The sequence below is a fragment of the Frankia sp. Hr75.2 genome, assembly GCF_949319125.1.
Classification (GTDB): Bacteria; Actinomycetota; Actinomycetes; order Frankiales; family Frankiaceae; genus Parafrankia; species Parafrankia soli.
Genome location: NZ_CASGGV010000301.1, coordinates 1 through 51475, shown reverse-complemented (window position 1 = coordinate 51475; position 51475 = coordinate 1). Strand labels below are relative to the sequence as shown.

47 protein-coding genes, 3 pseudogenes and 1 riboswitch are annotated in these 51475 nt (G+C 70.4%); of the genes and pseudogenes, 29 read left to right on the top strand and 21 right to left on the bottom strand.

The features are described from left to right. Window positions 1-217: 217 nt before the first annotated feature. The 3 genes from AC559T_RS24785 to AC559T_RS24775 all read right to left on the bottom strand — a co-directional run bounded on the left by AC559T_RS24785 (window position 218) and on the right by AC559T_RS24775 (window position 2389). Window positions 218-976: a DUF7662 domain-containing protein gene (locus AC559T_RS24785; protein WP_498870263.1), complete on the bottom strand. Its 759-nt coding sequence runs from the start codon at window positions 974-976 to the stop codon at window positions 218-220. A gap of 38 nt (window positions 977-1014) precedes the next feature. After that, window positions 1015-1560 carry a hypothetical protein gene (locus AC559T_RS24780; protein WP_498870262.1) on the bottom strand — a complete coding sequence of 182 codons (546 nt, stop codon included), beginning with the start codon at window positions 1558-1560 and terminating at the stop codon, window positions 1015-1017. Window positions 1561-1669: 109 nt separating this feature from the next. Then, window positions 1670-2389, bottom strand: a complete 720-nt coding sequence (locus tag AC559T_RS24775) for a hypothetical protein (protein ID WP_498870261.1) — start codon at window positions 2387-2389, stop codon at window positions 1670-1672. Window positions 2390-3346: 957 nt separating this feature from the next. Between AC559T_RS24775 and AC559T_RS24770 the strand changes: the two genes are divergently transcribed. Then, window positions 3347-3508 carry a hypothetical protein gene (locus AC559T_RS24770; protein WP_160144234.1) on the top strand — a complete coding sequence of 54 codons (162 nt, stop codon included), beginning with the start codon at window positions 3347-3349 and terminating at the stop codon, window positions 3506-3508. Window positions 3509-3534: 26 nt separating this feature from the next. Then, window positions 3535-3790, top strand: a pseudogene (locus AC559T_RS24765) (serine/threonine protein kinase); the annotation flags it as partial. Window positions 3791-3878: 88 nt separating this feature from the next. On the opposite strand, the gene AC559T_RS24760 reads toward AC559T_RS24765, so the two are convergent. Continuing rightward, window positions 3879-4505, bottom strand: coding sequence for a TetR/AcrR family transcriptional regulator (locus AC559T_RS24760; protein ID WP_131625093.1), 627 nt, complete (start codon window positions 4503-4505; stop codon window positions 3879-3881). 896 nt (window positions 4506-5401) lie between these two features. Here AC559T_RS24760 and AC559T_RS24755 point away from each other — a divergent pair. Next, complete coding sequence (locus tag AC559T_RS24755) at window positions 5402-8146, top strand: GH116 family glycosyl-hydrolase (RefSeq protein WP_498870260.1); 2745 nt, start codon at window positions 5402-5404, stop codon at window positions 8144-8146. 187 nt (window positions 8147-8333) lie between these two features. Here the strand turns inward: AC559T_RS24755 and AC559T_RS24750 are convergent, their stop codons facing one another. After that, complete coding sequence (locus tag AC559T_RS24750) at window positions 8334-8684, bottom strand: hypothetical protein (RefSeq protein ID WP_146776636.1); 351 nt, start codon at window positions 8682-8684, stop codon at window positions 8334-8336. A gap of 68 nt (window positions 8685-8752) precedes the next feature. Between AC559T_RS24750 and AC559T_RS24745 the strand changes: the two are divergent. Further along, window positions 8753-9541: pseudogene (locus tag AC559T_RS24745) on the top strand (SDR family NAD(P)-dependent oxidoreductase); the annotation flags it as partial. A gap of 220 nt (window positions 9542-9761) precedes the next feature. Continuing rightward, window positions 9762-10259: a hypothetical protein gene (locus AC559T_RS24740; protein WP_112105126.1), complete on the top strand. Its 498-nt coding sequence runs from the start codon at window positions 9762-9764 to the stop codon at window positions 10257-10259. 497 nt (window positions 10260-10756) lie between these two features. Here AC559T_RS24740 and AC559T_RS24735 read toward each other — a convergent pair whose 3' ends face one another. Next, entirely contained in the window at window positions 10757-11335 is a 579-nt protein-coding gene (locus tag AC559T_RS24735) for a TetR/AcrR family transcriptional regulator (protein WP_112105138.1), read from the bottom strand. A gap of 405 nt (window positions 11336-11740) precedes the next feature. Here AC559T_RS24735 and AC559T_RS24730 point away from each other — a divergent pair, with 405 nt between their 5' ends. Beyond that, window positions 11741-12157 (top strand): hypothetical protein, encoded by a 417-nt coding sequence (locus tag AC559T_RS24730; protein ID WP_131625097.1) that lies wholly within the window; start codon window positions 11741-11743, stop codon window positions 12155-12157. 77 nt (window positions 12158-12234) lie between these two features. Here the strand turns inward: AC559T_RS24730 and AC559T_RS24725 are convergent, their stop codons facing one another. Further along, window positions 12235-12891, bottom strand: coding sequence for an ester cyclase (locus tag AC559T_RS24725; RefSeq protein ID WP_498870259.1), 657 nt, complete (start codon window positions 12889-12891; stop codon window positions 12235-12237). Window positions 12892-12992: 101 nt separating this feature from the next. On the opposite strand from AC559T_RS24725, the gene AC559T_RS24720 reads away from it, so the two are divergent. Next, entirely contained in the window at window positions 12993-13646 is a 654-nt protein-coding gene (locus tag AC559T_RS24720; protein ID WP_498870258.1) for a TetR/AcrR family transcriptional regulator, read from the top strand. A gap of 171 nt (window positions 13647-13817) precedes the next feature. Here the strand turns inward: AC559T_RS24720 and AC559T_RS24715 are convergent. Both AC559T_RS24715 and AC559T_RS24710 read right to left on the bottom strand, forming a co-directional pair. Next, window positions 13818-14042: pseudogene (locus tag AC559T_RS24715) on the bottom strand (PfkB family carbohydrate kinase); the annotation flags it as partial. A gap of 145 nt (window positions 14043-14187) precedes the next feature. Continuing rightward, the gene (locus AC559T_RS24710; protein WP_112105129.1) at window positions 14188-14448 is read right to left on the bottom strand and encodes a hypothetical protein; all 261 of its coding nucleotides are present in this window, start codon (window positions 14446-14448) and stop codon (window positions 14188-14190) included. Window positions 14449-15256: 808 nt separating this feature from the next. On the opposite strand from AC559T_RS24710, the gene AC559T_RS24705 reads away from it, so the two are divergent. From AC559T_RS24705 to AC559T_RS24675, 7 genes are all read left to right on the top strand, one after another. Continuing rightward, window positions 15257-15979 (top strand): hypothetical protein, encoded by a 723-nt coding sequence (locus AC559T_RS24705; protein ID WP_498870257.1) that lies wholly within the window; start codon window positions 15257-15259, stop codon window positions 15977-15979. Window position 15980: 1 nt separating this feature from the next. Beyond that, the gene (locus AC559T_RS24700; RefSeq protein WP_083391320.1) at window positions 15981-17291 is read left to right on the top strand and encodes an ATP-grasp domain-containing protein; all 1311 of its coding nucleotides are present in this window, start codon (window positions 15981-15983) and stop codon (window positions 17289-17291) included. Beyond that, window positions 17284-18783 (top strand): ATP-grasp domain-containing protein, encoded by a 1500-nt coding sequence (locus tag AC559T_RS24695; protein WP_498870256.1) that lies wholly within the window; start codon window positions 17284-17286, stop codon window positions 18781-18783. Before AC559T_RS24700 ends, AC559T_RS24695 begins: the two co-directional genes overlap by 8 nt. Window positions 18784-18793: 10 nt before the next feature. Next, a complete protein-coding gene (locus tag AC559T_RS24690) occupies window positions 18794-20200 on the top strand; it encodes an MFS transporter (RefSeq protein ID WP_498870255.1) in 1407 nt (468 codons plus the stop codon). Then, a complete protein-coding gene (locus tag AC559T_RS24685; protein WP_498870254.1) occupies window positions 20197-21072 on the top strand; it encodes a GNAT family N-acetyltransferase in 876 nt (291 codons plus the stop codon). The genes AC559T_RS24690 and AC559T_RS24685 overlap by 4 nt, the downstream gene beginning before the upstream one ends. A 114-nt stretch (window positions 21073-21186) precedes the next feature. Next, window positions 21187-21867, top strand: coding sequence for a class I SAM-dependent methyltransferase (locus AC559T_RS24680; RefSeq protein WP_498870253.1), 681 nt, complete (start codon window positions 21187-21189; stop codon window positions 21865-21867). 529 nt (window positions 21868-22396) lie between these two features. Beyond that, entirely contained in the window at window positions 22397-23278 is an 882-nt protein-coding gene (locus tag AC559T_RS24675; RefSeq protein ID WP_498870252.1) for an alpha-hydroxy-acid oxidizing protein, read from the top strand. A gap of 18 nt (window positions 23279-23296) precedes the next feature. Here the strand turns inward: AC559T_RS24675 and AC559T_RS24670 are convergent, their stop codons facing one another. Then, window positions 23297-24415, bottom strand: coding sequence for an ADP-ribosylglycohydrolase family protein (locus tag AC559T_RS24670; protein ID WP_498870251.1), 1119 nt, complete (start codon window positions 24413-24415; stop codon window positions 23297-23299). Between the two features lie 12 nt (window positions 24416-24427). Beyond that, window positions 24428-24895, bottom strand: a complete 468-nt coding sequence (locus AC559T_RS24665) for an SRPBCC family protein (protein WP_112108585.1) — start codon at window positions 24893-24895, stop codon at window positions 24428-24430. A 519-nt stretch (window positions 24896-25414) separates the two neighbouring features. Here AC559T_RS24665 and AC559T_RS24660 point away from each other — a divergent pair. Continuing rightward, the gene (locus tag AC559T_RS24660) at window positions 25415-25996 is read left to right on the top strand and encodes a DUF4232 domain-containing protein (protein WP_498870250.1); all 582 of its coding nucleotides are present in this window, start codon (window positions 25415-25417) and stop codon (window positions 25994-25996) included. Between the two features lie 128 nt (window positions 25997-26124). On the opposite strand, the gene AC559T_RS24655 is transcribed toward AC559T_RS24660, so the two are convergent. Next, the gene (locus tag AC559T_RS24655; protein ID WP_498870249.1) at window positions 26125-27252 is read right to left on the bottom strand and encodes a methyltransferase domain-containing protein; all 1128 of its coding nucleotides are present in this window, start codon (window positions 27250-27252) and stop codon (window positions 26125-26127) included. Between the two features lie 357 nt (window positions 27253-27609). Next, window positions 27610-27903, bottom strand: coding sequence for a hypothetical protein (locus tag AC559T_RS24650; RefSeq protein WP_498870248.1), 294 nt, complete (start codon window positions 27901-27903; stop codon window positions 27610-27612). 551 nt (window positions 27904-28454) lie between these two features. On the opposite strand from AC559T_RS24650, the gene AC559T_RS24645 reads away from it, so the two are divergent. The 3 genes from AC559T_RS24645 (at window position 28455) to AC559T_RS24635 (ending at window position 31248) form a co-directional block, all read left to right on the top strand. Next, complete coding sequence (locus AC559T_RS24645; protein WP_498870247.1) at window positions 28455-28931, top strand: hypothetical protein; 477 nt, start codon at window positions 28455-28457, stop codon at window positions 28929-28931. 120 nt (window positions 28932-29051) lie between these two features. Beyond that, on the top strand, window positions 29052-30134 hold the full coding sequence (locus tag AC559T_RS24640; RefSeq protein WP_498870246.1) for an effector-associated domain EAD1-containing protein: 1083 nt from the start codon (window positions 29052-29054) through the stop codon (window positions 30132-30134). Between the two features lie 235 nt (window positions 30135-30369). Then, the gene (locus AC559T_RS24635) at window positions 30370-31248 is read left to right on the top strand and encodes an NAD-dependent epimerase/dehydratase family protein (RefSeq protein WP_498870245.1); all 879 of its coding nucleotides are present in this window, start codon (window positions 30370-30372) and stop codon (window positions 31246-31248) included. Between the two features lie 489 nt (window positions 31249-31737). Here the strand turns inward: AC559T_RS24635 and AC559T_RS24630 are convergent, their stop codons facing one another. Together AC559T_RS24630 and AC559T_RS24625 are read right to left on the bottom strand one after the other, a co-directional pair. Next, a complete protein-coding gene (locus AC559T_RS24630; RefSeq protein ID WP_498870244.1) occupies window positions 31738-32583 on the bottom strand; it encodes an SAM-dependent methyltransferase in 846 nt (281 codons plus the stop codon). A 214-nt stretch (window positions 32584-32797) separates the two neighbouring features. After that, window positions 32798-33046 carry a hypothetical protein gene (locus AC559T_RS24625; RefSeq protein WP_498870243.1) on the bottom strand — a complete coding sequence of 83 codons (249 nt, stop codon included), beginning with the start codon at window positions 33044-33046 and terminating at the stop codon, window positions 32798-32800. Window positions 33047-33204: 158 nt separating this feature from the next. On the opposite strand from AC559T_RS24625, the gene AC559T_RS24620 reads away from it, so the two are divergent. Next, entirely contained in the window at window positions 33205-33492 is a 288-nt protein-coding gene (locus AC559T_RS24620; RefSeq protein WP_498870242.1) for an FAD-dependent monooxygenase, read from the top strand. A gap of 11 nt (window positions 33493-33503) precedes the next feature. Next, a complete protein-coding gene (locus tag AC559T_RS24615) occupies window positions 33504-34541 on the top strand; it encodes a toll/interleukin-1 receptor domain-containing protein (RefSeq protein ID WP_498870241.1) in 1038 nt (345 codons plus the stop codon). A gap of 575 nt (window positions 34542-35116) precedes the next feature. Here AC559T_RS24615 and AC559T_RS24610 read toward each other — a convergent pair. Further along, the gene (locus AC559T_RS24610; protein WP_071062883.1) at window positions 35117-35347 is read right to left on the bottom strand and encodes a hypothetical protein; all 231 of its coding nucleotides are present in this window, start codon (window positions 35345-35347) and stop codon (window positions 35117-35119) included. Window positions 35348-35734: 387 nt separating this feature from the next. Further along, the gene (locus AC559T_RS24605) at window positions 35735-36121 is read right to left on the bottom strand and encodes an ArsR/SmtB family transcription factor (protein ID WP_498870240.1); all 387 of its coding nucleotides are present in this window, start codon (window positions 36119-36121) and stop codon (window positions 35735-35737) included. A 179-nt stretch (window positions 36122-36300) separates the two neighbouring features. Then, a riboswitch (cobalamin riboswitch) is annotated at window positions 36301-36493 on the top strand. Between the two features lie 35 nt (window positions 36494-36528). Between AC559T_RS24605 and AC559T_RS24600 the strand changes: the two genes are divergently transcribed. From AC559T_RS24600 to AC559T_RS24580, 5 genes are read left to right on the top strand one after another with little or no spacing between them, the layout of a single operon-like run. Next, window positions 36529-36651 (top strand): hypothetical protein, encoded by a 123-nt coding sequence (locus AC559T_RS24600; RefSeq protein WP_498870239.1) that lies wholly within the window; start codon window positions 36529-36531, stop codon window positions 36649-36651. Then, a complete protein-coding gene (locus AC559T_RS24595; RefSeq protein ID WP_498870238.1) occupies window positions 36648-37040 on the top strand; it encodes a hypothetical protein in 393 nt (130 codons plus the stop codon). The genes AC559T_RS24600 and AC559T_RS24595 overlap by 4 nt, the downstream gene beginning before the upstream one ends. Continuing rightward, window positions 37040-37528 carry an ATP-binding cassette domain-containing protein gene (locus AC559T_RS24590; protein WP_498870237.1) on the top strand — a complete coding sequence of 163 codons (489 nt, stop codon included), beginning with the start codon at window positions 37040-37042 and terminating at the stop codon, window positions 37526-37528. Before AC559T_RS24595 ends, AC559T_RS24590 begins: the two co-directional genes overlap by 1 nt. After that, window positions 37525-38427, top strand: coding sequence for a (2Fe-2S)-binding protein (locus AC559T_RS24585; RefSeq protein ID WP_498870236.1), 903 nt, complete (start codon window positions 37525-37527; stop codon window positions 38425-38427). Before AC559T_RS24590 ends, AC559T_RS24585 begins: the two co-directional genes overlap by 4 nt. Further along, on the top strand, window positions 38424-38825 hold the full coding sequence (locus tag AC559T_RS24580) for a DUF7676 family protein (RefSeq protein ID WP_498870235.1): 402 nt from the start codon (window positions 38424-38426) through the stop codon (window positions 38823-38825). Before AC559T_RS24585 ends, AC559T_RS24580 begins: the two co-directional genes overlap by 4 nt. A gap of 981 nt (window positions 38826-39806) precedes the next feature. Here the strand turns inward: AC559T_RS24580 and AC559T_RS24575 are convergent. Beyond that, on the bottom strand, window positions 39807-40169 hold the full coding sequence (locus AC559T_RS24575; protein WP_498870234.1) for a hypothetical protein: 363 nt from the start codon (window positions 40167-40169) through the stop codon (window positions 39807-39809). Between the two features lie 104 nt (window positions 40170-40273). Here AC559T_RS24575 and AC559T_RS24570 point away from each other — a divergent pair, with 104 nt between their 5' ends. Further along, window positions 40274-41560 carry an IS256 family transposase gene (locus AC559T_RS24570; protein ID WP_498870233.1) on the top strand — a complete coding sequence of 429 codons (1287 nt, stop codon included), beginning with the start codon at window positions 40274-40276 and terminating at the stop codon, window positions 41558-41560. Window positions 41561-42185: 625 nt separating this feature from the next. Continuing rightward, window positions 42186-43742: a polyprenol phosphomannose-dependent alpha 1,6 mannosyltransferase MptB gene (mptB, locus tag AC559T_RS24565; RefSeq protein ID WP_498870232.1), complete on the top strand. Its 1557-nt coding sequence runs from the start codon at window positions 42186-42188 to the stop codon at window positions 43740-43742. A 176-nt stretch (window positions 43743-43918) separates the two neighbouring features. Here mptB and AC559T_RS24560 read toward each other — a convergent pair whose 3' ends face one another. Further along, complete coding sequence (locus AC559T_RS24560) at window positions 43919-44158, bottom strand: hypothetical protein (protein ID WP_498870231.1); 240 nt, start codon at window positions 44156-44158, stop codon at window positions 43919-43921. A 435-nt stretch (window positions 44159-44593) separates the two neighbouring features. On the opposite strand from AC559T_RS24560, the gene AC559T_RS24555 reads away from it, so the two are divergent. Both AC559T_RS24555 and AC559T_RS24550 read left to right on the top strand, forming a co-directional pair. Next, complete coding sequence (locus AC559T_RS24555; protein WP_498870230.1) at window positions 44594-45073, top strand: hypothetical protein; 480 nt, start codon at window positions 44594-44596, stop codon at window positions 45071-45073. Window positions 45074-45225: 152 nt separating this feature from the next. Then, complete coding sequence (locus AC559T_RS24550) at window positions 45226-45477, top strand: hypothetical protein (RefSeq protein ID WP_368955809.1); 252 nt, start codon at window positions 45226-45228, stop codon at window positions 45475-45477. A gap of 1098 nt (window positions 45478-46575) precedes the next feature. On the opposite strand, the gene AC559T_RS24545 is transcribed toward AC559T_RS24550, so the two are convergent. Together AC559T_RS24545 and AC559T_RS24540 are read right to left on the bottom strand one after the other, a co-directional pair. Next, window positions 46576-46941, bottom strand: a complete 366-nt coding sequence (locus AC559T_RS24545) for a hypothetical protein (protein WP_498870229.1) — start codon at window positions 46939-46941, stop codon at window positions 46576-46578. A gap of 83 nt (window positions 46942-47024) precedes the next feature. Further along, window positions 47025-51455, bottom strand: a complete 4431-nt coding sequence (locus AC559T_RS24540; protein ID WP_498870228.1) for a cation-translocating P-type ATPase — start codon at window positions 51453-51455, stop codon at window positions 47025-47027. Window positions 51456-51475: the final 20 nt, after the last annotated feature.

The following is a 51475-nucleotide window of genomic DNA, read 5'->3' as shown; positions in this document are numbered from 1 at the left end:
GTCACTGTGACTATTGGTATGACCTGGGATTTTGTCGAACTCTTTGCTGGGTGCAAAGTTCGCACAATGCGAACCGCTGTCTGATCCGGCGTTCCTTGCCGGGTCGTGATCGTGGTGGCCAGGAGGCGCCGGCTGTCTCGTCAGCGGGACGTCCGGTAGGCCAGGTGAGGCGCCGCACAGGTCCGCCTGCTTTTGCCGACCCGCGGCTTCTGTTCGTCTATCTCGACAGACGGACGAAGGTCAACCTCTCGTGCGGGATGTCGAGGTCTCTGACTGTCCAGCCGGCGTCGTGGATCGCGCGTGCCACGGCGCTGCCTTCGAATCCGTGCCAGTGGGCGGGGTGGCGTCGGGACGACGGCGGCAGGGGCATGCCGATGATTTCCTCGATCTCGGCGAAGGTACTGGAGAAACGATCTGCGGTCTGGTTTCGGAGCCAGGCCCACAAGGCGCGGTACTTCCCGGCGTGGGCGTTTGTCTCTCCCTGTGGCGTTCCCGTGCCGTCGCCGGCGGCGTGCTGGCCGCCGGAAGGTGCCGGGTTGGCGTCGTCCGGTGCCAGGGTCGGCGTCTGGGGGGCGTGTGTGGTGAGCCGGTGGACGTCCTGCTCGGACCAGATGAGGATCCGCGGTCCGGGGCGGTCCAGGGTTTCGGCGAACCGGCGGGTCGCCTCCACCTCCTCGCCGTCCCCGAGCAGGACGATGACGCCGAGGCCGGCGCTCAGGTCGGCGAGGTTCAGGTAGTCGCCCTTGATGTGCTTGCGTGTCCTCCAGCTCGATTCCACCTCGAAACCGACCGCCGGCAGTGGGCGTTCGAATCCCGGTATTGCGAGGCCCTGGGGCGCCAGCCAGACGACGTCGAGTCGGCCGCCCTGAACCGGGTACTCGCGGGCCACCTCGAAACCCAGCCGCGTGCCGTGCGCGCACAGGATCTCGATGACTCTGCGTCCGCGTTCGCTGGCCGTCTCCTCGGGTCGGGTCACGGGCATATACCTCGGTATCTCGGTGGGATGTGATCGTCTCAGTGATGCGCCGGCAGGTAGTCGATCTCCACGTCCGCGTCGGCCCAGGAGAGCCGCTCGGTCCAGTCGGGGGACGGAAGCAGCGTCCACCACGAGATCGTCGAGTTGTACGACCAGCGCCCGGTCGCCGGACCGAACCGCAGCGCCACCGCGCCGCCTTTCGCCAGCCGTCCGAGCGTGTGGGCCAGGAACGCCGACGCCGTGTACTGGCTAGGCGCCAGCTCCCGATGCCCGTAGTGCGTCACCAGGCGCGTGAAGTCCTCCGGCCTGCGACGTGCGTACGCCCGCTCCACCAGGCCGTATTCCACCCACCGGCCCCGGTACTCGGTGAGCGCGGCAGGCAGCTCGACATCCAGGCCGAACTCCTCCGCCAACCCACTCAACCCGGGCTGCCCGGCAGCCTGCGGGGCGGCCACCAGCCAGCGGTGTGGACCTGGCTGGGGATGCCCGCCGCCCACCTCGCAGACGAACATCCACGAGCCGTCATCCATCCTCGCGGGCCGGACGAACTCGTCCGAGTGGAAGGGACATACCTGCGCATCCATGCCACACAGCCTTTCAGCAGCCATGACCATGCCGTGGCGGGAGCCAGGTCCACCGGGCCGTGGAGGGCCACGGCCCGGTGGACCTGAGAAACACGAATACCCGGCGTCCTCACGCGGCCGTGCTCTCGCTGCCCGCGGACGCCCGAACCGCGATCGTGATCTCGTTGCCAGCCGCAGGGTCGACGGTGCAGTGCAGCCCGAGATCGGTGACACGGCCGTCGCGGGCGTTCCATTCGCGGGCGCCGTCGTCGCGGCCGAGGACCGAGCCCAGCGCGTCGATCGTCGCCTTCCACAGGTTCGGCCACGCCCGGCGAGGCCCGACGACGAACGCCAGTTGCAAGGCGACACCGCCACCGGGCAATGGTTCCGCCGCAGCGACCTGGTCACGAATCTGTTCCTTGTAGGCGGTCGTGCTCGCCGACGCCGTCGTGCGCACCTCGAACACGCACGCCCCACCCGGGTCCTCGGCCGGTACCGCCGTGGCGACCCCGACCGACGAGGTCGCCGCATGACGCTTGGTCGCCCACACACAAACGAAATCCCGCCCCGTGCGCGCGGTCGTTTTCGGCACGAGCGGAAACAGATAATTGTCGAGATCATGCGCCGTGTGCAGCGGCACACTGCTCGCCAACCCGACGTCGAGCCGCAATGCCAGCGGACCCGGTGTCGCACGGATCGGCTCGGCGACGGCCCCGTGGACCTCGTCGATGAAGGCGGCTGACCGCACCTGGCCGAGGGAGCTCGCCCTGTCCCAGCTCGCGAGCGCAGGCTCGACACCCAGCACGACGCCCGCACCCTGTGCCTGCGCGTAGAAGACAGGAGTAGTCACACGCGGAACGTATCCCCCAGTACCGACAATTCTCGCCGGAGCAGCCCCTGAGGCCTCTGGGACGCGGAGCTCCTCCCCGACAGGGCTTCACGCTGGTTGACCGGGCTACACCCCGCGGGCCTTGGCGATCGAGCTCCAGCCCACCCGGCGACGGTAGCCGACCCGGACATCGGCGCGCCCTGGGCCCGGTACGTCGGGCCGTGGGACGGGGCCGCGCATGGCGCCCCGGCCGCACGGGTGTCATCCGGCAGCGGCGGCCGATGGGTCGGTTGTGGACGTACGACGGCGTCGCCCTGCATTTCCGCTGGTAGGCGGCCTGTTCGTGTGATCGGGGATGGCGATCGTGGGCCCGGGGATCGTGGGCTGGCGGTTCGGGTTGTGCCCGGTTCTGTCCACCCTTTTGACCTGCGGAAATGACGGGATTTGTCGATCACCGGTTGATCGTTTTATGGCAACGGGTGTGGCAACGGAGCCATGCGATCTCGGTGACGGTCTGTTTCGGATTTCCGGGTGGGAGGTCACGAGGCCTGTGCTCACGGACGTTGCCACAAGGTATGGGCCTCGTATGGCAACGAAGCTCGGTAGGCCCGGTCGCGTCGGCGCCATGACCTGCAACGGTGCTCAAGATCGAGTCTGGTAGACCGTCCGCTTTTGCGGCGGACGTTCTACGGGGCGCTCTCCCCCCGGGGCTTCCTCGTGAGGGCCCTGCCGAGAGGCGACAAGCAGGTGGCGCGGGACGACGACGGCTACTACCTGACGTCGGCGCTGGTGGATCGCCAGTCCAAAGGAGCTCCGGATCATCTGAGCGCGAGCGAGGAGGTCGGCGGCAGGCCTGGTCCTGACAGCCGCGACCAAGAACATCGTCCTTCGAAGACCACCACACAACCGCGGAACTGCCCCGGCACACAACGCGGCTGGTAGTTGGACTCTCTCCGCCGGTGATCGAGTCTCGCTGGCGTGTTCGAGGGCGAGCGGGCTGCTGCTCGTGGGCCTGCAGCCCGCCGCTACGAGTACCTGCCGACCTTCATCCTGCGTGGCCTGACCGCCCTGCACCTGGAGTTCGATCTCGCGCCATCGCCGCCGCGTCGCGGCCCGGCGGCGGGCTCACCCACCGGGTAGGTCAGAGGCTGACACAGTCGTCTGGCATGGTGCCGTACCCGGAGGGGCGCACGGTTCCGGCGGCCGGGGTGATCGTCCCCCGGGGACCCCCTGCTGCCGCACGAGCCGACCGTCATCGGCCTGTGCGTTCTGTTGAGCCGGCTGGGCGTGGGCGGGATGGGCGCTGTCTACTACGTGCGCGACCGGCGGGGGCGGCCGGTCGCGGTCAAGGTGATCAGGCCGGATCGGGCCGGGGACCAGGAGTACCGCCGCCGTTTCCGGCGGGAGGTCGAGGCGGCCCGTCGGCCTCGTCTGCACAACCGTCGTTCATCAGGGGTGGTGCAACGAGCGCTCGTCCCCGGGTGCCGCCGAAGCCGCGGATGGGCCGGACTTACTTCGGCGTCTCTGTCTGCTGTCGGGGTGCGTCCGGGCGGGTGAGGTCGTCGCGAAGGGCCCGCAGGTAGGAGCGGAGGATCGCGGATCGGTCGATGAGGGTGGGGTTGAGCAGCCACTGGGTTTCGATCCCGAGGGCGACGGCGACGATCTCGGTGGCTTTCGCCGCGGCGTCGATGTCGCTGCGGATCTCGCCGCGTTGCTGCCCTCGCCGGATCTCGTCGGCGATGAGGCCGCGGGTCTGCTGGTCGCGCTGGTCGAAGTAGTCGTGCAGGGGGTCCTCTGGGTCGAGGTTCTCCGCCCGCAGGACGGTCACCAGTCGGATGACGATGTCGGGTTCGGTTGGGGTCTGAAGGTCCTGGGCGCCGAAGATGCCCTTGCCCGCGTAGTCGGTCGCCGCCTGATCCACGAGTTCGTCGCGCCGGACCATGACGGCGCGGAGCAGATCCTCCTTGGTGCCGAAGTGGTGGAGGATCCCGCTGTGGCTGATGCCGATGCGCTCGGCCAGCTCGAGGAGCCCGGTCCCGCGGTAGCCGTACCGGGCGAACAGCTCGACGGCTGCGTCGAGGATCTGCTCCCGCCGGGCGACCCCCCGGCGGTTCGGCGTTCCCTTCTTCGGTGGCATCAGCCGGGCACTCCCGATGGGCTTGACAAGGCGCGACCTCCGAATAACCATACAGACCTGTCAGGAAGATGTGGTTCGGCTTCCCGGCGGACGACGAGCGGCCCCTGAGACGGCTCAGGCTGGTGACGTGATGGAGCGAACGTGGAGCTGGGGACTGCTATGGAACCACCGGAAGATCCCAGAGGGGTTGCGGCGGGCGCTGGCGAGGTCTTCCGCACAGGGTGATCATCCTCGGGAGTGCCATGCCCGTCGCCGGTTCGGCACCGCAGAGGCGTTCGGCGGGTTCGCGCCCATCGCGGCGGTTCCGGGGGCCGACAAGGGCCGACGGAGGCCTGAGTGTTTGAGAGACGGCGTATGTCCGCGTCTGGGGCTTCGCGAGGGCCGGCCCTGCCAGTGCGATGGGCGACCGGGTGTGCGCCACTGGCGTGCGGAGGGGCCTGTATGCGCTCGCAGGCCTGAGCGTGCCCGGTCAGGGCATTCCGCCCGGCGGTGTCGGTTGGCTCCGCCATAACCTGTCGGGGCCCTCCGAGCCGTGGACCAGGGCGTTCGCGGTCGTCGGACTTTTGGGAGATGCGCACCATCCCGCGGGGAATATCTGACATTCCCGGGACGTCGGTTGTGCCGCGACCGTCCTAGGCCCTCGCCACATGGCACGACACCGTTGCTCCACGGCGGAGCTTCGACGGTGTGCTCGGGGCGTGGAACCAGTTCAGCCCTGACGGCGGCGCCTGTTCCTCGGCGGCCACGTCGTGACACCAGCCCGGCGAGGTCATCTTCGCACCGCCTTTCCGGGCCTCGCACCAACAGACGAACTTCACCTTCGGAAGGGCGGCGTGATGGGTGAGAGAGAATTATCCGGCGCACACAGTGGCGGTGGCGTCTCGCGCAGGACCTTCGTGCGCGGCACAGCTGCGGCGGCCGGCCTCGCGGCGTTCGGCGGTGCGCTTGCTGCCTGCACCGGAAGCGAACCCGCGGCCGCAGTGAAGCCGGTCGTTCACCCTGTGCCCGAGGCTGCCTACGTACGCAAGCTCGGCGCGGTGCCGGCGGGATCCTGCAACGCGCTCGGGGATCAGCAGTGCAGGACAGGAGTCCCGAACCCTGTCTTCCGCAGTGTGGGGGCGGGCCTGTCCGTACCCGGCCTGGGCCTCCCACTCGGGGGCGTCGGCGGCGGCTCTTTCATGCTCAACCAGTGCGGGACGTTCGGGCCGTGGAACATGGGCGGGCAGCCGACCACAGAGTTCTGGGAGATGCGCACCCTCACGCAGGCGGCGTTCCACATACGCGAGGAGGTCGTCGGAGGCGACGGGGGCGTGTCGGTCAGGACACTGGCCGTGCCGCACACCAACACCGCCCCTGACCGCACTTTTGGCGGCGTCCTGCCCGCCTGGAACACACTGAAGCCCGGGGACGGCAGCTACGCTGTACTCTTCCCGTTCGGGTACATGACCTACAACGGCTTCCAGTCAAAGGTCTCCACCAAGATCTGGTCACCGATCGTGGCCAACGAGGACGAGCGCACGTCGATGCCGGTGGCATTCTTCGACATGCTGCTGAACAATCCCACCGACAAGCAGATCAAGCTGTCAGTCATGCTGACGTTCCCCAACGCCCCGGCCTTCGCCACGGGTTCGGTACGGACTGGTCTCTACAGCAGGTTCGATCGCGATTCCGCGTCGGGTATAGGCGGGGTGACCCTCGGCTCGGACTCCCCGGAGAACACGCCGGACACCGTGACGTCAGAGTGGACCATCGCCGCGCATCCGTTCGCCGGGCAGACGCTCACCTACTGCACCTCATGGGACGGATCGGGCGACGGGAGCGACATCTACGCCCCGTTCTCCGCAGCTGGCGCGGACGGGAAGCTGCCGAACGGCGACATCGACCACTCGGCCTCGGCCGGCGCGGTTGCCGTGGCGCTCACCCTGGAGCCCGACCAGACACAGACTCTTCGCTTCGCCCTTTCCTGGGACTTCCCACAGGTCTATTACGACGGGGAAGACGCGACGACGAGGGCCGTCTGGATGCGTCGGTACACGGCGTTCCTCGGTGGAAAGACATCCCGGACCAACGACTACGTCCAGGACTCGTATCCCTTCAGGCAGGGTTTCACCATCGCCCGGAAGGAGCTGGCTCGGTACGATGACTCTCTCGCCGTCGTCGAGTCGTGGTGGAAGCCGATCGCCGAGAATCCACAGGTTCCGCCGTGGCTACGCAAGGCGTCTCTGAACGAGCTGTATCACATGATCTTCAATGGGTCATTCTGGGAGTCCGGGCTCGTCAGCAACACGATGCCGATGAGTGCCGAGGAGGGCACCTCGCCTCGTTTGGGATCCGCGATCCCGGACACCCACATCTATTTTCACACCGATGGCGGGGGCGGTGGAGCACAGACGAACGAAGTCGACATGGACAGCTCCGGCTACCTCGTCTTCGCGAAGCTGTTCCGCAGCATGGAGCTGGGCCGTGTTCGCCCGCTACTCCAGATGGTCAGGCAGAATCCGCTGGGAATCGGGCGCGTGATTCAGCAGACCTTCAGAAGTTCAGGACCTTACATCACCCAGACGGCGTCGTTCCAGAATCTCCCGTTCTCCAAGCCGCCCACAGCGGGAAATCCGCCCGCTCCGCCCGCCACGGATCTCGGTGATCTGTTCGCGGACGAAGCCGGAGATCCCTTTCGTGACTGCCCGCACAAGCTCATCTACCGAACGTACGCACTGATCAAGTTCTACGACGACGACGATCTGCTGGAATACGGATACGCGCCGATGCTGAAGGCGTTGAAATACTCTCAGTTCTTCCGTCCGACCGGCTCTCACCTGCCGGCGGACCCGGCATCCAACAACCCGCCGAACACCATGGATCAGGCCGTCGTGAACGGTCACGGAATCTACAACTGCGGGCTGTATCTGCTGTCGCTTCAAATCCTCTCGACGCTGACGCCCCAGGCTGCCCGACTCGGTATCGACGAGGCCACGCCCGAGATACAGAAGGAACTCGACGAGGAGCTGGCGGCGGCGAAGGAGGAATTTGAGAGGATCTTCTGGAACCCGGCCACCGGTCGATACCGCTACTGCGACGGCACCGGCGGGATCGGTGATCGTTCCGGTACGATCAGGGGCCGTTTCAAGCCGGTGCCGCCGCCGGACGCCATCTGGCTCGAGTCCTTCGCCGGTCAGCTCGTCGCGATGGAGCTCGGCCTACCTGACGTCGTCGATCTGGACCACGCCCGTACTCACCTGAAGAACACCCTGGATTCATTCATCCGGTTCAGGGATCCCGAGGGGAACCTGATGGGTGGTCCGATCATCCTCAAGCCGGATTTCAGTATCTACCCTAGTTCGCTGAGGACCACAGAAATCAACGAGGTCATCCCGGGTATCGCCTTCCTGGCCGCCGCGGGAGCATTCCGAATCGGCGCCAAGGTCAAGGACAAGGGCATCGCGGAAAAGGCGTTGAAGCTCGGTGAGGGGTGCGCAATCCAGATCTACGACATCGAGAGCAACGGTTACGCCTTCGCAACGCCCGAGAGCTGGTTCGTAGACGATCACCTTATCTCCCGGTTTCCGGGATACACGCGAACCCGCTCTGTCTGGTCGCTCTACGACGCGGTCAGTGCAATCGCGGTGAAGAAACCGTCCTGACGCCGGTTGATCCTGCCTGCCAGGCCGGAGCCCACGCCGGCCTGGTAGGGCGATCCGGACACAGACAGATCAGGGAGTGACGGTGCGACCACTCGACCAGAACCTCGTCACGTCAACGATGACCGCGTGCCGTCTCGGCCAAGCAGGTATCCCGCGGGAAAGGTGAAGGTATGCCCATCGCTCTGGATCATGGAATAGCGGTCAGTTCGGCCTGGACAACCGGCAGGGGCAGGCCCTGCGCGGGTGAGTTCGTCGCGGGCCACGGTGGCCAGGTCTCAGGGATGTGGTCGAGTGCGAGGCGCAGCTGTTCGCCTTCCGTGCCGAGGAGCTGCTGAAGGAAATCAACCGGTGCCCGTGACAGCGTCCACTCGTTGTCCACAAGGCATCCGTTGGGCCGGCGTAGCCTCCCCTTCGAGGCGACTGGTGGGAAGGGGCGAGACATGAAGCAGACCATCGGTTCCGAATCGGCCGACAAGGTCGGAATCATCGCGCCGGTCCAAAACCGCAGGGCGCGCGTAGCTAACAGCTTCGCGATCATCTGGATCTCCGTCGCCGTCTCCGGATGCAGCCGATGAAGACTGCGGTCGTCACCGGGGCGGGGGTGGGCTCGGAAGGGCCATCACGGCAGAGCTGGCGCGACGCGGCTTCGCGGTCTGGGTGACCGACGTCGAACTCGGCATCGCCGAGCCGGTGATCGAGGGCCTCGGTTCCGAGTGCCGCGCGGCGGTGCTCGACGTCACCGACACGAACGCCAGCCGCGCGCTTGCCGACGCGGTCGTCGCCGAGCACGGTCACCTCGACCTGTGGGTCAACAACGCCGGCGTACTCGCCGTGGGCTACGCCTGGGAGGTCGACGACGCCAGCAACGCGCGTGTTCTCGCCGTCAACGCGACAGGGACGATCAACGGCACGATCGCCGCTCTGGCTCACATGGTCCCGGCGGGGCGGGGTCAAGTGATCAACGTGGTCTCGCTCGCGGGGATCGTGGCGACGCCCGGGCAGGCGGTCTACGCGGCGAGCAAGCACGCGGCGATGGCCTTCAGTCTCAGCACGCTTTTCGACCTGCGGCGCGGCGGCCACCGCGGCATCGACATCTGCGCGGTCTGCCCCAGCGGCGTGTGGACCCCGCTGGTGGGGAACCGCATCGACGATCCCGAAGCCGCGGCCTCCTTCACCGCTCCACTGCTCACCGCCGACGTGATCGGCCGCGTGGTCGGCCGCCTCACCGAGCGCCCCCGCCCGGTGACGATCGTGCCGCGCCGGCGGGGTCCGATGATGCGCTTCGTGGATCTCTTCCCTCGCCTCTCCGTGCCCGCGGTGCCGACGCTGATGCGGGACGCCCGACGCCGACAGCAGCGCTACAAGCGACTCACCGAGAATGGCGAATGGCCGTGACTGCCGGCTGACCGCTGATCCGAGGCGGACGGACGGGCTACACCTGAAAGCCCTGGTTTGGAGATCGCGCGGTTGCGCCGGGCGCTCGCGGACCTTCCGCCGCCTGCGGCAGGAACATCATCAGCGTCCTTCGTCAGGTCGCCCTGCCGTTGTGTACTCGAAGGCCGGCGGCCATCCGCCAGCCCCAGCAGGAGGAGTCCGAAGAAGTGAGGCGTTGACCGTGGCGACATCGGGACGGACCCCCGCGCAGCGCCGAGCCGATCGCGCCCGCTGCCCGATCCCGGTCGCGCAGATCCTCGGCATCCCGATCCGCACGGTGGCCGACGCGATGCGGCGGGCGGGCGTCGACGGGCCGCTGACCGTCGCGCAGGCGCGGTCGTGGCGGGCAATGACCAGCGAACCGCCGGGCTGGATGGCCGAGCTGTTCGCCGAGACGGCCGCCCGCAGGAGTCAGCGGGAACACCGCGAGCAACGCCGAACCTTCGAAGCGGAGCACGCCACGCTGTTGCTCGCCGACGAGGTGGAACAGCGGCTGCTGGCCGGCCGGCGGATACGGGGCGACGAGGCTGAGCGCCTGGCCGCGGACCTGGCGTTCCGCGCCTACAAGGAGCTCCTCCGCGGTGCGGAACCCGGCGATCTGCTCGCACTGGACCTCGCCGCCCTGCGATGGGCCGGCATCGACCCCGACGACCCCGGCACCTGGCGCCCGGCAGAGTGAACGCCGACCACCCACCTGATCGCCTTCTGTCTCCAGACACCGTGGACGTGCTCCGCTCGGCCGGCCCGGCTATCGCGCTGCTCGGACGCCCAAGGGGCCGGGCTCAGGCTGTGGTTCCGCCGTCGATTTCGGTTCGGTGGGGGAGGAGGTCCGTGGCACCGGTGGTGGCGGACCTGGGGCGGCGAAGCCCCATGGCGGCCAGGCTGGTGGAGGTCAGCGTGATCGCGCTGAGGGCGGCGATCCGGGCGGCTGCGGTGAACACGCCGGGGGTAGGAGTGGCGTGGGGGTCCGTCGCTCCACCGCGCGCTGCTTCTCACCGTTCCTCTTTGTGGAATGATCGGTTCAGAATTTGACGGGCGGATCGGGTGGCAGGTCGTCAGGTGACAGCCCGTGCGGACGCGGAGAGCGGGATGGTCGCCAGTCGTCGGCCCACGGCCGGTCGACCTGGTCCGGTGCGGTGAGGGCGCGGGGTGGCGGGCGCTCGGTGCGGTGGGGACTCAGCGCAGGAGGGACAGCGCCTGTTCGACCGCCGGCCGCAGACCGCCGTCGAGCGCGGCCGAGGTGCCGACGACCCGCAGCCCCTGCAGGACGACGAGCAGGAAGTCGGCGAGCGCGAGCGGATCGGTGTCGACCGCCAGTTCCCCCTGCGCCCTGGCTCGGGTCAGCGCGGCGGTGAGGGCGACGCGCAGCGTGAACCAGCTGCCTTCCACTCGGCGGGCGACCTGCGCGTCGTGCGGCATGAGTTCCAGCGCGGCACTGACGACCATGCAGCCGCGCTGCCCCGGCGCGGCGGGCTGGTCGGCGTAGCGGCGGACAAGCTGGCGCACCGCGGGCAGTACCGGCCCCGGCTGGGACAGTTCCTCGACGATGGCCGGGTCTCGTCTCTGCACGTACCGGTCGAGTGCGCGCAGGTACAGGTCGTGCTTGCTGCCGAAGCTCGCGTAGAGGCTGGCCCGCCCGATACCCAGCCGCTCCACGAGATCAGCTACGGACGTCGCCTCGTAGCCGCGGTTCCAGAACAGCTCCATGGCCGCGTCGAGCACCGCGTCGGCATCGAATTTCCTCTCCCGCGACACGGTCGCCACACTACCGATTACTGGAACGATCGATCGAGTAATCTTCCTCGCATAAGGTAAGCATTTCATAACCTTCTGCACTTAACGCGATATTCGGCGGGCTCGCTGGTCCGACCGGCACGAACGGTCCAGTAGCAGCCCTCGCGACCTTCGGCGCCTTCGACGCGCGACGCCACGACCGGACCGCCCTCCTGCGGCAAGGAGCACGATCCAAACTCGGTGGAGACCTCCACCAGGCGAAAAACAGTGGCGGACCTGTGGTCCGCGTGTGGACATCGGGGCGCATCCGCCGACATCACCGGCATGCTGTCTCTGGGCCGCAAAGATCAGTTACGTCGGAGCACTGGGCGACGGCCGTGGCTGACGACCCGATCTGTCGAGTAGCTAGAGATCCCTGGAGGCCAGGTGACGCGTCCCCGCTTCCTCCTCGCCTGCTGTCTGTGCCGCCGAACGATCCCCCCGGACTCGGACGCCTACGCCCTCGACCGGGAGTGGGTCCGCCGCTTCCCCCTGATGGTCGGGACGATCGCCTGCCCGGCCTGCGCCCTCCACGATTTCACCTGGGGGTGCCACAACCGCGAGGACCAGTTCGTCGAGGGCCACCTTCCCGTGGCCGACGGCGGTCCGGACATCGACTCGTGGAGCCACATCGAGAAGTACGGCAGCCAGGGCGGCATCATCCTCACCCATCCCGAATCCGGGCTGCTGCAGGGCGCCGAGGACTACCTGCGGCACATCGCCGGCCGCCAGGGCCTCGACGCGACCTTCACCCGACGCCTCCAGGCCGCCCTCGACGCCTGGGACGCCTACTCCTCGGTCTGACCCGGCCGCGGATGCTCGTCGCCGGCCGGGTCCGCCGCGAGGCCGCGCGACCGGCGCGGCGCCGGCCGCTGGGGGCGTCAGGCACGGCCGGTGCCGGCGGCCTTCGCGGTGCGCCGGGCCCGCCGGGTGGCGATCGCGCAGCGCAGCAGGAACGCCGGGGTCGGCGGGATCCAGCCGGCCTGCAGGGCCAGTCCCTGGTCGTCGCGCACCGCCCAGTGTTCGACGACCAGGCCGTCGCGGAACCGCAGGAAGTGGGCGTGGTTGACGGTGAACGAGCGGCCGGTGGGCGCGAAGGCGCGTTCGATCTCGCCGTTCGGCGTCCACACCACCAGGTCGCCGGTGTGGCGGCCCGACATGGTCCCGTGGGTCACGACGAGATCTCCCTCGACCAGGATCTCCTCGATCGTGAAGGACATGTCCGAGAACGCCGTGCGCAGCCAGTGGGCGGTGGCGAGGAACGCGGCGGGGCCGAGTCCGCGAGCGGCCGGCGGCTCGCTCAGCGCCTCGCGGTTGACGGCCTGGGGATGGGTGAGCGCGATGAAGTCGTCGAGGTCGCCCTCGACCATCGCGCGGATGTGGCGGACCGTCACGTCGACGAGCACGCCGCGGTCGAGCCCCGTGGTCGCCGGCTGGGGCGCCCGGACGATGACGGGAGCGACCGCCGGAGCGGCCACGCTGGCCGACGCACCGGTGGCGGTGGTCGAGTTCCGCGAGGCAGTGGTGACCGTGGCCATGAGGTGATCTCCGATCCGTTTATTCAGTACAGCTGGCTGTATCCAAGGATGACAGTAGGCTGTATCGAATTCCATGGTCATCGGACATCGAGGCGGGTCGCGTGTACGACAACCGGTCACGCCAGGTGGCCGCGGGGCAGACCCGGCAGCGCGTCCTGGCTGCCGCCCGCGAGTCGTTCCTGACCCACGGTTATGCCGGGACCACGATCCGGGCGGTCGCGGCGGCGGCCGGCGTCTCGCAGGAGACCGTCTACAAGCGCTTCGAGGGAAAAGCCGGCCTACTCAAGGCGGTGTACGACGTCACCCTCGCCGGTGACGACGAGCCGATCAGTTTCGCGGACCGACCGGAGGCACAGGCGATGCGGGCGGCGGACGGCGCCCGGGACTCCGCCCGGGCGTACGCGGCGATGGCCGGCGCCGTGGCCGGCCGCATCGGCCAGCTGCTGGACATCGTGCTCAACACCCGCGGCGGCGACCCGGAACTCGAAGCGTTCGCCGCGACGATCGACCGGGAACGGCTGCTGGGAGCGACGGCCGCGGTCAGTCACTGGTCGAGCGTCGGCCTGCTCCGCGACGACCTGTCCGTGGACGCGGCCCGTGACGTGGTCTGGACGCTCATCTCACCGGCCGTCGACAGCATGCTGCGCCAGCGCGGCTGGAGCCGCACCGACTACCAGGAATGGCTGGCCCGCACGTTGCTGGCGACCGTGCTGCGCGACGAGGTCACCGCCACGGCGAGCGACGCCGGGAGCTGATGCCGCCGGCCGCGGACGGCGTGCCGTTGTCCGGACGGACGCGGTGAGCTCACCCCGAATCGTTCGGGGCGTCGGCGGCCAGCGTGTCGAGTTCGGCGCTGGTGGGGTACCGGCCGGTGCGGACTGCGCGGTGGCGTCCGCGCGCAGCACCCCTGGGCCGGCGAGCCCTTCGCGGGCCAGGGTGTCCCGGGCCAGGCGGCCGGCGTCGTCGTCCGCGAGAAACGTCGCCAGGCGCACCTCGTCGCCCAGCGCCGCCAGGCCTCGCGCGACGTTCCCGCCGACCCCTGCGACGCCGAGGCGCAGCGGGGAGTGGGCGTAGCGCACCGGGCTGTAGTGCACCGGGAAACCCTCGACCGGGATCGTCTGCTGGACGTTCACCACACCGGCGACAACCACGGCGGCCACGGGTCCCAGCCTGCCATCCCCGTCTGCGGCGGTCCGGTACGAAGGCCGGACCGCCGCAGACGTCACCCACCGGCCGCTCGGTCGTTCGCGATCACCGATCGTTCGCGGCCACCGGGCGGAGAAGGCGTCAGGGGTTTCAGGAGGCGGCGGTTCCGCGGTAGCCGACCGGGCCCTCGCCGGGGAACTCGGCGGCACCCTGGAAACGCGCGCCGTCGTCGAAGAAGGTGATGTTCCCGTTGCCCTGCGGGCCTGACCAGCTCACCTGGGTACCGGTGGCCGGCCGGCCGGACTGCGGCACCACGCTGGAACGGCTGCCGATGACGATCTGCAGGTCGGCGTCCTTGCGCCAGTCGGCGTTCTGGCCGCCGTACTGAATCTCCGTGTTGTAAACAGCCATTTTTCTGCCTTTCGTTGTCACACGTCCGTTCCCCGGCCGAGCACTGATCGCGTCGACGTGGGGACCAACAACCCGGAGCAGCCCGATGTGCCGCCGCGGATTTCGTGCCGGCCAACCGGTGTCGCGGGGGCGCGGCGAAGAGCGGGATTGGTGGGCCGTTTCACGGAGGCTCCGATCCGAGCGGGAGCAGGTACACGACCGACTATCTGACAGCCGCGCCGCACCCGGCCATCACCGAGCGAAGTCGGGAGCGTCCGCCCCGAGAAGGCCGACCGGCCGCCGCGATCGTCCGCCACGCCACCCGGGTCTTTGTGGTGTCAGAAACGACCAGGTGGGGTCCGGCCGGTGGTGCGAGCCGCGCGGGATCGCGTCAACCAGCCGGCGAGGTGAGGGCGGTGTCCGCAGGCCGGCCCGCCGGCCGGTTGACGCGCGGCGCGCGGTCGGCAAGCACGTACGGCGTCGCGCTGAAGACAGCACCCGCGTTCACCGGCGGGCACGACAGGAAAACCGGTCCATCTGTTGTGGACCGACGGCGCCGGATCCCGGTGTATTGCCGGCCGAAAAGGACGTCGCCGCGACACGCCCACCGGTTTTCGACAGAACTCGATCTTGAATCGAATGGATCTCCTGGTTATGTTCGGTCGCACCGCACGGTCGTCGGGTTTCGGAAGACGTCACCTGCGCCGGTGCGAGGGAACCGCTCCCGCCGTTCTCCGGAACGCTGGAGGTAACGGAGACGGACGGCCGCCGCCGGCCGCCGTCTCGGGTATGTCGGAGACCACGGTCTGTCGATGCTTGGGGAGAACTCATGTCAACGTTGAGTCGTGTGCGTCTGGAGAACCTCGCCGCCGAGTACATGGAGCGGGAGTTCGACCGGGTGCCCCGGATGCGTGAACTACACGAAGGAACCTGGATCGAGCGCGACTACTACGTCCGTCACATCGTGGAGACGGTGCTGCGCATCCGCCTCAACAACGAGGTCGACACCTACGCGCTGTTCCGCGTCGGCTCGAAGGACGACTCGCTCGCCGCGAACCTCGCGAAGTACCTCGCCGAGGAGTTCGGCCACGAACACATGTTCACCCGCGACCTCGTCCGGTTCGGTTTCCCCGTCGAGCAGCTCGACCGGACACCGGTCTTTCCGTCGACCAACAAGCTGATGGGTTTCCTCCGGCTGGCGGCGGACAAGGAGGGCCCGGCGCCGACGACGGTGTGGGACTGGTTCGTGGAGTGGTACTCCGACCGCTACAACCAGATCATCACCACCAGGGCGGCCGAGGAGTTCGGCGCGGACCTCGTCCGCGGGTCGCAGACCCACATCGAGTTCGACACGACCCACGACCACGACGACCTGATGTTCCGGGTGGTCAGCCGGGCGGTGGAGACCTGGAGCACCGCGGCCACCGCCGAGAGCTATCTCGACACCTTCGTCTCCCTCATCGGCGACTACTTCGGTGAGCTCCACGCCGCGACGGCGCGAGACCGGGACCAGGACCGGGACCGCTCGTCCGCCCAGCTCGTGAGCTCCTGACATGTCCGGCGCACCGTTCACCGACCGGCCGCCGGTGACAGCCACCCCCGCGGCGACAGCGGGCCAGGGCCGGGGCCAGGACGGCCCCGGGACCGTCGTCGTCGTGGAGCCGATGTCGGCGGGGGAGGCACTCGTGAAAGCGGCCACGGACCTGGGGTTCGAGGTCGTGGTCGCGTCGTTCGACGCCGAGGACCGGACCCTGTCACCGTCGGTCCGGCGCGCCGGCACCGTCGTGCGGGTCGACACCAACGACGACCGCGCGCTCGACGACGCCGTCCTCACCGCGGTCGCCGGCCGGCGGGTGGCGGCGGTGCTGCCCGGGTTCGAGTTCTACGTCCCCGCCGCCGCCCGGCTCGCCGCCCGCCTGGGCCGGCCGACGCTGCCCGTCCGGGCCGCCGAGGCCTGCCGCGACAAGGAACTCATGCGCGGCGCCGTCGCCGCCGCGGGTCTGCGCGTGCCCCGCCACGCGGTGGCCGTGACGGCGGCGGAACTCGCCGCCGCCGCCGACCACGTCGGCTTCCCGTGCGTGGTCAAACCGACCCGTTCCGCGGGCAGTGTGCACGTCACCCGGGCGGACACCCTGGCCGACCTGCGCGCCGCCCACCGTCGGATGGTCGACGACCCGCGCCGTGACCTGGGCCGGGCACTCGACGGCCGGGTCCTCGTCGAGGAGTACATCGCCGGACCGGAGGTCAGCGCCGAAGGCTACGTCACCGACGGGCGGAGCACCGTCGTGGCGGTGACCCGCAAGATGCTCGGACCGGAGCCGTTCTTCGTCGAGACCGGGCATCTCGTGCCCGCCGACCTCCCGGCCCCGGCCCGCGCGGAGATCGACCGGTACGTCGCCGCCGTCACCGCCGCTCTCGGCGTCACCACCGGGCCGTTCCACTGCGAGCTGCGCCTCGCCGGCGGAGGGGACCCGGTACTGATCGAGCTCGGCGCGCGGCTGCCCGGCGACCACATCGTCGACCTGGTCGAGGCGGTGACGGGGGTTTCGCTGCCGCGGGCCGCCGTCGCCCTCGCCGCCGGTCTCGACGCCGACGTGGCCGTGCGCGCCCCGCAGGCCAAGCACGCGGGCATCCGGTTCTTCACCGCCCCCGGGCTGGCCAGCTACTCGTCGGTCCGCGGCCTGGACGCGGTGGGGCGCGAGCCCGGCGTGTGGGACGTCGCGGTCGCGGTCGCGCCGGGTGAGCCGATCGCGCCCCCGGAGGACTTCCGGTGCCGGCTCGGCCACGTGCTCTTCGTCGCGGACTCCGCCGCCGAGGCGGAGCAGCGCTGGCACCATCTCGGCGAGCAGGTGCGCTTTGACTAGGCCCAGCCCAGGGGCCGGGGCCGGGCCTGGATCCGATTCCGGCCGGATCCGCCCGGGCACCCCGGTTCACCTGGTCCTCAACCGGTTCGGTGACGAGTTCGGCGACTACGCGCGCTACACCCCGCCGGGCTGCCGGCTGGTGCACATCACGACCCCCGGCGGTCTGCCGGCCGTCGACGGCAGCCGGTTCAAACGTCCCGCGGACGCCGACGAGCCGCTGGAGATCGCCGTCGTGCCCGACACCCGGTTCGAGACCGTCCTGCCGGTGGCGGGGGAGCTGGCGGCCCGGTGGGGCCCGTTCGCCGGCGTCGCCGGCCTGTCGGAGTACGACCTGACCACCGCCGCCCGCCTGCGCGAACACCTGGACGTCCCCGGCGCCCGGCCCGCCTTCGTCCACCGTTTCCGGGACAAGCCGACGATGAAGGCGATGGTCGCCGCCGCCGGACTCGCCGTCCCCCGGTTCGTCGAACTCACCTCGGCGACGGACGTCGACGTCGTCGTGGAACGGCTCGGCCTGCCGCTGATCCTCAAACCACGTTCGGGGGCGGCGTCGGTGGGCGTGGTGAAGGTGCGCTCCCGGCTCGGGCTGCACGCCGCCCTGCCGGCCGTCGACCCGCCAGGGTCCAACCCGTCCGGCCCCGAGACGGCCGGATCCGGGGCGGGGAGGTTCGAGGCGGCCGGGTTCGAGGCGGAGGAGTACGTCGACGGGCCGATCCTGCACGTCGACGGGGTCCGCCGCGGCGGACGGCTTCGTTTCGTGAGCGTGTCCGAGTACGTGCACACCTGCCTGGACTTCGCCGCGGGCGCGCCGCTGGGATCGGTCCTGCTCGACCCGGGACGGCGACGTGACCGTGCGGTCGCCTTCGCCGCCCGCTGCCTGGACGCGCTGGAACTGGCCGACGGCACGTTCCACCTCGAACTGATCGAACCGGCCGCGGGCGAACTCGTCTTCCTCGAGGTGGGTATGCGCTCCGGCGGCGCCGAGGTTCCGTTCCTGCACCGTGACCTGTTCGGCGTCGATCTCGTCGGTGAGGCGTTCCGCGCCGCGCTGGACCTGCCACCCCTCGGGCCTCTGCCGGCCCTCGGACGTCCGCCGGCCGGCGGACCGCTGAGCGAGGGGCCCCGGGGGGAGGGGCCGGCGACCGGCCTCGCGGCGCCGTCCGGCGGGTGGCTGATCTTCCCGGAGCCACGGCCCTGGCCGAGCCGCCTGGTCAGCGTCACGTCGATGCGGCACCGGGTTCCCGAGATCGTCGCGGAGCGCATCCCCGTGCCGGGCCGGGTCTTCGACGGCACGGGCGGCTACGAGGACGTCGGCGGGAGCTTCCGACTGCTGGGACCGGACGAGGCGACCGTCCGCGCCGCGATCCTCAGGATCATCGACGGCTACCGGATCGTCACGGAACCACTGGTACCGGCGGGACGGTCAGCACCGGCGGCCACAGCCGAACCGGCGCCGGGGTCATCGCCGTCCCGGCCCGTCGCCGCCGGATGACGTGCGCGCCATGACACCGGACGACCACGACGACGGGGGGCGCGGGGGGCCGCTGCGGACCTACTTCGTGCTGCGCGCGGTGGGGGCGCTGGCGAACCAGCTGCTGCAGTTCGCCGTCCCCGTGCTGGTCTACGAGGCGACGGGGAGCGCGGCCTGGTCCGGTGTCGCGCTGTTCGTGGAATGGCTGCCCCGGCTGACCTCCCTGCCCCTGGCCGGCCCGCTGGTCGACCGTTTCTCGCTCCGGCGGGTCTACGTCGTCAGCGACGGGGTGCGGTGCGCGGCGGCCTGGCTCGTCGCGCTGCTCGTCACGGTCGACCCGTCGGCGTCACGGACCGGCCTGATCGTGCTGGCCCTGATCGCCGGGGCGTCGTTCGAGCAGTCGTTCGTCGCCGGCGAGAAAGCCATGCTGGTGCTGGTCGTCCCGGCGCGGATGCAGCGGGCGCAGTCGCTGCTCGGCGGGATCGATCAGGCCATGCTGCTGGCCGGGCCGGCGGTGGGCGCGGCGCTCCTGCCGGCCGGCCCGGCCGCGACCGTCACGGTGATCGCCACCCTGTTCACCGTCAGCCTGCTGCTGGCCCGCACCCTCCCGCGCACCGGCCACCCCCCGGCGGATGGGGCCTCGGGTGTCGTCGGCGCCGCGGCCGCCCCCGCGACGACGCTGCGGCTCGCCGACCTGCGGTCCGATCTCGCCGCCGGCGTCCGGCGGGTCTTCGGCTCGCCGGTGCTGCGGCTCGTCGTGGCCGTCGCCTTCACGGTGAACCTGGCCCTCGGCCTGCTGCTGGCCAGCGGCCCCGCGCTCGTCCAGACCTCCCACGGGCGCAGCGGCAGCGCCCTCGGAATCGTCTACCTGCTCGGCGGCCTCGCCTCGATGGCCGTACTCGCGGTGACCAGCCGGGTGATCAACCGGATGGGGCTGGTCGCGGTCGGCGTCTGTTCGGCCCTGCTCTCCCTCGCCGCGTGCACGGCGCTGGGCGTCGCACCGGGGTTCGGCTGGTTCGTGGTGCTGGCCGTCGCCTTCCTGACGGCCGAAAGCGTCTTCACGGTGTTCATCCGCGTGGTGCGGGCCCGCCTGGTCCCGGAGGCGGAGTTCGGCCGGGTCGTCGGCGTGATCGTGCTGTTGAACCTGGCCTCGATGCCCCTGGCCGGCCTGCTGGTGGCCGCCGGCGTGGGGTTCCTGCCGCTTCCGTGGCTCGTCACCGCCAGCGGGGGCGTCGCTCTGGTCGTCGGTGCGGGCCTGCTGTGGCGGCTGTGGCAGCTCATGCCGCAGACCCGGACCTCGGACGCGGACACGGACCGCCGCTGGGTGGTCCACGCCCTCGAAACCGCCGCCTTCGAAACCGTCGCCCTTGAAACGGCCGCCGTCGACGGAACCGTCCTCGACAAGGCCGTCCTCGCACCCCAGCGGGAGACCACGTGAGTACCGCGCGACCCCACACCGGTTTCCGGCCCCGGGCGGACGTCGCCGTCCCCGTCCGGTTCGTGGTCGGCTCGGCCCGGGGCACCCCGCTGCGCGTGGTTTTCCGGCCGGCCCGCCCGGAGGAGCTGGTGGACGTCCACCGGATCTCCGACCCCCAGGCCGTCGCACCTTCCGCTGTCGCACCTTCCGCCGTCGGACGGATTCCCGTCCGGCGCGGCCCCGGTGACGTCGCCGACACGGCGGAGTTCCACGTCCTGACGGTGGACGACGTGGTGGTGGCGACCGTGGGCCTGCGACCGCTGACCCCGGAAGCAGCGGAAGCAGCGGGGACGGCGGAGCTGCACGACCTCTGGGTGGCGCGTGACTGGCGGCGACGCGGATTCGGTCGGCTGCTGCTGGCCTGCGTTCTCACCCGGGCCGCGGCGGCCGGCTTCGACCAGGTCGTCCTGCTGCCCCGGGCAGCAGCCGGATGGTTCCACCGCCACGGCTTCACCCCGGTGGGCCTCGACGCCCTCCCGGCGGACCGCCGGGCGTTCCTCGACGAGTCCCACGGCCCGGGTCTCCTCGGCCGAGGCAGCGAACCCGGCCATCCCGTGGACCTGCTGTCCCGGCTGTCGGACCTGCGGGTGACGTTCACCCGCTCGGGCCGGGAACTGCGCTGGGATCCGGCGGAGGACACGATTCTCCTACTCGCCGACTCGGCCGGTGTCCAGCTCGACTCGATGTGCTGGAGCGGGGTGTGCGGCACCTGCCGGTCCACGCTGGTGTCCGGGACGGTCCACTACCTCTCGGAACCCACGTGCGACCTGGCCGAGGGGGAGATCCTCCCGTGCGTCACGGCCCCGGTCACCGGCATCGTCCTCGACGCCTGATGGGAGCTGCCGGGTCGGTGGTGGTGGCCGGTCGCTGGTCCGGCGTCGTCGGACCCGACCTGGTCGCCCGTCAACTGTGTGGCGGGGCGTGGCGGTCTCTGCTCAGGTTGTCAGATGCGACGGCGCTACGACGATTTCGCTGACTGGTACGACGCTTATGCGACCCGGGGTGTGGGACTGCCGTTCGCCCGTGCCGCGGACCGCCTCCTGGCGAGGCTCCTCGGCCCCGGCCGCGGCCGTCTGTGCCTTGACCTGGGCTGCGGCGGCGGTGCGCACGCCCCCGCGCTGACCGGCCTGGACTGGCAGTCAGTCGGCGTCGACATCTCCGCGCCCCAGATCGACCTTGCCCGCCGCAAGGGCCTCACCGCGGTGGTCGCCAGCGCCGAGCGGCTCCCACTCCGTGACCGGTCCGTCGACGCCGTCACCATGATCATGACGAGCACCGACTTCGACGACCTGCCCCCGGTGTTCGCCGAGGCCCACCGCGTGCTGCGGCCCGGCGGACACCTGGTGGTCGTCGGCGCGCATCCCTGCTTCGGCGGCGTCTTCGTCGAACGCGACAGCCGGGGCACCTGCACCGTCCACCCCGGCTACCGCCACCACCAGCGCGTCGAGCGGCATCCTCTGCTCGGTGACGGGATCCGTTCCCGGGTCGGGGTCGTCAACGTCCCGCTACCCGTGCTGCTGAACGCGTTGACGGGCGCGGGGCTCGTCCTCGAAAAGACCGCGGAAGACGATGGCGACCAGCCGGTCCCGGAACTGCTCGGACTTGCAGCCGCCCGGCCAGGCCACTGACGAACCCGACCACCCGACCGCGCGCCCCGCCATCCTCGACAGCCGGCTGTCGTGCCGCGACCGGGTCGCTGGCCGGCCGCCCTGACCTGTCGCCAGCCCGACGCGCCGTGAGCATTGTGTCACCCTCCGTGCCTCTGATGGGATGCGGACGACGACAGGCAGGAGGGTGCCGTGGACGAGCAGGGTGCCGGTTCGGCGGAGGATCTCGCGGCGTACTTCCTCTTCCGACGCCACGATGCGCAACCGGGCCCACGGCGGCCCGGTGTTCCTGCCCTGACGCCGGCCGCACCCCGGGCCACCGCAGCCGCCGGCCGGAAGTAGGTCGGTCAGCGTCGTCCTACCGGCGCCCGACGTCCCGCGGCTTGCTTCCGATCCGTCAAATACGAACAATGCGGTCGGTGCGACGGTGGGGGTCTGCCGCGCGCGGGCCGCAGCGTCCGGGCTGCCGACACGGGCGTGGGGGAGCTGGTGTGGACCAGGAATGCGATCACGCCGGCCGGGCCCGCGCTCTCGCCTCCGGAGCCGGGCAGTGACCCGGTGGGTGGACGAGCTTGCGGAACAGGCCGCCGCGGCCCTGCCCCGCGAGGTGTACGACTACTTCCGGCAGGGCGCCGGCACCCACCACGCGTTACACGAGGCGACCCCGGCCTGGGACGCGCTGCGGCTGCACCCACGGGTCCTGCGCGACGTCACCAGCGTGCGCACCGCCACGACCGTTCTCGGCACCCCCGTCGACACCCCGGTCCTGGTCGCCCCGACCGCCGCGCAGCACGTGGTGGCGCCCGGTGGCGCCGTCGCCACCGCGTTCGGCGCCGCGAAGGCGGGATCCCTGGTCTGCGTCTCCTGCCTGACCAACCAGCCCTACACCGAGATACGCGACACCGGCGCGCCGTGGTGGGCGCAGGTCTACGTCCTGCGCGACCGCGGCCTCACCCGGGACCTCGTGGCCCGGGCCGAAGCCGCCGGCGCGGCCGCCCTCGTGCTCACCGTCGACACCCCGGTCGTCGGCGACCGGCCCCATCCCGGCCCCGGTTCCGACGCGCCCTGGTACGGCGGCCGCCTGCTACCGACGGCCGTACCGGGGGACGTCGCCGTCCCCACGGCCACCGCCCTTCCCGGCATCGCCCGCGCCCTGGCGGGCACCGGCGCCGAGACCTACGTCGACGGCGGTCTGCGCAGCGGCGTCCACGTGCTGGCCGCCCTCGCCCTCGGGGCCCGCGCGGTCCTGCTCGGCCGGCCCGTCCTGTGGGCGCTGGCCACGGGCGGGGCTGACAACGTGCAACGGCTGCTGAGCACCGTCACCGCCGAACTGCGGCACGCCATGACCCTCGTTGGTGCCCGAAGCCCGGACGAGATCACCCCGGACCTGGCCGGGCCGGTCGACACCGCCGGCGCTCAGCCACCGGGGTAGCTCAGACCGGGGTGGCTCTCAGCCACCGGGGTAACGGTCGAACCACGCCAGGGTGGCGCCACCCCACGCTTCGGGCTCCGTAGGCGGGTCGAGCAGCTCACGGACGACGTCGTCGGCGAGCTCGCCGATCAGATCCGCGCCCTCCAGGGCGGTGAGCCAGTCGCCGGGCAGGACGTTCTCGCCGTACACCGCGCCCAGCAGGTTCCCGCAGACCACGCCGGTGGAGTCGCTGTCACCGGAGTGGTTGACGCTGGCCAGGAGGGCGGCGCGCGGATCGGCCGGCACCGCGGCGCAGTACACGGCGATGGCCAGTGCCCGCTCCGCGGTCGTCCCCCGGCCCAGCCCGGCCACGCGTTCCCCGGCCAGCGGCCCGGCCGTCGCCGCGTCGAGCGCCGCCCGCAACGCCAGACAGACCGGTTCCGCGCCATCCTCGTCGGCGAGCCGTCCGAGGGCGGATTCGGTGGCGGCGACGACGGTCCGGCCGTGGTACGTCACCTCCGCGACGATCCAGGCGAAGGCGGCGGCCGACAGCACGCCGACCGGATGACCGTGGGTGAACGCGGCGCACTCGGCGGCGAAGGTCCAGGCGGTCGCCGGGCTGTCGCAGAACAGGCCGAACGGCGCCGAGCGGGTGAGCGCACCGCAGCCCTTGCTCGTCGGGTTGACCCGCTGTTCCGCCGCCGGCGGTTTCGGCAGGGACAGACCGGTGAGCGTGGCCTGCCCCGGGAACCGGCGGGCGTAGAGCACCGGCTGGGTGATCAGCCAGCCGGTGAGGACGAAGCCGTGCTCCCCGGCTCCGGTTCCGGCACCGGTGTCGCCGGCGCGCGGCGGGGCGGCACGGCGCTGGGTCGCCAACCATCGCTGGTAGGCGTACCAGACGACCCCGGGCGGATGGCAGATCCCCTTGCTGCGGAAACGGACGCTCGCCCGCAGCATCCCCTCGGCGGTGAACAGCGCGAGCTGGGTGTTCGTCGTCATCGGCAGGTGCACGCCGTAGGCGCCGGTCGGCCCGGTCACGCCGCCCGGCCCGAACCGGTGCTTGATCTGGGCCCACGACATTCCTGCCAGCCCCGCGCCGAGCGCCGCCCCCAGAGCTCCACCGAACAGGCTGCCCCGAACCCGGTTCCGCAACGTCATCGACGACTCGGGCTACCGCGGCCGTTCGACCGTGCGGGCGAGGATCCCCAGGGTGGCCCGCAGGCCGGCCTCCGGGATGACCGGGAAGACACCTTCCCGGTACTCGTCACCGATCGCGCTCCAGTCGTAGTACGACGTCACCAGCGTGCCACCCTCGCTCGTTTCGAGACGGTAGCCGTACCGGTGCCCGATAGGCGGCCAGTCCTTGACGGTGATCGTCCACTCGATCTCGGTGTTCGGAACGAACCCGGTGATCACGACGGTGACGTCGTACTTCCCCAGCGGGAAGTCGTTCAGGGACTCCCGGTCCATGTGGACGACGAACTCGTCGTCGATCCCGGTGACCGGATCGCCCTGCGCGGACTGGAGCATCCCGGAGCTGTCGATCGTGACGTGCCCGTGCGGATCGCACAGCACCGCGAAGATTCTCTCCGGCGATGCGGCGATCTGCCGCCGTACCTCGAATCGTTCGGTCTCCATTCCGCCAGTTTTGCAGGGGTCCAGGAGATGCGGGCGGGGAGTGCTTTGACGGGACCCATTCGGGAGTGACCTGCGCCCTACCCGGCACCGCCCGATCGGACCAGCCGGGTTCCCGCCCGCCGGACCAGCCCGCACCCTGGGTGTCACGCACCGTTACCGGGGAAGGAAGGCGGTCGACAAAGGCGGGACACCGTTGCTGGATGTGGTGCCGCGCCCAGCAGAGAAATCTCACCGAGGCTCCGCAACTGGATGCGTATCAGGCACCGCATGAGCATTCCGGCGTCGTGCCTATCCGGGCGCCGGACTGGGGAGGTCGCCGTGAACGAGCCGCACACCCACGGAAAGCCGACCAGGAGCAGGCGTTCGACTCGACCGGGACACTCGAGCGTGCTGGGGCAGGTGAGTTGGCACCGGTCGTCGGACGGGCCCGGACCGTTGGACCGGCAAGAGCCGCTGGGCCGGCCTGAGCCGGTTTCCCGGCCGGTTTCCCGCCGGCACGCGGCTCGTTCCCGGGAGGCGTTGCTGCTCGCCAGCGCCGCGCTGACCGCCGCCGGTTTCATCGGGCTGGCCGTGGGAGGCGGTGCCAGCGCCGTGGCGGGCGGTCCCCCGGCGGGCATGTCGTCCGGCGGCATGGCGTCCGGCGGTATGTGGTCGGGCGGTGCCGCTGGTCCGTCCGGGATGTGTCCGGGCTCGTCGCTGACACTGAGCTCGACCCGCCCGGACCCCGGCGCGGGCAACATCTTCCAGCAGCTCGTCCTGACCAACACCGGGCCGGCGGCCTGCTGGCTGCAGGGATTCCCCCAGGTGTCCTTCGTCGGCGACGACGGCCAGCAGGTCGGCGCCCCGGCCGCCCACACCGGCCCGACCGGCCCGGTCGTGTTCCTGAAGCCGGGCGAATCCGCACGCGCAGTCCTGCACACCGTGCAGCCTGGCCTGCAGGTGGGCTGTGCCCAACCGGGGGAGACCGCGCCCGTCCGGGCCCTGAAGGTCAACCCGCCGGGGTCGATGCACTCGCTGTCGCTTGACCCGCCGGCGGTCGCCACAGCCTGCACGTCGACGGCCGTCCACCAGATGGACATCACCACGGTCCTCGTCGGCTGAGCGCACGGCGGGCATGTCCTTCGCCGCCCGGGCGTGGGTACCGATCCCACGCCCGGGCGGCGGAACATCCTGCGATGCCAGCGGAGGCCAGGCGCGCCGCGCTGGACGGCCGGGCCTCCGTCTCGTTCCTAGGGCGTCGGGACGGCGTGGATGGTTGCCCGCCAGTCGCCGCGGAGGAGCTTGACAGTGCCGTCGTCGCGGATCATCGCCCGGGCGCCGAGGAACGGGGCCCATCCGAGGCGGAGCCAGTCGTCCCGGACGGCGTCGAGCGCGTCCCACAGCCGGCGGGACCCGCCCTGGTGCACCGTCGGCGGATCGGTACCGATCGCGGTTCCCCGCGCCCATGACCCGTCAGGGTGGGCCATGAGCGCGGTGTGCCGGCCGTCGGACCCGCGGCGATAGCGGTGCTCGATACCCGGGACGGCCAGGTGGAGCATGGTGGACAACTCCCAGGCGTCGGCGACCTGCAGCACCGGGTACCGGCCGACGCCCACCTGTTCACCGTCCCGCTCGGCGATCCGGTCGAAGTCGATGGTCGCGACCGGAGGGTAGTCGGGGCCGCTGCGAACATCCATGAACCCGGCCCAGTCCCGTTCCACCTGCCCGAACACCCCGTCGGGGGTTCTCGTCGCGGTGAGGATGATCCACGTGCCGCGGATGGTGGTGACCAGCCGGCCGCCGGGACGCAGCGCGGCCAGCCAGCTCGGCGGAATGCTGGGAACGACCATGGAGACGATCCGGTCGTAGGTGCCTGGCAGCGGGCCGGTGGCGTCCACGGTCAGCGCCGTCGGGCACAGGTCGAGGGCGGCCAGCCGGCCGGCGGCGGCGGACACCAGGTACGGGTCGACGTCCAGGGTGGTGACGTGCCGGGACCCGTAGCGGCGGGCGAGCAGGGCCGCCCCATATCCCGACCCGGTGCCGACGTCGGCGATGTCCAGGCCCCTGGACAGATGCCCGTAGCGGTACATCGTCACGGCCAGGCTCGGCGCGGTCGACGACGAGGTCGGTCGGCCCTGCGGGTGATCGTCGTCCTTGGCGAGGTCGGCGTGCAGCGGGCCGACCCGGGTGACCAGCGACCGGTTCGCGTAGGCGCCGGCGAGCGGACCACGGCGCAGCGCCCACGGCCCGCCGCTGTCGTCCCACCAGGCGGGCACGAACCGGTGCCGCGGTGTGTCGACGAGCGCCCGGTGCCAGCGGGAGCCGGGATGGGTGACCTGGTCCGCCAGGGTGCGGGCGTGTGCCCGCCAGCTGGTCATGTCCACGCGTGTGGGCTTTCTGAAGTTCGCCGTTCGTGAGTTCCGGAGAGGTCTGGGGCCGGCGGGGGATGCGTCGCGCAGGGTTGATCATCGTGCTGTAGCCTCCGGCGTCCTGCCAGGAGCTGACCGCCGGCTGTCCGATCTACGTGACGGTGTGGGTCTCCTTCATCGAACCGCACGCTCTCGCCGAATGTGCCGCGAACCGCCGGAGCCAGGGCGGCGCCGCAGAGATCGATCTGCCGGGTGGGGCGGATGCCGTCGAGTTCGCGGGGCGTCCCGGTGACCCGTTGTGGTCTGCGCCGCCGTGCACGATGGCGTGGCAGGTCACGGTGCACGAACGCGACACGCGATCAGCGGTCACCGGTGGGCGTGCAGCCATGCGCGGAAGGCGTCCCATTGCGGGCGTAGCAGCGCCAGCCGCTTGTCGTGGAATTCGCCCGCGTCGAGTTCGAGTCCTACCTGACGGCCGTCAAGGTCCGCGTCGGCCAGGTCGAGCTCCGCGACGTCGGCGACCCGCGCGAGGCCGCACTCGGCGAACGCGGAGAGGAACCGCCTGCGCGTATGGCGTGTCGACCCGGACCGGCTCGGCGCCGCGGTAACGACACCCGGATACGCGACATCCGCCGTATCCACCGCACGGTCGGTGATCACCGACAAATGGAACAGTCCTGGTCGCAGGCGCGCCGTGTCACGGCGCGGGGGCCAGCACGGGCATCGAAGTCCCCGCTGCTCGACTGCCTTGCGTGCCTTGCGTGCCTTGCGTGCCTTGCGATGTTACGATCTCCAGCACATTTTGGAGAACCAACAGGTCTTGGATTGCAAGTGAGGCTGTCCGCGGCGTCGCGGTGACGACGCTCTGCTGACTCGACCCGGCAGTTCCGGAATCCCGGAAGGAACGGTTCGGGAAGCACGGCCTGCTTCGGCCCCGGCGACCTCCGGTCAGGAATCACGCCAGCTGGCTGGATTCCGCCCCGGTGGGCCGACGAGTACGCGAACCCCCGGGGAATGCGGCGCACCGCGTATACGTGACGCGGAGCCGACCGCAACCCGAAGCGGGGCTATCAGCCCAGGTCGGGCGGCATCTTAAGTCCACTTTATTATCTTTACCTGAAAGGCTGGACCGTTCGGCTGACAGACGCGACGATTGGCGCACCCGCAACGGGTGCACCCGCCGCCCGGAGGCCCGCCGAGGAGGACCCGACTTGATTTTCTCTCTTGTACTGGTGTTACCTCTGGCATTCGCGATCTTCAAGGCTTATGTGAAGCTGGCGCCCTTGGTATTCCTGCGGATCAAGGGGGTGCGTGCGGACGCTGCCGTACTGGAATCGTGGACCGAACGGCGTCTTACGGGCAGGGCGCTGGAGGCGCCTCATCGAGTGCGGGTCAGATTCCTGGACGCCGGTGGGGCGGAACGTGAGGGAGTGATGCCCGGGGACTTCGCCGTGGGTTCCACGGTGCCCGTGATCTACTTTGCGGCGAAGCCCGAAAATCCGATGCCAGCCAAGACTGTGTCAAACGGCCGGATGGTTTCTGTGGCGGCTGTCGCGCTCCTGCTCCTGTTCTTCGCCTTCCTGGCCGTCGCACTCTTCCTCGCCGGTCTGGAGCTGGATGACATGCACCAGGATCTCGACGACCGGGAGGACATCGAATGCAGGATCAGGACGGGCTCGCCCTGCTGACCTGGTAAGCCGCGGCCGCCGCGGTCAAGGACGTAGAGTGCGATATGCTGCCGGGACTGTCCAGCGTGTCGGGGGGCGTGCTCAGTTGCGTGCAGCGTCAAAATTCAGTGGAGGTACGAAGTGACCTCCGAAGCATTGTCGGCCGAGGAGATCACCGCACTCTCCACCGCTTTCCCTCAGCAACAACAGGCTATTCTTATCCTCAAGGCCGCCGGCCTGGAGACGGCACGACAGCCCTGGCAGGCAAGCACCCCCGTCGAATTCTGGACGGAAATCAGCCGCTTACTCGAGGCCGGCGTGCTTGTGGACGGCCGGCGGCGCATTCCGACCGAGGCCGGAAAAGTATATCCGGAGAACTCCGCTTTCATCAGTCCGCTCGACAAGCGTGATACCGCGCTCGGGCGCGGTAGGCGAAACCGCAGGGCGCGCCTGCTGTTAGCCCTCGGGGGCGGCGTAGGCGTGCTTGTGCTCATACTAGTTCTCGTTCCGATAGCGGGATCGCAACCCACCACGACTGACCCGGTAGCCGTCGACTCCGTGACGTTCTCGATGGACGGGTCGGAGATATTCGTTGTCCCTGGCCCCGTCCGATTCACCTCTGGGGACGCGGTCGAGGTGGAAAAGATGCGCGACACGCAGGGATACTTCGACTGGTTCCTCAAGAAAGGCGCAGCATTGGACGGCCGCGCTGCGACCATCCGCATGGTACTTCGAGGAACCGCCGATGACGAGGTGGTGATCACGGGCATGGAGGCTGTCCGAAACTGCCGTGAACCGGCGACGGGAACCCTGTTCTACTCGCCGCCCGCCGGTGCGGACCCGAGTGTCCGCCTGGGCTTCGACCTGGACAGCCAGAGCAGCACCGCGCAGATCCTCGACGATCATGACAGTTTCGTCGGAAACTACTTCAACTCGTACACGATCTCGCTGCGGCCCGGCGAGAATCAGGCGGTCACCATCTTTCCCCGGACGTTGCGCCAGTACTGCGAGTTCACAATCCAGCTCAAAATCGCGGCGGCCAGCCAGCTGACAACCAAAGTGATCGACAACAACGGGCAACCTTTTCGGATAACGGCGCTGACGAACTACGACGAGGACTTCTCCGCCTACGACGCGGTTTATACGGGCGGAGTAGCCAATTCCACCGGCAGCACACTTTTCCGCCCGGCCGATCCTCACGCCTTCGGCGGATCGACCGACTGACGGCCCACACCCGGGGTGTCACCCATCGTTACGGGGGGAAGAAGGTGGTCGTCAAAGGCGGAACCGCAGGAGCATTACTCACCGTCCGGAGAGCCGGGGCATCACTTCCACCGGGGCGTGTATCCCGAGGCCCGACCAGCGTCATCCACCCCACCGGCGCCGTCAAGACGACCCGCGAGCCTGGCCAGCCCGAAATGGGTTCGCTGAGGCAGCGTCCGGCTGGTTGGCTCACGCTGTGCGCGTCCTCGTCACCGGCGACCAGAGCCCTGTGGGCATGGCGGTCACGGCCACCTTGACCACGGCTGGGCATCAGACCGTCGGGTTCGACCTCGTCGACGGTCACGACGTCCGCGACACCGCCGCTGTCGAACGCGCCTGCGCCGGCTGCGACGCGGTCGTGCACCTGGCCGCCGTCGACGAACCCGTCACCGACCCGGACCTGGCACGGTTCGGACCCGCCACCACCGGATCAGACAGGATGATCTTCGAAGTCAACGTGCTCGGCACCGGCAACGTTCTGCGGGCAGCCGAACGCCACGGCCTGTCCCGGGTGATCCTGATGAGCAGCGTGCACGTACTGGGATGCTTCGGCGGCCGCGGCGAACCCGCCTACCTTCCCCTCGACGACCAGCATCCCGCGGCCCCCGTAGGGCCGTACGCCCTGTCGAAATGGCTCGCCGAGCAGATGTGCGCGGCCACCACCACCGCGACCGGCATCGCCACGGTCTGTCTGCGCCCGCCGGGTGTATTCACCGCGGCGACCTACGCCGCGATCCGGCAGGCCCGACGGGACACCCCCTCCTTCGAGTGGTCCCCGATCTGGGAGTACGGCGCCTTCCTCGACGTGCGCGACCTCGCCACTGCGGTCGAGCGGGCGCTGACCGTCCCGCTGGCCGGCCATCACCGGCTCCTGCTGTGCGCCGCCGACATCTCCTCGGCCGAGCACGGCTCCCGCGAGCTGGTCGGACGGCTTCTTCCCGACGTGCCGTGGCAGGGCGGCCCCGAGTACGACGGCGAACCGTTCCGGTCACTGATCGACACAGCCGGCGCCCGTTCCCTACTGGGGTGGAAGCCACACCACCGCTGGCGGCCGGCGTCGTCCGCGCACGAGTAACACCTCGCCCCCCGGCAGACCGGGCGTGCCTCCGAGGGGGAGCCCTCAAGAATCGCGCAGGGCCGGTCGAACAGGCCGTCGGCGCACCCGAACCCGCCTCGGTAACCTGGGCCGGCCAGCGGTAGGCGCCAGCTCGTCGTCGGCAGCGGGGCGGTGGACGGCCGCCTCCTGGCAGTCCCACGAGCAGTACCCGGCCGCCCCGACGATCGGCACCAGGATCTCCTCGACGCACCAGCGGCACACGATCAGCACCGGCTCATCATCGCCGAGCGAAGACGTTTTCCCTGGGCAGAGACCACAGCCAGCCCTGGCTGTGGGGCGAGTTCTCCTGGCCGGAACTCCCGGCAGTCCGCGACCCTCGGAGAGGTCGTCGATCAGTCGCGGCGAACGCTGCCGGCTGCCCCGGCTGACCTTCGGCGGCGTGCCTTCTGCCGTGGCTGTTCGGGTCGGCGGGCAGCGTGGAAACCCCGGGGTGGCGGCGTCGGGAGATCAGGGCTTGCGGGCGAGGCCGCCGTACATGTTGACCTTGGCGTCGGTCACCTCGTCGTCCACGTCCTGCGGGCGCCAGCGGCTTACCGCCTGCACGCCCGGCTCGACCAGTTCGAGGCCGTCGAAGAAACGCTCGACCGCGGCGCGGGGGCGTGGGTTGACGACGACGCCACGCTGGCCGTAGACGGCGGCCATCCGCCCGATCTCGTCCGGCGCGAAGTCGGCGGTGAGGTGGGTCAGGGCCAGATAGCTGCCGGACGGAAGCTCGTCCAGATACCGGCGGACGAGGCGGTAGGGGTCGGCGGAGTCCGGAAGGAAATGCACGACGGAGATCAGGCTGAGTGCGACCGGTCGGGTCAGGTCCAGGGTGTCGCGTAGCTCGGACGAGTTGAGGATCCGTTCGGGTTCCGCCAGGTCGGCGTCGAGATAGGCGAGGCGGCCTTCGGCGGTGCCGGTGAGGAGCGCACGGGCGTGGGTGAGCACGATCGGGTCGTTGTCGGCGTAGACGACCCGGGTGTCGGCGGCGATCGCCTGCGCGGTCTCGTGCAGGTTCGGCGAGGTCGGGATGCCGGTGCCGATGTCGAGGAACTGGCGGATGCCGACCTCGGCGGCCAGGTGGCGGGTCGCCCGGTGCATGAAGGCCCGGTTCTGCCGGGCGGCGACGCGCCCGTTCGGGACGACGGTCAACGCCTGCTCCGCGGCCTCGCGGTCCGCCGGGAAGTTGTCCTTGCCGCCCAGGTAGTAGTCGTAGATCCGCGCCGAGTGCGGCTGGTCCGTCTTGAGATCGACCGGGTTCAGCTCGTCCGTGATCCTGTTCCAGCGGAACGGCGGTGGAGTCTGACTCACGTCGCGGCCTCTCGTCGTCGGTGGTGCTGCGCTGCGGTCGGATGGGTTCGTGCCGTGGTGCTTCTGCTCCTCTGTGACCTGATTATGTCGGTCCGTCCACGGGCAGCCGTGATCGAGAGGGTGGCTGGAACCGGACACGGCGGAGCGGAAGCTTCTCGACGGCGGAGGCCACTCCGATCATGGTGGTTCCCGGCGCCTCAGCGGTCTCGACGCCTCAGCTGCGAGGCAGCAGCTGGTGGATGAGGGTGTCGGCGAGCCAGGTTTCGTACTGGTCGACGGTCCAGCGGCGTTCGAGCACCAGGGTGCGGTAGATCTCGGGCAGGACGAGGGCGACGTAGACGTCGACGCCGCCGCTGACGCTGACCCCGGGCGCGAGGTGCGCGGCGAGCCGCAGGCCCTGGGCCGGGTCGGGTTGCGCGATCGCCTCCTCGTGGCTGGCGTCGACGTCGAGGGTCGCCGTCACCCCCCAGGCGATGGCCTGCAGGATCTTGGCCTTGGCGCCGAACGCGGAGTAGATCGTCGGCGCGGGGATGTCGGCGGCCTCGGTGATCGCGGTGATCGTGGTCGCGACGTAGCCGTCCGCGGCGAACAGGTTCCGCGCGGCGGCGGCGATCTGCGCTGGTGGACAAGAGGCGCGCCAAGTCGCTGCTGCCGAGGGCGCGTGGCGTGCATGCCCGGGCGATGGAGATCATGCGGGTGTGCGGCGTCGAGCCGGACCTGCGTGCTGAAGACCAGCACCGCGACCTGGCATGGAGACCGCGCAGCCGGCCCGGCGGGCGGACCCCGATGGTCGTTATGATCCGCGTTATGCGGGCCGTCAGGACCAGACTCGCGGGTCGTCAAGACCAGTCCGCAGTCGCCGTCCCGAACTCACGGGTCAACAGGTCCTCGACGACGGGTGGCGTGTGAACGTGCCTGGTTTGTCTGACTCACCGGATTTCTTCATCTCCTACACCGCTGCCGATCAGGAATGGGCGGAGTGGGTCGCCTGGCAGTTGGAGGAAGCCGGCTACCGGGTTCTGGTGCAGGCCTGGGACTTCATCCCGGGCACCAACTGGATGGCCGGGATGCAGCAAGGGATCATGAAAGCCGCCCGGACAATCGCCCTGCTGTCGCACGCCTATCTGAATTCCGTCTACGGCCAGACAGAATGGCAGGCGGCGCAGGCCGCCGACCCGCTGGGTTTCGCCAGGAAGCTGATCCCCATCAGGATCGCCGACTGCCCCCGGCCCGGACTCCTCGGACAGATCGTCTCCTTCGACCTGTTCGGCCTGTCCGCGGACGCCGCCACCGCCCGGCTGACCGAACAGATCAGGATCCTGCACGCCGGGCGGGCGAAACCCGCCGCCACGCCGGCCTTCCCCGCGCAGTCCGCGGCACGCCCGCCCCTGCCAGCCCCCGAACCGGCTCGCCCCGCCCCGCCCTCGACTCCGGTACCAGCACCACGACACCGGTCAGGCGCCGCGTATCCAGGGCCCGGACCGGAGTCCGGCGCGCAGCCTGGACCGGTCAAGAACCACACGCTCGTGACAGAGATCCTCGCTGCTCGCGCGAAGGCACGCAGCCTCGAAAGGTCGCTGCGGGAGGGTCTCGAAACGGCGACTTCCTCGGGCATAGTGATCCCGCGTGACGATGTCACCAGCCGCGACGCCGAGTTCGACGAGGCTCGCTCCGTCGCCGTCGACCTGGCCAGCGATCTCGCCAGCGTCCTGACATTGGCCCGCAGCGGTTACGACAGCGCCGCCTGGGACCACGCGCCGAGCCTCAGCTTCGCCGCCGACCTGGCCAAGAGCATCGCGGACAGCCTCCACGCCTTCCTCGACGGCGAGGATCTCGAGCGGGTCGTCTCCACTGTGGAGCGCCTGTCCGCCCGCCTGACAACCATTCCGCTGGACGTCTCGGGCGCCGACCTCACCCGTCTCGAAGCGGCGGATCCGCGCCCGGACGACCTGGCCTGACCGACCTCCGCCACGATCTGGAACACCGCCACCAGGTGGCCGTCAAATTATTCGGACGTTGGTGGAACCGACGTTCGTGACCGCGCGTCGGTACCGCCATGGGAACCCATCCGGTCCGCGCATCGCGTCGACTTGCTGTGACCCGGCTGGTCAATGTCGCCCGCTACGGCAGACGGCGTGGTCTGCGAGGATTCGGTAACGGCATCGATGATGGAACCACGCTGCGAGCTCTGACCACCGACAACTGCGCCCCGCTCTGGTCGGGACGCGTCGTGCACTGGGGCGGAAGCGCCGCACCCTTCAGGGTCTGCCACCCCGGCAGCGTGCCAGCCGTGAACCCGACGAAAACCAGCTGACGGAGGGCCCGGCGGCCCCGTTCGAGCAGGCCGGGCGTGAAACCCGACCACTCGGCGGTCCACGGGGCATCCGTCCCCGAAAGCGTGGCGCTGGGCTCCTTCGGGGACTTCCAGTCCCGGTCCTGGGCACCTGGCCCGGCCAGTGGGTCCTCGCATTGGACCGCTCGCGACCTCGGCCCGCCGCCTGGCTGACGAGGTTGCGGCCAGGGGTACTGATGTCTAGGACAGCCCGGTGGCCGCGCGTGCTTCGGCCAGGGTGCTCCAGCCGGTGCCGAGCATCATCCAGCCGTCGTGGCCGGCCAGGCGGTTGATCGGATCGCGTACCTTCACCTGCCAGCTGCCGGGGCTGGTCTCGCGGGCGAGGGCGGCCTTGCCGTCGCAGGAGCCGTAGTGTCTGCCGAGTGCGGCCGGCTCAGGCTGGATCGCTTTGAGCAGGTTGTCGGAGTCCATCAAGTCGCTCCGTAAAAGGGCCACAGGTGCGCCCGGGATGGGCGCCGCTCGCGGGTCACGACCCGGGTGGCTGTTGCTCCAGTCCGATGCTACGCCGCCGTCGGCGTCCCGCCAGTGGGGAGGCCTTCCGCCATTCCCCCAGGCGTCAGCGCCGCCCACCGGGAATGGGCAAGGCGGCTCTGACCTCGGGTGTTCCGTCGCGGAGGTCGACGTCAACGGGGAGCCCGTAGACGGTTTCGATGAGGTCGGCGGCGTAGACGTCGGCCGGGGTTCCCGACGTGACGACGTTGCGCCTGGCCGCCGGAGAGCTCGTCGACGTGGCGGTCGGCGAGCGCGGTGAGGTCGAGCAGGTCGATTGTGGCTCGCCTGCCTGCCTGCCGGCGGGCGTCAGCGGGCGGGCTGGCCGGACCGGTGGTGGAGCTGAGGATCGGGCCGGACGCGGCCCAGCAGGTCGGCGACGGCGGGGTCGGCGAGGCTGTAGCGGATGATCCGGCCGTCGCGCTCGGCGAGCACGGCGTTCTGCTGGCGCAGGACCCGCAGTGCCTGGGAGACGGCGGCGTCGTTCATGCCGACGGCGGTGGCCAGATCCGAGACGGAGATCGGGCCGGCGTAGTGCACCGCGAGCAGGATGGCGAGCCGGCCCGGTTCGCCGAGCATGGCGAACCGGGCGGCCCACCGCGTCACCTCGGCGCGGTCACCGATGGCGGCGACGGCGTCGCAGGCCCGGTCGCCCTCGATGATCCGGGCCCGGTTCTGGTCGTCCAGCCGGTGCATGTGGAGATTCTCGCATCCACGTCGACCGGGCACCTGCCCGTGGCGGTTGTGCATCCGACCCTCAGACCGTGGCCCGACGAGCCGGATACCGCGCCGCCGGGCGGGATCAGCCTCCATCCGTGATGGGCGCAGCACCCGCGAAAACATCTGCATGGTCTTGCAGGTGACTCGCGTTGGTCGTACGGTTTGTCGGCCGTGGTGCTCGGGAAGCCGGTGTGACGCCGGAGCGGCCCTCGCCACTGTGATCGGGATGTCGCCGGCCAGTCCCCGCCCACCGGGGAAGTCACTGGGCGCCGAGTACCGCCGCCTGGGAAGGCGGCCGGCGACGCACCACCCGTCAGCCAGGAGACCGGCCACGGCACCCGCGAACACCGTCCACGAGGTGCTGGAAGGCGGCCTGTTCTGGCATGCGCGCACGTCTGGTGGCCCTGAGCGCCACACTCCTGCTGGTTCTCGGCGACCTCGTCGCGATCCTGCACCCGGATGCGCTGCCGGGCCACGACTTCGCCTTCTACAAGAAGATCACTTGACCGCGACCGTCCAGGCATCGCCGGCGATCCCCGCGATCTCCGGCGGCAGCCTGTCGTCCCGCCGCCCGCTGGTGCTCGCCGGGCTGGCCGTCGGCGTGGCCGTGCTGTTCCTGCTCGCGCTGGCCGTCGGCTCGGTCGCCGTCCCCCTCGACGAGACGCTGCGGGTGCTGGTCGGCGCCGAGCCCCGGGACCCCCGCTGGACGGTCGTCGTCGGCCAGATCCGGCTGCCGCGGGCCCTCACCGCGGCCCTCGCCGGGGTGGGCGGGTCGGGCGGCACCTTCACCGCGCAGGTCGCCGGCAGCGGCCGGTTCGGCGTGGTCATCGCCGGCGCGCCAATCGTGATCGCCGTCCTGCTCCGGGCGCGGGCGAGCGCCGCGGGGGTGGCCTGATGCCGGGCGCCGAAGCGGATGGGCTGCGGATGGAGGGGCTCGCGGTCGGCTACCGGGCGGCTGGCTACCGCCCGGCCGGCTTCCGGCGTCGGGCCCGCTGCGAGGTGCTGGCCGGGCACGAGGCCGACGAGCTCTCCGACGGCGAACGGCAACGGGTCATGATGGCCCGCGCCCTGGCCCAGGAACCGACGCTGGTCCTGCTCGACGAGCCGACCGCCTTCCTCGACGCACCGTCCCGCGTCGCCGTCACCGCCCTGCTGCGCCGCCTCGCCCGGGAACGAGATCTCGCGGTCGTCGTCTCCACCCACGACCTCGAGCTCTCGCTCCGCGTGGCCGACGGCGTGTGGCTCCTCGACCGGACGGGGACCCTGCACACGGGCCGCCCGGCGGAGGTGATCGCCTCCGGGGCGGTGAACACCACCTTCGACGGCGACGACCTGCGCTTTGACCCGGTGACCAGGACCTTCGAGCTGCGGGAGGCAGTGTGACGGGCCAGCCCGACATGACCGGAGCGGGGCGGCGGCCCGCCCCGGCGGTGCCGACCGCCGGGGCGGTGCCGGTCGCCGCAGCGGTGCCGGCCGCCGCAGCGGTGCCGGCCGTCACGGGAGCGTCGGCGGTGTCCGCCGCCGAGGTGGCGAGCGCCTTGCGGAGGCTCGCCGAGATCAGTCCCTACTTCGAGGCCGACATCGCGGTCGATCTCGCCGGTGCCGGCGAGGTGGGTGGGGCCGGGCCGGTGCCGGTTCGTGTCGACGAGCTCTACCGGGGCGGGGCGGCCCTGGCCGCCGCGGTCGACGGAGTGAACGAACGGCTTGGCGGCGTCGAACGACGGGTCGCCGCGTCCACCCTCGCGCTCGGCCACGCCGCCCGGCTCTGGTCGGTGGCCCTGGGCTGCTGGGCGACCGCCGGCATCGTCCCCGACCTGCCCCCACCCCGCCTCCGGGTGCAGCCGAGGCTCACCGCGCCCGTGCGGCTGATCGTGGACGAGACCGCCGGCTGGCGCGTCGAGAGCCTGGCGGACGCCGTCGACCTGCTCCGCGAGATCGTCGTCGAGGACCACCTGCGGCCCTACTTCACGGCCCTGCGGGGTGAGACCCGGCTCGCCCCGCGCCTGCTCTGGGGCAACGCCGCGTCCGCGCTGGTCGGCTCGACGCGGGTACTGGCCGCCTCCCCGCTCGTCACCCGCACGAAGGACGTTCCCCGAATGGCGGCCGCGCTGCTGGCGACACCGCCGCTCGCCGGTACGACCGTCCACGCCGTCACCTCCGACGGCGGACTGGCGGTCTCCTCGGTGGTCCGGCGGAGCTGCTGCCTGTTCTACCGGGTGCCGGGCGGCGGTACCTGCGGAGACTGCCCCCTGAGCCCGGCCGCGGAGAGGACACGACGTTGACCACCGACACCGAATACCGGGTCACCGAAGAACTCGGCAACGGCACCCTGCACGTCTTTGCGCTGCCCACCGACACCGAGACCCTGCTGTCCCTCGTCACCGAGATCTTCACCGACCACTGGCGCCAGATCGGCTTCGGCGTGATCGTCCAGGGCGCACCATTGATTGACGATGGTCATCGTTACGGGCTCCCAGTCGTCAATGTCCAACGTCATCGCGATGAACCGCGCGCGGAAACACAGGTCGGTGATCAGGGGAGCCGCACCGAATCGCCAATCCATGTGGTGGACTGGGATTACCCCGGGAGCGATGGCAGTCATGCGCGATCTTCCTTCTCGTGTTCGCTGACGGGAATCCGGATCATCCGATCCGCGCCTGGGTTCTTCGACCGCCAGTAGGCGAGCGCCCGCGCGGCCTCGCACGGCTTACAGACTGTCCTGTACTGCTGGGTACCGTCCGCGTAGCGACCCGCCTTAGCTAGCTCGCCGTGGCTGCCACAACGGCGGCATACGCCTTCACTTTCCTTCTGGTAAATAGCTTGCTCCTGTGGGGTGAGGGCATGGCGAAATGGGGGTGTGCAGTGCGATGCGTTTAAACGAGGTCTAGGCGGCGCGGGTGTCCTGACGGTCGACACCGGTAAGGACTAGCGCGATGCGGGCCTCGGTCCGTGGGGTCAGTTTCGGGGCGCGAGCGAGGGTCAGGCGCAGCCATTGATCGCGAGGCGATTCCACCTCGTCGACATCGGGTACAGCAGATTCGGGCATGCGGGAACGCCAATCCGTGAAAGATCACACGAGTAACCGGGTTCGCCGCCGCAGGACTTCGGCTAGCTGCCTTTTGGTCGGGTGGCACCCGTGCCCCACGGTCGGTCAGTGGGGGCTTTGGCGTGGCATTTGGAGGCTGTCGTCCGCGTGCTCGGCCTGTCCTTGCTCGACCTACGATGACACAAGATCAGACGGGCCTTCGGGAAGATGCCGACGTGTCCCATCCGGGGGCACGCGGCCAGGTACAGCGCGTTAAGCGGTGGCGGAGCCTGTACCCGGCACCGACAGCACGATCTCGAAGATCGGTGTGCCGCACTCTGCGACACCGGCGCGCCTACGCCGGACCGTATAACCGCGACCGCTCAGACCCTGCCGCCGCAGCATCGCCGCGTACCGCTCGACCTCGTCGTCGGCGAGGTCCTCCCCGTCACCGTGTCCAGGCGGCGCTGTACGTCGACCACGGAGCCCCGCAGGGGCGTGTCGGGGTAAGAGAAGGCCGCCCTGTCGGGGGGGGTGACAGGACGGCCGTAGACGGACCTAATCATGGGGTGTTGCGGTCAGTCAAAGCGTGATGCGGACCGTCGCAGGGGTGATGCGGAGACGGCACGGGATCGTCTAGGCGGTGCTCTCCTCATTCTGCCAGGCCACGTGGACGCGATCGGGATCGAACGGCCCGCGTCCCTGTAGACCGGGAGCGATCTCGATACGTTCGATCAACTCCGCCAGGACCACGTGACGGGCGGTCAGCCATGCCTGCCATGCCGGTGTGCCCTGCTCGGGTTCGGGCGCGTTCCACTGCCTCATGGCCTGGTTCGGGTCGAGGACTACGGCCGTTCGGCGGGTCGCGTCGATCTGCTGCTGTAGCGCGCTCAGGCGTTCGTCTAGCGCCTTGTGAAGTCGCCCGGCATGGAACTCGCCCATCTCGCCAGAGATCACCGCAGCGTCGATCTCAGCCTGTTGCCCTTCGATCCGGAGCAATGGTTGAGACCTGTGGATCGGCTGGGGAGGACGTACCTTCCCGGTGATCGAGGTTGAGGTCTCAGCCAGGCCGACGTTGACGCGTCGGTCGGGAAGGCACGCCCGTGCTCACGGTAGTACCCGAGGACAGCACGCCCGAGAACGGTCAGGCGGCCAGGCCGTCGCTGATCGATGAGATCGTGCGGGAAGGTGCGCGGCGGATGCTCGCGGCTGCGTTGGAAGCCGAGGTCGACGCCTACATCGCCGAGCTCGCCGACGAGCGCGACGACCGGGGCCGCCGGCTGGTGGTCCGTAACGGCCACGCCCAGCCCCGGCAGGTGATGACCGCCGCCGGTGCGGTCGAGGTGACCGCGCCGCGGGTCAACGACCGCAGGGTCGACCCGGACAGCGGGCAACGGCAGAGGTTCTCCTCGGCGATCCTGCCGCCGTGGTGCCGCCGCTCCCCGAAGATCGCCGAGGTGTTGCCGTTGCTCTACCTGCACGGCCTGTCCTCCGGTGACTTCGTCCCGGCGTTGGAGCAGTTCCTCGGTTCGGGTGCCGGCCTGTCCGCGTCCACGGTGACCCGGCTGACCAGCAGCTGGCAGGCCGACTACCAGACGTTCACCGCCCGGGATCTGTCCGGCGTGGACTACGTCTATATCTGGGCCGACGGCATCCACGTCAACATCCGCCTGGACGAGGACCGGCTGTGCCTGCTCGTCCTCATCGGGGTCCGCGCGGATGGCCGTAAGGAACTCGTCGCCCTCGCCGACGGCTACCGGGAGTCGACCGGCTCGTGGGCGGACCTGCTGCGTGACTGCGCGCGGCGCGGCATGTCCGCCCCCGTGCTCGCGGTCGGCGACGGCGCGCTGGGGTTCTGGGCCGCGTTGCGCGAGGTCTTCCCCGCCACGGCGGAACAGCGCTGCTGGGTCCACAAGACCGCGAACGTGCTGGCCGCGTTGCCGAAGTCGGCGCACCCCGGGGCGAAGAAGCACCTCGCGGACATCTACAACGCCGAGGACCGGGTGCACGCCGAGCGGGCCGCGAAGACGTTCACCGCCGCCTACGGGGCGAAGTTCCCCAAAGCCACCGCGAAGATCACCGATGATCTGGACGTACTACTGGCGTTCTACGACTACCTACTGGCGTTCTACGACTACCCCGCCGAACACTGGGTGCATCTACGGACCACGAACCCGATCGAGTCCACGTTCGCGACCGTCCGCCACCGCACCCGAGTCACCAAAGGCCCCGGCTCCCGGGCCGCCGGACTGGCCATGGCGTTCAAGCTCATCGACGCCGCCACCCCGGATTTCAGTCGGCTCGCCGCCTGGGACGCCCTGCGCGAACGCTACCTGGGCCTGGGCCCAGACCCACGGGACCGCTCCGGCACCGGCTTTCGCCACGGCTGAACGGACCTCCGTCGGCGGTGACGCACCTGGCGATGCCCACCCCGACTTGTAAGCGGAAATTACCAGTCGCCCCGCCCCGCGCGTACAGGGCCGATCCGGCCTGGATGTGGAACTCACTGAGTGGAAGATCCCCGCGCGTGCGGGGACGACAACTACGGGTCGGGCCTGTCCGCCCAGATCGGAGGAAGATCCCCGACGACAGGGACACGCGGCGTCCTCCAGACCTGCAGGGCTGGGCCACGAACAGCCGCAGCAGGCGGAGGTTCTGCGGGTCATGCCCTGATTCCAGCCTGACGCCCGCCACCCGCGTGCGCGGTCCCAGCAGGTCGCCTGGCTGAAGGCGGAGAAGGAATGGCCATGCACTGATGACTGGCGGAATGTCAGGTTAATAGTCGTAGGTGGCGGTGGCTGTGGTGTTGGTGCAGGAGTCCGCGTAGCTGGTGGATGGTCGTCGGGGCTGGTCGTTTCCCGCGCGGTCGACGTCCTTCTCAACGTTCATCGGAAGGTCCCCGCCCGGACCACTGGCGGCGAGGCACGGCCGTCAGGCTGGCGCGGCATGCGGCGAGGACGGGGGAGGAACGTCGATGGGACAGGGTGCTGCTGCCCCGGCACGGATGTCGGTCGGGTGAACGTTTTGCCCGGACACGACTGGTCGCGGACGGTCGGTCTGGCCGCGAAGGACAGCCGCTGTGGCCTCTCTCGGTTGGTTCTGTGCCTGCTGGCCGGGCTGGGTGTGACGGGGTCGGCGCTCATGGCGGCGACAGCCGGGCGGCTGGCGCTGCGGCCGGGTGTCGTCGCGCCGTCGCGCTGGTACGGGCTGCTCGACCCGGTGCCGTTGGACCGGCCGTCGCTGGTGCCCGCGGTCATGCTTGGCGGGGTCGCGTTGCTGGCCGCATCCTGGTGGGGGTTGTGCCGCCACGCCGCCCGGGGCTCGGTGTCGGTACGCGGGGTCGCCGCGATCGTCGCGGCGTGGGCCGTTCCGGTGATCCTCGGACCGCCGATCCTCAGCCTGGATGTGTACAGCTACACGGCGCAGGGCGTCATGCTCGCGGCTGGCCTCGATCCGTACACGGCCGGACCTGTCGCGCTCGGCGCGCATCCCGCGGTGCTGGCAGTGGACCCGGTCTGGAGGTCGGCGACCGCGCCATACGGTCCGGTCGCGCTTGCTTTCCTGCGCGCGACGACCTGGCTGGCCAGCGGCGACCTGCTGCGCGCGGTGCTCATCCAGCGAGCGGTGGCAGTGTTCGGGGTCGCCGCGATAGCGGTGTGCGTGGCCCGCATCGCGCCGGTAGACCGCCGGCCCTGGGCGGTGGCGGCGTGCGCCGGCAGCCCCATCGTGCTGTTGCAGCTCATCGGCGCCGTGCACCTGGAAGCGCTGATGATGGCGCTGGGCGCCGCCGGTCTCGCCGCGGCGGCGCGCGGCCGTGGCGTCCTCGGGCTCGTGCTGACCACAACGGCAGCGCTGGTCAAATGGCCCGCAGTCCTCATCGTCGTTGTGATGGTGGCGGGTCGGACCATCACTGCCATGGATACGGCCGGAGTCCCCGGGCCCCGGGCAGCGCCCATCCGGCGCCGGGCGGTAGTCGGAGCGGTCGCCGCCGGCCGGGATCTCACTGTCGTGGCGACGACCACCGTGCTCCTGTCGGCCCTGGTACCGCACGGGTTCGGCTGGCTACACACGGTCGGAACACCGTCGGCCGGGTTGACGCTCTATGCCCCGACGACCGGGCTCGCCGACCTACTCTCCGCGATGTCGGGTATGGACGGGTCCGCGGTGCCTTTCACGGACCTGCTCGGCCCGGTGCGGGCGGCCGGCGTCGTCGCGGCAGCGGGGGTGTTCCTCTGGCTGCTTGCGACCATCCGGGACCGCGACGTCCCGGCCACCGCGGGGCTGGCGCTGCTGTGCCTGGCCCTGCTCGGGCCCGTCCTCTACCCCTGGTACTTCGCCTGGGGTCTGGTGCCGCTGGCGATGGCCGAGGACACCCGACGGCGGCGGTTTACCGCCGTCACTGTGGTCGGATCATTCCTTGCGCTGCCCCATTGCGAGCTGCTGTTCGTCAACCACCCGCAGGTCGCCCCCTGGCTGGCCAGGCAGGGGCCGCTCATCCTGGTGATCGCGCTGATCTGCGCCACTGCTGCGTCGGTGGCGCGCCGCCGACGCAGCTTCGCAGATGCTGGTTGACCGGTGGCTCCCCGGTGCTTCTCGTAGCGATGGTGGCTAGGGCGCAGGAGATGACGGCGACGATCGCGTAGACGTGGGCGGAATTCCTGCGGCCCGCAAGCCGCTGCTGTGACCGACCGCCAGACCCACGAGTCACGGACAGAGCCAGGCCGGCATCGGTGTCGGCAACGGTCCGATCAAGCGGCAGGCGCAACCGTGGTCAGGCGAGACATCCACTCAAGGTCGCTGATTTTGACGTGGAGTTTCGCGGCGATCTGGTCGGAGGGGATTCCGGCGGCCAGGGATGCGCGGATCGCGTCGCTGCGCAGGTCTCGCAGGGCGAGTCGGTGGGGGTGGGGTGTCCACATCAGTTCGTCGGCAAGCGACGCCCTGTCGAGGGGATCGGGCGTGTTCTCGACCTGCTCGTAGGACATCACCCTCACATAGTTGCCGGATATCAGAATTTAGGCAACGGGAGGATGAAACTCTTCCGGCTTGATCAGATAGGCGTGACCGTGCGGGCACCGCGTACGCGAGACGCGGCGAGCGGGGCCCGCTGTGTGCCGGCCAGCCCGCGAGGGCCGGACCTCGCATCCGAATGATGCCCAGGAGGCCGGGCGCCGCCCGAGCCAAGCGGATCACCGCCCGTTCCTCCGGGGTGATGTCGCTGGCTGGACCCTGGGTGAGGGCAACGCGCCAGCGTGGTCCCCACGTAGTCTGCGCATCGGTCCCGTCGGAAGGGATCGTCGAGATTCGCGGAGGCGAGGACGACGTTAGAAGACCCAGCGACAGGCCGTTGCCCACGCCGTCTCCTCACCGAACTGGCCGCGTTGCAACGTGCCCAGCCGGGCGGCCGTTACCTGTCCCGCATCGTGTTTGACGGGACTATCGCCGAGCTTCATCTGCGCACGCCGGACGGAGCGCAGCGCGCCCGCGTACCACTGACCGCGGACCGGACGGCCTGCCACATCCTTCTCGCCGGATCCCGATACCTGACCGCACGTCCGGCCTGCCCCCGCAGGCAACTGTCGGTCGAGGAGACAGCACCCGGACGGTTGCAGTACGCCGATCTTCTTGACGACCTTGGACTGCACGCCGACAGCCTGGCCTCCCGCGGTCGCCTCCTGCGTTACTCCCAGATCGGTTTCGACGGTGTCGTGGCCGACGTGGCCGTCGTCAACATCCAGAACCCTCAAGACACGTACCGGTCGATCTTCAACGTCACGCACAGCTCCGGCCCGCCGATCAACGTCCCGCGCGCCATCGCCGCGTGGATCGCTGACGGCCGCGGCCTCCCCGGGCCCGATGGTGTTCTCGCATGCGCCGTCATGGCCCGGCGACGCCCCACCTGACCTCCACGCCCACCCCAGTCGCAGGCAGATGGACCCTCGGGAGTAGGCCTACGTCCCTCTCGAGGGGACGGAAACTGCCGCGGTGTGAGGAACGCCCTGATCGTCTGCGGATGAATGGTGACGCTCAAGCGTGTCACCTAGAGTTACCGAGCATGGTGCTGTCTGACGTGACGCTTGCGATCCTGGACGACGGGCCCTTCCGGGGCGGCACCTTCGTGGTCCGCCCTGGCCAGACGCTCACCTTCGGTACGTCGTGGCTCAACCCGCACACGGTGGTGTACCGGCCCACCGGCGAGGTCATCGAGACCGCGGAAGGCGCGGCGGTAGTCCTACGCTGCGAGGTGATCCACGAGCCGTCACGGGCGGCGACCGATGAGCGCAACCCTCGGATGATCGAAACGTGAGAAGCCTCGGTCCCCCCGCGGCCGATCTCTGAACGCTGTGGGGCTCCCAGAATCCGGGTTTCGGCCGGTGAGCTGGTCTTTTGTGGTTGACGTGATCGTCGTGGGAGTCGTCAAGCGGCGTTGCGGTACTCATTGATCAGCACGCCGAGGATGCGTTTGTGGCGGACGGTGGAACCCGAGGTCGGGGCGCACGCGATCCGCGCTTCCCTGGACGCCGGAATCCCCTCCGATCAGATCGCCGCGAAACTCCACGTCAAGATCAGTGACCTGGAGTGGATGTCTCGCCTGACCACGGTTGCGCCTGCTGCTTGATCGGACCGTTGTCGACGTCGGCCTGGCTCTGTCCGTGACTCGTGGGTCCGGCGGTCGGTGCAGAGACGGCTGGCGGGCCGCAGGTGCAGGCCCGAGAACGATCAGGGGATGCAAAAGGCGATCCGCGAGTGGGGTGACCGTTCGGACGCGGCAGGTCCGGGCTCGTAGAACGCGACGCATTGGGTCGCGCCGACGAGCCGTGTCGGCGTCGCTGCCTGCGGTGTCCCTCGCGCGGTCAGCGACCGCAGGCTGTCCGGTCCCGGCCAGGTCTTTTGTCTCCGGCGTGGTGGATGATCACGAAGCTGGGCATAGCCTCTTGGGCGGCCGGTTGGGACGGCAGGCCGAACAATGGCTGCCTCACAGCTTTGAGTTGCCTATTCGACTGTGCTCGACGCGACGTGAATGGCGCAGGTTGCGGCCGGCGATCGCTTCATCATCATCAGCCGGCGATCTGTGGTCGGCGTGCGCTCTGCCGGGGCTGGGTACCTCGTGTTTCGTTCGCATCGCAGGGTTGTCCACGATGGCGCGATGACGTTGGAGACAGCGCAGCTCAGCCTGGCCGGCACGGGTGAAGGCAGGGGCGGGCGGGCGAGTCGCGAACGGTTCCGGTGACCGTGGCGGCTCCCGCAGCCGGTGACACTCTGCGGGGCGGTGTCGTGATGATCGGGGACGCGCGGCGTCTCGGAGCACCCCACGGGTGAAGCCACTTCAAGCTGTCCTCAAGGGGCCGAACGAAACCGCCATAGCCAGCCGTAACATAATTGGCGTGCTGCGGACGGTGTGCGTTTAGCTTTCCCTGCGGGCGGCCTCAGCCTGGGATTCCTGCACGGATGATGACGCTGCGGGGCGGCTGCGCTGGGCGACGTAGGTGCCGGCGGCGATCGCCGCCGCGACCGGCCATTCGATGATCTCTGCGACGGCGAGTCCGCCTAGGCCGAGGTAGTAGACGGCCTTGCCCGGTGACGGTGGTTGCATGCCCGCTCCTCGTCCGATCTCGAACCGGCTGGTGAGCAACGGCAGCCGCACGGTCATTCCTCGGGTGCCGGCCGGCGGGGCTAGCGGCGCGCTCTCGGCCTGTCGCTGGCCGCCTGCCGCGCGCATCTCTTCTTTGTCTCGATGTTCCCGTGTTGTGGTGTATGTCTTTACTGCCATGACCCTCATCTCCTTATGACCACTCGATATCCCCCCGTTGTCGGCACGCAAACCGGCGGCCGCGGATGCGAGGCGGCGTTGGCCTAGAGTGAAGCCGGCTCACCGGGAGGTGAGGGGATCGGCGGGACGTCTCGTGGTGGGGCTGATGGCGGGGTGCTGTCGACAGGACCGCTGCGCGGATCGTCATGATGATGGCCGCGCTGAGTCGGTGCCGGGTGGGCGTCTAGGGGGTGTGCGGTCCGGCGGTGCGTGTCGGGGTGTGTGCTGCGTAGGCGTTCGTAGGCCCAGGCAGTGAGGGTGGCGGCGGTGGCGCAGGTCAGCGCGGTCGTCCAGCCGAGCGGTCCGATGGGTCGGCAGTCGAACAGACTGCTGATGACCGGTGTCTGCACCACCGCGGCGAGCAGCGCGGCGCTGCCGAACGCCGTCAGCATGACCAACCGGTCCGGTCCGGCCAGGGTGAGCGTCTGTCCCAGTTGGGTGCCGACCAGCGCGAGCAGGCCGATGGTCGAGGCCCGCCGGGGTGTGCCGGTGAATCGGCCGAGGGTCCAGGCTGCGGTTGCGCCCAGGGCGGTCGTTAGGCCGCGTACGATCACGGTCCGCCGCAGCGCCCCTGCGGCCGCCGATGGGCGTGCCTCGTCCAGGCCGACCTCGCGGCCACCTTCCGGCACTGGACAGCGAGAGGCGTCTGGTTGTGCGAGGGAGCGATCGCGCACGGCGAGCGCCATCGCGGGTGCCATGTCGGTCATCAAGTTCACCAGCAGGAGCTGGCGGGGGCTGAGTGGCGCGGTGCCGGCTAGTGCGGTGCCGGCCAGGGTGAACGCGATCTCGCCGGCGTTCCCGCCGACGAGCACGGAGATCGCGTCGGTGACCGCTTGCCACATGTGGCGGCCGGCGAGGACGGCGTCGGCGAGACGGGTGACGTCGGCGTCGGTGAGGAGCAGGTCGGCGGCGCCGGTCGCGGCGGCCGAGCCGCGGTGCTGCACGGCGACTCCGACATCGGCGGTGCGGATCGCGGCCGCGTCGTTGGTGCCGTCGCCGGTCATCGCTACCACGTGGCCGGCGTGTTGTAGCGTGGCGACGAGGCGGACCTTCTGTTCGGGTGACATGCGGGCGAAGACCGCGGCTGACGAGATCCGGCGGGTGTAGTCGTCTTCGCTGAGGTGTTGCAGGTCCGTGCCGGTGACGACCGTATGCGCGGCGGGGACGCCGACCTCCTGCGCGATGACGCTGGCCGTAGTGGGGTGGTCCCCGGTGACGACCAGGACCCGCAGGCCGGCGTCGGTGAGGCGGGTCACCGCGTCGGCGGCCGTGGGGCGGAGGGTGTCGGCGAGGCCGACGAAGCCCGCGAGGAGCAGTCCGTTCACGTCCGAGTCGGGGATGGCCTGGTTGCCGTTGCGGGGAAGCGGGATGAGGCCGGCGGTGGTGGCGGGCCTGGCCGCATGGGCGACGGCCAATACCCGAAGGCCGTCGCGGGCGAGCCGCTCGGCGGCTTCGCGGGCGGCGTGTCGGGCCGGTTCGGTGAGGTGGCAGCGGTCGAGCAGGACCTCAGGCGCGCCCTTGACGGCCAGTACCGTTCCGTTCTCGGCGCGTAGCAGTGTGGCTGCGTAGCCGCGGGAGGTCTCGAACGGCATCTCCGCCAGCCTGTCCCCGAGGGGTGGCGAGCTTGCGGCGGCGAGTACGGCCCTGTCGGTGGCGTGGACGACGGTCCCGTCGGGACTGGGGCACGCGGCGGCGGCGAGGCGCAGCAGGTCGGCGGTGTTCGGGGCCTGCGGGGGAAGACGGCACCACCGGTCGTCGTCGGGCACGGCCACCTCGCGCAGCACCAGACGGCCTTCGGTGAGGGTGCCGGTCTTGTCGAAGCAGACAACGTCGGTGCGGCCGAGTGCCTCCACTACCCGGGAAGAGCGGACCATGACGCCCTGGCGGGCGAGCCGGCGGGCCGCGGCGGCCTGTGCGACGGTCGCGACCAGCGGCAGCCCCTCGGGCACGGCCGCGACCGCGACGGCAACTCCGGAGCCGACTGCCGTGCGCGCGGAACTGCCGCGCAGCCAGCCGAGCCCGGCGACGGCGAGCCCACACAGGCCGGTCAGCGGCAACGCCACCCGGGTGAGGCCTGCGAGCTGTGCCTGCACGCCGACGGGCGCACCACAGCCGACGGTGGCCAGGGCGGCCCGCCCGGCAACTGTCGCCGGCCCGGTCGCCACGACCACGGCTCGGCCGGATCCGGCCAGCACGGTCGTGCCCTCGTAGAGCATGCAGCGCCGGTCGGCGAAGTCCGCCACCGGCGCCGGGTCGGTGTCCTTGGTCACCGGGATCGACTCGCCGGTCATCGTCGCCTCGTCGACCTCGAGGGCGTCCGCGGTGAGCAGCCGGGCGTCGGCCGGCACGACGTCCGCCGCGTGGACGTCGACCAGGTCGCCGACGGCGAGCTGGTCGGCCGTTACCAGTGCGGTGCCGTCGGTGGTGACGAGCCGGCCGAGCGGGATGTGGTGGGCTACAAGCCCGCGCAGCGCCGTTTCGGCGCGGGCCCGTTGCGCGCCGCTGAGCAGCGCGTTGGTGAACGACACCCCGGCGACCAGCGCCGCGTCCACGCTCGACCCGAGAACCGCGCTGGCAGCCGCCCCGACCATCAGCACCGGGATCAGCGGGTCATGCAGGTCCGCGACGACGGCCGCGACCAACCGGCGGACACCGCCGATCCTCCCATCAGCCCGGCCTGCCACCCGCCCAGCCAGGCCCTGCCGCATCCGCTCGGGTTGGGAAGGCTCACCGTCCGGCAACGACAGCTGGCAGGGCACGGCATCGAGACGTCGCTGGACTGTCTCGGTGGACAGCGCATGCCAGTCGGTGTGCCTGACAGAGACCGGCAGGTCGTGCCGGTCGGCTCGGACCGCGGCCATCGTGCCGGCGATCATCGATAGCATCGCCGCGGCGGTGACCGGGCCACCGGCGAGCGCGACCCAGCGGTTCGCCGGCCGGCGGGCACCGGCGATCGATGTCAATGTGGCGAGCGTGCTGGCGGAGACGGCGAGCGTCGCACTACGGCGGCTGGCCAGCCGGGCCGCCGGGGGCAGCTGCAGCACTCGCCACACGTCCGCCAGCTCCGGTCCGCCGACCAGGTCGGCGGACCACGGCGGACGTGTGGCCGGCCGCAGCCGCCCGACACCCACGTCGGCGCGGAACAACGCGTCCGGATCGCCGTCAGCGACCGCGAGCACCACGGCCCCCTCAGCCTGCAGCCGCCCGATCTGCGCCGCCAGGCCGTCCACCGGCTCGGTGGCTATCTCGGTGTCGATGAAACCGGCGACATCCGCGGTACTGGCATGTGCGGTCATCAGCAGCCGCCCGCAGCCACGGGCCGCGCGCAGCACCGCCTCGGCATGCCCATCGAGCTCGGCGCCGACGAGCCCGGTCACCCGGCTGCCGGCGCGCACCAGCGCTACCGGCAGGCCGGCAGAGTCGGCGGCGGCCCGCAGACCCGCGGGGTGGGCGGCGACCAGCCGGTCAATCCCGTCGATGGCGATCGGCTCGCCGGGCCGGAAACAGTGGCGCGGGCAGGTCCCCTCGAGCAGGGCGTCGATGCGGGTCCAGGCGTCCGCGTCGGGCGCGGCGAGCACCCGGCAGGCATCCCCCAACAGCACTGGCGCCGAGACCACCACCGTGTCGACCCGGTCGAGGCGACGCAGGCAGCTGCCGTCCAGCACGACGATCCCCCGCGCCGCCAGCCGGCGCGTCGCGGCCGCGGCGAACACCTCACGGCCCAACCTGGCGGGCCGCGGCGCCAGGGCCATGATGATCTGCCCGGCCTGAGTCGGGGACCGGCTCGCCGCCAGAGTCAGCGACCCGGCCGCCAAACCGGCCAACGCCAGCCGCTCGCAGACCCGCTCCACCGGACCGGCCGGCAACGGCCGGGCCCTGCGCACGGTGGCGACGGTGGACAGCTCACCGGGCCACCCGGACCGGGTCTCGGCCGCGTGCCGGGTGGCGTGGGTCAGCTCGGGTTCCCTCCGGGTGAACACCGCCGTGGCGGCGCGCAACTCGCCCAGCCGGGCCAGCCGGGCCACCACACTCGTGGCCACCAGATCAGGGCTGCAGGTCAACGCACCCACCCCGGCGGTCGCCAACCCCAGGACCAGATCCGTCCCGGTGGCACCCAGCCGGCCGACCAGCGCCGCGCGTACCTGCGGCTGATGGTCGACGAGAGCGAGCAGCGCGCCCGAGGCCCGGGGCAGCACCGGCAGCCGGGTAAGCCGGCCGACAACGGCGATCCCCAACGCGCCGACCTCCACACCCAGCGCGATCACCTCGGCGACCAGCGGCTCCCCGTCAGCCGGATAACGCTGCTCGGTTGGCCGGTCGCTCCTGCCCGCCCCATCGGCCGGATTGCCGTCCGTCGCGTGCAGCTCCGCTTCGGTCTCCTCAATGACAGCAACAACATCGGCGAGATCGACGACCTGTTCATCGAAGCTGACCAGCACCCGCCCGACAGCCTCATCGACCTCGACCCAGTCCACCCCCTCCAAACCACGCAGCG

Coding starts and splice junctions, on each gene's coding strand:
- AC559T_RS24670 (WP_498870251.1), bottom strand. CDS start 24,415: ATGACGTTGCGGAACCGGGTTCGGGGCAGCCTGTTCGGTGGAGCTCTG.
- AC559T_RS24550 (WP_368955809.1), top strand. CDS start 45,226: ATGGTGCTGTCTGACGTGACGCTTGCGATCCTGGACGACGGGCCCTTC.
- AC559T_RS24605 (WP_498870240.1), bottom strand. CDS start 36,121: ATGCACCGGCTGGACGACCAGAACCGGGCCCGGATCATCGAGGGCGAC.
- AC559T_RS24610 (WP_071062883.1), bottom strand. CDS start 35,347: ATGGACTCCGACAACCTGCTCAAAGCGATCCAGCCTGAGCCGGCCGCA.
- AC559T_RS24725 (WP_498870259.1), bottom strand. CDS start 12,891: ATGGCCACGGTCACCACTGCCTCGCGGAACTCGACCACCGCCACCGGT.
- AC559T_RS24665 (WP_112108585.1), bottom strand. CDS start 24,895: ATGGAGACCGAACGATTCGAGGTACGGCGGCAGATCGCCGCATCGCCG.
- AC559T_RS24600 (WP_498870239.1), top strand. CDS start 36,529: ATGCGCGCACGTCTGGTGGCCCTGAGCGCCACACTCCTGCTGGTTCTC.
- AC559T_RS24780 (WP_498870262.1), bottom strand. CDS start 1,560: ATGGATGCGCAGGTATGTCCCTTCCACTCGGACGAGTTCGTCCGGCCC.
- AC559T_RS24700 (WP_083391320.1), top strand. CDS start 15,981: ATGTCCGGCGCACCGTTCACCGACCGGCCGCCGGTGACAGCCACCCCC.
- AC559T_RS24545 (WP_498870229.1), bottom strand. CDS start 46,941: ATGGCAGTAAAGACATACACCACAACACGGGAACATCGAGACAAAGAA.
- AC559T_RS24710 (WP_112105129.1), bottom strand. CDS start 14,448: ATGGCTGTTTACAACACGGAGATTCAGTACGGCGGCCAGAACGCCGAC.
- AC559T_RS24655 (WP_498870249.1), bottom strand. CDS start 27,252: ATGACCAGCTGGCGGGCACACGCCCGCACCCTGGCGGACCAGGTCACC.
- AC559T_RS24690 (WP_498870255.1), top strand. CDS start 18,794: ATGACACCGGACGACCACGACGACGGGGGGCGCGGGGGGCCGCTGCGG.
- AC559T_RS24760 (WP_131625093.1), bottom strand. CDS start 4,505: ATGCCACCGAAGAAGGGAACGCCGAACCGCCGGGGGGTCGCCCGGCGG.
- AC559T_RS24750 (WP_146776636.1), bottom strand. CDS start 8,684: ATGATCGCGAAGCTGTTAGCTACGCGCGCCCTGCGGTTTTGGACCGGC.
- AC559T_RS24680 (WP_498870253.1), top strand. CDS start 21,187: ATGCGACGGCGCTACGACGATTTCGCTGACTGGTACGACGCTTATGCG.
- AC559T_RS24590 (WP_498870237.1), top strand. CDS start 37,040: ATGCCGGGCGCCGAAGCGGATGGGCTGCGGATGGAGGGGCTCGCGGTC.
- AC559T_RS24705 (WP_498870257.1), top strand. CDS start 15,257: ATGTCAACGTTGAGTCGTGTGCGTCTGGAGAACCTCGCCGCCGAGTAC.